The 57,671-nt window shown below is 39.3% G+C and carries 41 protein-coding genes and 1 pseudogene (1 of these 42 running past the window's edge); 31 read left to right on the plus strand and 11 right to left on the minus strand.

Going from position 1 to position 57,671, the window contains the following annotated elements; all coding sequences use genetic code 11:
• Positions 1-443 precede the first annotated feature (443 nt).
• Genes H9X96_RS19650 through H9X96_RS19675 form a run of 6 tightly spaced genes read left to right on the plus strand, consistent with a single transcriptional unit; the run spans position 444 to position 4,491 of the window.
• Complete coding sequence (locus H9X96_RS19650; protein WP_187667915.1) at positions 444-671, plus strand: tautomerase family protein; 228 nt, start codon at positions 444-446, stop codon at positions 669-671.
• A 32-nt stretch (positions 672-703) separates the two neighbouring features.
• On the plus strand, positions 704-1,108 hold the full coding sequence (locus tag H9X96_RS19655) for a DUF2255 family protein (RefSeq protein WP_222943938.1): 405 nt from the start codon (positions 704-706) through the stop codon (positions 1,106-1,108).
• A gap of 37 nt (positions 1,109-1,145) precedes the next feature.
• Positions 1,146-2,330 (plus strand): NAD(P)-dependent alcohol dehydrogenase, encoded by a 1,185-nt coding sequence (locus H9X96_RS19660; RefSeq protein ID WP_187667916.1) that lies wholly within the window; start codon positions 1,146-1,148, stop codon positions 2,328-2,330.
• A gap of 31 nt (positions 2,331-2,361) precedes the next feature.
• Positions 2,362-3,204: an aldo/keto reductase gene (locus tag H9X96_RS19665; protein ID WP_187667917.1), complete on the plus strand. Its 843-nt coding sequence runs from the start codon at positions 2,362-2,364 to the stop codon at positions 3,202-3,204.
• A gap of 12 nt (positions 3,205-3,216) precedes the next feature.
• Positions 3,217-3,717, plus strand: a complete 501-nt coding sequence (locus H9X96_RS19670; RefSeq protein ID WP_187667918.1) for a cupin domain-containing protein — start codon at positions 3,217-3,219, stop codon at positions 3,715-3,717.
• A 27-nt stretch (positions 3,718-3,744) separates the two neighbouring features.
• Positions 3,745-4,491 carry an SDR family oxidoreductase gene (locus H9X96_RS19675; RefSeq protein ID WP_187668015.1) on the plus strand — a complete coding sequence of 249 codons (747 nt, stop codon included), beginning with the start codon at positions 3,745-3,747 and terminating at the stop codon, positions 4,489-4,491.
• A 225-nt stretch (positions 4,492-4,716) separates the two neighbouring features.
• On the opposite strand, the gene H9X96_RS19680 is transcribed toward H9X96_RS19675, so the two are convergent.
• Positions 4,717-5,613, minus strand: a complete 897-nt coding sequence (locus tag H9X96_RS19680; protein ID WP_187667919.1) for an AraC family transcriptional regulator — start codon at positions 5,611-5,613, stop codon at positions 4,717-4,719.
• Between the two features lie 191 nt (positions 5,614-5,804).
• On the opposite strand from H9X96_RS19680, the gene H9X96_RS19685 reads away from it, so the two are divergent.
• From H9X96_RS19685 to H9X96_RS19695, 3 genes and pseudogenes are all read left to right on the plus strand, one after another.
• The gene (locus tag H9X96_RS19685) at positions 5,805-6,368 is read left to right on the plus strand and encodes a flavodoxin family protein (protein WP_187667920.1); all 564 of its coding nucleotides are present in this window, start codon (positions 5,805-5,807) and stop codon (positions 6,366-6,368) included.
• A 203-nt stretch (positions 6,369-6,571) separates the two neighbouring features.
• Positions 6,572-7,351 (plus strand): annotated as a pseudogene (locus tag H9X96_RS22980) (aldo/keto reductase).
• Positions 7,352-7,379: 28 nt separating this feature from the next.
• Positions 7,380-7,640: a muconolactone Delta-isomerase family protein gene (locus tag H9X96_RS19695; RefSeq protein ID WP_187667921.1), complete on the plus strand. Its 261-nt coding sequence runs from the start codon at positions 7,380-7,382 to the stop codon at positions 7,638-7,640.
• A gap of 64 nt (positions 7,641-7,704) precedes the next feature.
• Here the strand turns inward: H9X96_RS19695 and H9X96_RS19700 are convergent, their stop codons facing one another.
• The 4 genes from H9X96_RS19700 to H9X96_RS19715 form a co-directional block, all read right to left on the minus strand.
• The gene (locus tag H9X96_RS19700) at positions 7,705-8,427 is read right to left on the minus strand and encodes a helix-turn-helix domain-containing protein (RefSeq protein ID WP_370576761.1); all 723 of its coding nucleotides are present in this window, start codon (positions 8,425-8,427) and stop codon (positions 7,705-7,707) included.
• A gap of 629 nt (positions 8,428-9,056) precedes the next feature.
• Entirely contained in the window at positions 9,057-9,410 is a 354-nt protein-coding gene (locus H9X96_RS19705) for a helix-turn-helix domain-containing protein (protein ID WP_187667923.1), read from the minus strand.
• 376 nt (positions 9,411-9,786) lie between these two features.
• Positions 9,787-11,340, minus strand: coding sequence for a Fic family protein (locus H9X96_RS19710; protein WP_187667924.1), 1,554 nt, complete (start codon positions 11,338-11,340; stop codon positions 9,787-9,789).
• A gap of 194 nt (positions 11,341-11,534) precedes the next feature.
• Positions 11,535-12,470 (minus strand): hypothetical protein, encoded by a 936-nt coding sequence (locus tag H9X96_RS19715; protein WP_187667925.1) that lies wholly within the window; start codon positions 12,468-12,470, stop codon positions 11,535-11,537.
• A gap of 69 nt (positions 12,471-12,539) precedes the next feature.
• Between H9X96_RS19715 and H9X96_RS19720 the strand changes: the two genes are divergently transcribed.
• Entirely contained in the window at positions 12,540-12,692 is a 153-nt protein-coding gene (locus H9X96_RS19720; RefSeq protein ID WP_187667926.1) for a hypothetical protein, read from the plus strand.
• Between the two features lie 263 nt (positions 12,693-12,955).
• On the opposite strand, the gene H9X96_RS19725 is transcribed toward H9X96_RS19720, so the two are convergent.
• Both H9X96_RS19725 and H9X96_RS19730 read right to left on the minus strand, forming a co-directional pair.
• Positions 12,956-13,687, minus strand: coding sequence for a LytTR family DNA-binding domain-containing protein (locus H9X96_RS19725; RefSeq protein WP_187667927.1), 732 nt, complete (start codon positions 13,685-13,687; stop codon positions 12,956-12,958).
• The gene (locus tag H9X96_RS19730) at positions 13,684-14,757 is read right to left on the minus strand and encodes a sensor histidine kinase (protein WP_187667928.1); all 1,074 of its coding nucleotides are present in this window, start codon (positions 14,755-14,757) and stop codon (positions 13,684-13,686) included. Before H9X96_RS19730 ends, H9X96_RS19725 begins: the two co-directional genes overlap by 4 nt.
• 248 nt (positions 14,758-15,005) lie before the next feature.
• Here H9X96_RS19730 and H9X96_RS19735 point away from each other — a divergent pair, with 248 nt between their 5' ends.
• Positions 15,006-17,450: a TonB-dependent receptor domain-containing protein gene (locus H9X96_RS19735; RefSeq protein WP_187667929.1), complete on the plus strand. Its 2,445-nt coding sequence runs from the start codon at positions 15,006-15,008 to the stop codon at positions 17,448-17,450.
• Positions 17,451-17,608: 158 nt separating this feature from the next.
• Here the strand turns inward: H9X96_RS19735 and H9X96_RS19740 are convergent, their stop codons facing one another.
• Positions 17,609-17,779 carry a hypothetical protein gene (locus tag H9X96_RS19740; protein WP_187667930.1) on the minus strand — a complete coding sequence of 57 codons (171 nt, stop codon included), beginning with the start codon at positions 17,777-17,779 and terminating at the stop codon, positions 17,609-17,611.
• Between the two features lie 72 nt (positions 17,780-17,851).
• Here H9X96_RS19740 and H9X96_RS19745 point away from each other — a divergent pair, with 72 nt between their 5' ends.
• Entirely contained in the window at positions 17,852-18,343 is a 492-nt protein-coding gene (locus H9X96_RS19745; RefSeq protein ID WP_187667931.1) for a hypothetical protein, read from the plus strand.
• A 20-nt stretch (positions 18,344-18,363) separates the two neighbouring features.
• Here H9X96_RS19745 and H9X96_RS19750 read toward each other — a convergent pair whose 3' ends face one another.
• Positions 18,364-18,726, minus strand: coding sequence for a hypothetical protein (locus H9X96_RS19750; RefSeq protein WP_187667932.1), 363 nt, complete (start codon positions 18,724-18,726; stop codon positions 18,364-18,366).
• A 244-nt stretch (positions 18,727-18,970) separates the two neighbouring features.
• A complete protein-coding gene (locus H9X96_RS19755) occupies positions 18,971-19,186 on the minus strand; it encodes a helix-turn-helix domain-containing protein (RefSeq protein WP_187667933.1) in 216 nt (71 codons plus the stop codon).
• A 406-nt stretch (positions 19,187-19,592) separates the two neighbouring features.
• Here H9X96_RS19755 and H9X96_RS19760 point away from each other — a divergent pair, with 406 nt between their 5' ends.
• Complete coding sequence (locus H9X96_RS19760) at positions 19,593-20,405, plus strand: glycoside hydrolase family 16 protein (protein WP_187667934.1); 813 nt, start codon at positions 19,593-19,595, stop codon at positions 20,403-20,405.
• Positions 20,406-20,409: 4 nt separating this feature from the next.
• Here H9X96_RS19760 and H9X96_RS19765 read toward each other — a convergent pair whose 3' ends face one another.
• Positions 20,410-24,369 (minus strand): two-component regulator propeller domain-containing protein, encoded by a 3,960-nt coding sequence (locus H9X96_RS19765; RefSeq protein WP_187667935.1) that lies wholly within the window; start codon positions 24,367-24,369, stop codon positions 20,410-20,412.
• 231 nt (positions 24,370-24,600) lie between these two features.
• On the opposite strand from H9X96_RS19765, the gene H9X96_RS19770 reads away from it, so the two are divergent.
• The 18 genes from H9X96_RS19770 to H9X96_RS19855 all read left to right on the plus strand — a co-directional run.
• Complete coding sequence (locus H9X96_RS19770; protein ID WP_187667936.1) at positions 24,601-27,774, plus strand: TonB-dependent receptor; 3,174 nt, start codon at positions 24,601-24,603, stop codon at positions 27,772-27,774.
• A gap of 10 nt (positions 27,775-27,784) precedes the next feature.
• Positions 27,785-29,521 (plus strand): RagB/SusD family nutrient uptake outer membrane protein, encoded by a 1,737-nt coding sequence (locus tag H9X96_RS19775; RefSeq protein ID WP_222943941.1) that lies wholly within the window; start codon positions 27,785-27,787, stop codon positions 29,519-29,521.
• Positions 29,522-29,543: 22 nt separating this feature from the next.
• Complete coding sequence (locus H9X96_RS19780; protein WP_187667937.1) at positions 29,544-31,202, plus strand: beta-N-acetylhexosaminidase; 1,659 nt, start codon at positions 29,544-29,546, stop codon at positions 31,200-31,202.
• The gene (locus H9X96_RS19785; RefSeq protein ID WP_187667938.1) at positions 31,199-32,770 is read left to right on the plus strand and encodes a sulfatase; all 1,572 of its coding nucleotides are present in this window, start codon (positions 31,199-31,201) and stop codon (positions 32,768-32,770) included. Before H9X96_RS19780 ends, H9X96_RS19785 begins: the two co-directional genes overlap by 4 nt.
• Positions 32,771-33,299: 529 nt before the next feature.
• Positions 33,300-33,899, plus strand: a complete 600-nt coding sequence (locus H9X96_RS19790; RefSeq protein ID WP_187667939.1) for an RNA polymerase sigma factor — start codon at positions 33,300-33,302, stop codon at positions 33,897-33,899.
• Positions 33,900-33,998: 99 nt separating this feature from the next.
• The gene (locus H9X96_RS19795; RefSeq protein WP_187667940.1) at positions 33,999-35,174 is read left to right on the plus strand and encodes a FecR family protein; all 1,176 of its coding nucleotides are present in this window, start codon (positions 33,999-34,001) and stop codon (positions 35,172-35,174) included.
• A 226-nt stretch (positions 35,175-35,400) separates the two neighbouring features.
• The gene (locus tag H9X96_RS19800) at positions 35,401-38,850 is read left to right on the plus strand and encodes a TonB-dependent receptor (RefSeq protein WP_187667941.1); all 3,450 of its coding nucleotides are present in this window, start codon (positions 35,401-35,403) and stop codon (positions 38,848-38,850) included.
• Positions 38,851-38,871: 21 nt separating this feature from the next.
• Complete coding sequence (locus tag H9X96_RS19805; protein WP_187667942.1) at positions 38,872-40,638, plus strand: RagB/SusD family nutrient uptake outer membrane protein; 1,767 nt, start codon at positions 38,872-38,874, stop codon at positions 40,636-40,638.
• Positions 40,639-40,697: 59 nt separating this feature from the next.
• Positions 40,698-42,098: an alpha-L-fucosidase gene (locus H9X96_RS19810; RefSeq protein WP_187667943.1), complete on the plus strand. Its 1,401-nt coding sequence runs from the start codon at positions 40,698-40,700 to the stop codon at positions 42,096-42,098.
• Positions 42,099-42,113: 15 nt separating this feature from the next.
• Entirely contained in the window at positions 42,114-43,649 is a 1,536-nt protein-coding gene (locus H9X96_RS19815; RefSeq protein WP_187667944.1) for a sulfatase, read from the plus strand.
• Between the two features lie 815 nt (positions 43,650-44,464).
• Complete coding sequence (locus H9X96_RS19820; protein WP_187667945.1) at positions 44,465-46,057, plus strand: discoidin domain-containing protein; 1,593 nt, start codon at positions 44,465-44,467, stop codon at positions 46,055-46,057.
• A 245-nt stretch (positions 46,058-46,302) separates the two neighbouring features.
• On the plus strand, positions 46,303-48,324 hold the full coding sequence (locus H9X96_RS19825; protein ID WP_187667946.1) for a glycoside hydrolase family 97 protein: 2,022 nt from the start codon (positions 46,303-46,305) through the stop codon (positions 48,322-48,324).
• A gap of 110 nt (positions 48,325-48,434) precedes the next feature.
• Entirely contained in the window at positions 48,435-51,572 is a 3,138-nt protein-coding gene (locus H9X96_RS19830; RefSeq protein WP_187667947.1) for a TonB-dependent receptor, read from the plus strand.
• Positions 51,573-51,592: 20 nt separating this feature from the next.
• On the plus strand, positions 51,593-53,434 hold the full coding sequence (locus H9X96_RS19835) for a RagB/SusD family nutrient uptake outer membrane protein (RefSeq protein ID WP_187667948.1): 1,842 nt from the start codon (positions 51,593-51,595) through the stop codon (positions 53,432-53,434).
• A gap of 11 nt (positions 53,435-53,445) precedes the next feature.
• The gene (locus H9X96_RS19840; RefSeq protein WP_187667949.1) at positions 53,446-55,110 is read left to right on the plus strand and encodes a DUF1735 domain-containing protein; all 1,665 of its coding nucleotides are present in this window, start codon (positions 53,446-53,448) and stop codon (positions 55,108-55,110) included.
• A gap of 99 nt (positions 55,111-55,209) precedes the next feature.
• Positions 55,210-56,340, plus strand: a complete 1,131-nt coding sequence (locus tag H9X96_RS19845; RefSeq protein ID WP_187667950.1) for a hypothetical protein — start codon at positions 55,210-55,212, stop codon at positions 56,338-56,340.
• A 47-nt stretch (positions 56,341-56,387) separates the two neighbouring features.
• A complete protein-coding gene (locus tag H9X96_RS19850) occupies positions 56,388-57,488 on the plus strand; it encodes a hypothetical protein (RefSeq protein WP_187667951.1) in 1,101 nt (366 codons plus the stop codon).
• Between the two features lie 32 nt (positions 57,489-57,520).
• On the plus strand, positions 57,521-57,671 hold the 5' end (the start) of the coding sequence (locus H9X96_RS19855) for a sugar-binding domain-containing protein (RefSeq protein WP_187667952.1). The gene runs 2,708 nt beyond the window's last position; the window shows 151 of its 2,859 coding nt (coding positions 1-151); its start codon is at positions 57,521-57,523; the stop codon falls past the right edge of the window.

Genomic DNA, 57,671 nt, shown 5'->3' on the forward strand with positions numbered 1-57,671 from the left:
TTTTGCCAGAGTATAATCCAGCTATAGCTTCCTTTTTAAAGGACTCAAAATCAAAGTCGTCTTGTGTTGCCATATTTATGTCGATAGTTTAAAGTTACACTATTGACACAGTTTGTGAAACACCCTCGGGTAAAGTGTTGTTGGTATTTAAATCCCAATCATTCGATATACTATTGATTGATTTAGAATGGTCAAATATTCTTTCCTTCGCTTCCTCAATTAGTTTTGTCTGGGTATAATCCAAAGCGAGTCACTATGTGACACACATCCAATCCATAATCCGTAAAAGTGGTAAATAAAACAGTATTCTGTATAAGACATGTGAAAATTATACTGCCGAAATTTACATAAAGAAACGATGATAGAATTTTTTTACAGGCCTACGGCACAGGAACTATAAAAATTCGGTTTTATTAGAATTGAAAAACTAAAGCATCTAAACTATGCCACATATAATTGTAAAAATCATAATCGGTAAATCCGAACAACAAAAAATCAGGCTCGTTGAGGCAATTACTAAAGACGTTATGGATGTTTTTAACTACGGGGAAGAATCCGTTTCGGTAGCAATTGAGGAAATCAAACCTGAAGATTGGCCTGAGAAGGTGTATCGTTCGGATATCATGGACAACCAGAAGAAATTGTACAAGAAACCAGGTTACAAGCTATAATATAGTATTCAACAATTTAGAAGATTAGTAAAGTGGAAAATAAAACAATAACAGACAGTATTCACCAAATTGCTGCAGCAGACGACTTTCATATTGCGCCTTTTAGGGAGGATGGCAAAACATTCGGTACGCCTACATCGATATGGAGTTTGCGGGTGGGCAATGATCTTTTTGTCCGTGGCTACAATGGTACTGATTCAAGATGGTATCAATCTGCCGTCAAACAGAAAGGTGGAAAAATCGAATCAATTGGAAAAACATTTCAAGTGGATTTTGAACCGATAAGCGGAAAAATAAATGATGCCATAGATGAGGCTTATCGTGAAAAATATAAAGTAAGTCCATATCTGCCACCAATGGTCAGCGAGCGCACCCGTGCAGCCACAGTTAAAGTGATTTTGAAGAATGAAGGTGCAAATATAGGACTAAATTATTGACAGAGATTTTTAAACGATAACCTTAAACAGTTTTGTTATGGAAGAACAAAAAAAGCAACCATCCAGAAGAAAATTCATTCAGCAAACAGCGGTAGCGGGTGCAGGCATAATGCTTGCAGGTCCGCTTCAACTTTTTTCTCAAACCAATAAATCAACAAATATGAGCAATAACATAAAATCAAGAGGATATGCAGGAAAAGACGAACACGGTAAATTAGAATTGTGGAATTTTGAACGCAGACCGGTTGGTGATCATGACATTTTAATTGATGTCAAATATTCCAGTATTTGTCACTCAGATATTCATACCATTAAAGGGCATTGGGGAAAACAAAAATATCCACAGGTTCCGGGTCATGAAATTGCAGGTATAGTAACTGCCGTTGGTAAAAATGTAACCAAATTTAAAGTAGGTGATAAAGCCGGCGTGGGTTGTATGGTAAATAGTTGTATGCAATGCGATAGTTGTAAAAGCGGCGAAGAACACCACTGCGAAACTACCGGAATGGTAGGAACCTACGGCACACCGGAAGAATCATCACCAACTGGTATTACACAAGGTGGCTATTCAAATAATATTGTAGTAACGGAACATTTTGGTATCAAAATTCCAGACACTATTGACCTGCAACATGCAGCACCATTGCTTTGTGCAGGAATTACCACGTATTCGCCAATGATGAAAGTTAAATTCAAAAAAGGTGACAAAATTGGCGTGATTGGCATTGGCGGTTTAGGTCATTTGGCAGTGAAATTGGCGGTGTCAAAAGGAGCGGAAGTATATGCGTTTACCACTTCACCTTCAAAAATGACCGACATCAAAAGCTTTGGTGCAAAAGAGGTCATTGTGGTAAAATCAGCAGAAGATTTAAAACCTTACAAAGGCAAACTCGACTTTATGATTTCTACGGTTCCATATGCTTATGAAATGTCACCTTATATAGATTGTGTAAAAAAATACGGATACTTTACCCAAGTAGGCCAGCCGATCAATGGAGAACTGACCATAAATAATTTCAATATGATTTTCAATCGGGTGAATTTCAACGGTTCGCTGATTGGTGGTATTCCAGAAACCCAGGAAGTGATGGATTATTGCGCTGACAATAAAATATATCCGCAAATACAAATCATCAAAGCTTCAGAAATAAATGATGCCTGGGATAAAGTAGTGAATAAAGAAGCGAGATATAGATATGTAATTGATGCCTCCACGTTTTAATTTTAAAATTTGATGTTAAAATCAGAACAATATGAAAAATATAACTTTAAATAACGGTTTAGAAATGCCCATTCTGGGGTATGGTGTATATCAGATTTCGCCTGAAGAATGCGAGAAAAACGTTTCAGAAGCAATCAGTGTAGGCTATCGTTCTATTGATACTGCACAAGCTTATGGTAATGAAGAAGGAGTTGGCAACTCCATCATAAAAAGTGGCATTTCACGCAGTGAATTTTTTGTGACAACCAAAATTTGGTTTAGTAATGCAGGCTATGAAAAAGCAAAACAGTCCATTGAGCAGTCACTTCAAAAATTACAAAGCGACTATATCGATCTATTGCTCATCCACCAACCTTTTGGCGACTATTACGGAACTTATCTGGCTATGGAAGAAGCTTATAAAGAAGGAAAAGTAAGTGCAATCGGGGTAAGTAATTTTTATCCTGACCGTTTCATCGATTTGGCAACACATGTATCTGTAAAACCAGCTGTTAACCAAGTGGAAACTCACGTTTTCAATCAGCAGATCAAGCCCCAGGAATTGATGAAAAATTACGGGACGAAAGTAATGTCGTGGGGACCTTTTGCAGAAGGTAAAAATGATTTTTTCAGCAGCGACCTATTACAGGACATCGGCAAAAAATATGGTAAAAGCATTGCTCAGGTAGCCTTGCGTTTCCTTATCCAGCGGGACATCATCGTTATTCCGAAAACGGTAACCAAAGAAAGGATGATACAAAATATCGATGTCTTCGATTTTGAACTTTCCCAGCAAGATATGGATAGTATCTTCAAAATGGATAATGCCGAAAGCTTATTCTTTTCCCATTGCGACCCTGATTTTGTAAAAATGATTTTGAGTTATAAAATCTAAAAAAATGACCAGATGATAGCTAAAGTGAAAATAGTAATGAGCGTTTTGGTGGCAAGTGTTTTTGGCTTATCCTCTTGTAACAATAAAAATGAGGAAAAAATAAATAATGATAAAAATGAACTAACCGGAATTTTCCCGAAAGGAAAAAAAGGTCCAAGCGAAACCTTTACCGGGAATGCTTACAATATTGGCTTGGTTGATGCTGACAGCATTTTAACAACAGTAGTTGGTAATGTATATTTCGAACCTGGCGCAAGAAGCAATTGGCACAGTCATCCCGCGGGTCAAATCCTGATAATTACTGACGGAGTGGGTTATCACCAAATCGAAGGACAGCCTGTCGAAATCATCAAAAAAGGAAGTATTGTAAAATGCCCCCCAAATGTCCGCCATTGGCACGGAGCTAGTGCTGATGTAGGTTTACAGCAATTGTACATCGTTCCCAATACCGAAAAAGGCATTGTAAACTGGAACGAAGCGGTAACAGATGAAGTTTATAAACGTGCAAAGTAGCTTTCAGAATAATTAAAACTAATAAAAATCAAAAATAATATCAAAGATAAAATAGTAATCATTACCGGAGCAAGTAGTGGAATGGGTGAAGCGGCAGCGAAACATCTGGCTACGCTTGGAGCAACTGTGGTACTTGGCGCCAGAAGAGCTGATAAAATTGAACAGCTGGCAAAAGATATTCAGGAAACTGGTGGAAAAGCTCTTGCGGTAACAGTGGATGTTACAAATTTGAAGCAGGTGAAAAACCTGGTTGATACCGCTGTTCAGCAATTTGGACGTGTGGACGTGATATTGAATAACGCAGGCATAATGCCCTTATCACCAATGGACAGGATTAATGTTGATGAGTGGAACACAATGATAGATGTCAATATTAAAGGCGTACTCAATGGCATTGCCGCTGTTCTCCCTTATATGAAAGCGCAAAAGTCTGGTCAGATCATCAACACTTCTTCAGTGGCTGGTCATAAAGTTTTTAACGGCTCTGCGGTTTACTCTGCAACAAAATATGCCGTTCGGGCATTGACCGAAGGTTTACGAATGGAAGTAAAGTCTCACAATATCCGTACTACGATTGTCTGTCCCGGCGCTGTCAAAACAGAGTTATTGGAACATATTTCCGAGGCAGACATTCAGCAGGCTAACAAAGACTATGTGGGAGAAGTAGGAATTAGTCCGGATAGTTTTGCCCGTGTCGTTGCTTTTGCAATCAGCCAGCCTGAGGATGTCGATATTAATGAAGTCATCTTCCGCCCGACAGCGCAGGAACTTTAATCGACCTCTTAAACTCTTGCTTTGCGGTGAAATCTTGTCTTCCTTTCTTGTGTATGTCTATAATGATATTTTGTGGAGCGTATTTCATAGCTATTAAATTTTTGTGATAACCCGATTTGGATTCAGGTAAGCCAAATTTGACCCGCAAAGATTGTCAAAAGCTGTCAAAAAAACGCCCAAGTTGGGTTCAACTTGGGTGATATTTATTCCGGAATGTATAAAGAGTCAGTTCAAACTACGATATTCAATAGGTGTTACCCCTACGCGTTTTTTGAATGACCTCGTAAAATGCGCCGGGTATTTAAACCCCAATTCATAAGCGATTTCACTGATGTTAACAGAGGGGTTCAGGATTTTTTCTTTGGCAATATCCATAATTTTTAGCTGGATATAATCGTGTGCCGATTTACCTGTTTCCTTTTTGATGATGTCGCCAAAGTAATTGGGCGAAAAATGTAGTTGGTCTGCAAAATAGCTTACCGCAGGTAAGCCGATGGTCTGCGGCTTATCGGAATGAAAGTAATCGCTCATCAAACGTTCAAATTGTTCCAGCGCACCTTTGTTCAATTCGGTGCGGGTAATGAACTGGCGGTCATAAAAACGTACACAATAATCAAGGAACAGCTCGATATTGGAAGCGATTAGCTTCCTGCTGTGCTTGTCCATTCCTCGTTCTAGTTCATCCTTGATTTTATCGAAGCAATCCAAAACAACTCTGCGTTCCTTTTCTGAAATGTGCAGGGCTTCGGTAGATTGGTAGGAGAAAAAAGAGTAATCATCAATATGTCGTCCCAAAGAAGTGCCGTGTATTAAATCGGCGTGGAATGCCAACACATAACCTTGTGGCATTTGTCCTGGTGCAAGCGTGGCGTTCATCACTTGTCCCGGTGCCAAGAACAACAACGTTCTGTCCTTATAGTCATAGGTGCTTCTGCCATACCTGATGTCACCGCAGTTGGTGTCTTTTAAGAACACCGTATAAAAGCTAAAGTTTATTTTGGAAGCATACTCTTCGGGATAACTGTCTGTATAGTTAATTACACTTACCAAAGGGTGTAAATTCTCTTTCTGATACAAAGCATCGAAATAGCTTACAGTATCAATGTGAAAAATCTTTTCCATAATGCACTTTTTAAATCTGATACAAATTTACCACATATCCTGCCTGCCGCAATAGCCTGTTATGAGATTCAGTAAAAATGGTAAGCATTTCCGTAGTCTGGATAAGCTAACTCATTTTTAAAGAGGGGAACTTTGCATTGTTAAATTTCAACGAATAATAACAAGGTACTAAAAGTTTAAAAATCAAGGATATGATTATTTCAATAGTTTATGATAGTGGTTACGGTCACACAAAAAAAATAGCAGAAGCAGTAGCAAAAGGAGCAAAACAGATTGAGGGTGCAGATGTAAATATCATCCATATCGGAGAAGAGGAATATCCCTGGGAAACCTTGGAAAAGAGTGATGCCATTATTTTTGGCTCACCTACTTATAATGGTTCTATCAGCGCCAAATTAAAGACATTCTTTGAAGCCTCTACGAGAGCTGCTTGGATGGATTTCAAGTGGCGTAATAAAATTACAGCCGGTTTTACCAATTCGGGAGCATATAGTGGCGATAAATTAAATTCACTCATTACAATGGCATTGTTTGCGGCACAGCACGGTATGGTATGGGTTGGGCTTGATCTGCACCCTGCAAATCCTGACAATCCGCTACCTACAAAAGACCTGAATAACTTAGGTAGCTGGTTGGGCGCAATGGCACATTCGCTAAATGACAGCCCTGAAGTTACACCCGGAGAAAGCGACCTGAAAACCGCTGAATATCTTGGAAAAAGAGTAGCGGGAATTACTTCCCGTTTCATTAAATAACCATTCTTCACAGAACAATAAAACAAGATTTAAAATGAAAGATTTACCATCAATAGCATTAGGTACCTGGTCTTGGGGAACAGGGGCCGCAGGCGGCGACCAGGTATTCGGTAATAAACCTTACCGCAGAAAATTTAAATCTCGTATTTGTTGCCGCGGTGAAAGTAGGGCTTAACCTTTGGGACACGGCTGCCGTTTATGGGATGGGTTCGTCCGAAAGTATTGTAGGCGAATTTGTAATACAATATCCCCGTGAGGAAATTGTATTGTCAACCAAATTTACCCCGCAAATTGCTAATCCCTCTTCCAATACTCCGGTTGAAGAGATGTTGAACGAAAGTTTTAAACGTCTTGGCACTGACTACGTGGATATTTACTGGATACATAATCCTACCGATGCGCCAAAATGGGTATCAGGACTTATCCCTTTACTGAAAAGTGGGAAAGTAAAAAGCGTAGGTGTATCCAATCACAACCTGGAACAAATCAAACAGGCAAATGAGATACTTGTAAGAGACGGTTTCGGCATTTGAGCAATACAAAACCATTAAAGCCTTTTGTACCGTTCTTCTGAAGAAGCGGGCATACTGGATTACTGCAGAGAGAACAATATCACGTTTTTTGCCTATATGATCTTGGAGCAGGGAGCGTTAAGCGGCAAATACAATACGCAGAACCCACTGCCCGCAGGAAGCGGACGAGGGGAAACCTACAATAAAATACTTCCGCAGATTGAAGAATTGAACAACGCAATGGGTGAAATTGGTACCAATAAAAATGCTTCGGTAGCGCAGATTGCCATTGCCTGGGCTATTGAAAAAAACACATTGCCTATTATTGGCGTAACAAAAGTTTCACAAGTAGAATATGCCATCCGCGCTGCTGAAATCAAATTGAGCGGCGAAGAAATAGAAAAAATAGAAAGCCTTGCAGCAAAAGCGGGAGTTGATACCCGTGGCTCTTGGGAGCAATCAATGATATAATGAATTATTAACTTTAAAATTTATAAAAATGAAAAAAGTGATTTTAAATATTAAGTGTGACTTTGATAAAGTCCCTAATATTGAGGAATTAATGCCTAAAGAATTTGCAAAAGGCGAAGAGCTAAAGCAACAGGGAATATTGGAGCATTTGTTCGTGAATGAGGGAAGAACAGGAGCCGTTCTTGTTTTTAAAAATGTTGATGTTGAAGAAGCAAAAAAACTAGCAACTACATTTCCCCTTTTTGACTATTTCAATATAGAATACATTAGTGTTGAAAAGCTTTACTAATATCGAAGCCCTAAATAAAAAAGCTGGCATAACCTGTAGCCAGCTTTTTTAATGTGGTTCCTGTTTAGTTCAAACTCCGGTATTCATTCGGTGTTGTACCTGTTTTTTGCTTGAACAGGCGTGTGAAATGTTGCTGGTATTTAAAGCCCAACTGGAACGATATATCGTTGATGGATTTGCTGGCATCAAACATTCTTAACTTAGCTTCTTCAATCAGCCTCGATTGAATATAATCCATTGCTGTATTCCCGGTTTCCTTTTTGATAAGGTCACCGAAATAATTAGGCGAAAGGTACAGTTGCTCCGCACACCACGTTACGCTTGGCAAGCCTAAATCTTGTCCCTTATTGGATTGGAAATAATCATTAATCAGGTTTTCAAACCTTACTAAAATATCTTTATTGACATTGCTCCTTGTAATGAACTGGCGGTCGTAGAACCGCATACAGTAATTCAATAGTACTTCGATATTGGAAACAATCAGCCTCTTACTGTGCTTGTCAATATTCTGGTCAGTTTCGGCAGCAATCTTTTCCAGACAATCAAAAATTGTCTTTCTTTCCTTTTTGGATAAGTGCAACGCTTCGTTTACTTCATACGAGAAGAAAGTGTAGTCTTTAATACTCCTCGCTAATGAAGTACCTGCAATCAAATCAGGATGGAAAAGCAATCCGTAGCCGGATGGCTTAATGGCAACTCCCTTGCTATCTATACCGTAAATTTGACCCGGAGATACAAATACCAAAGTGCCATCCTCATAGTCATAAGGCTGGCAACCATATATCATATCACCGCACTTGATGTTCTTTAAAAAAACGGCGTACAAACTCATATACCTCCTAAATTGTTGTATTGTAGGTATCTCGTTAAAGTTAATTACGCTCACTAACGGGTGGAGGGTATCTATACCTGCAAGTTGGTTGTATAGTCCTATCGTATCAATTCTATCTACCTGTTCCATATTGCTATGTTTTCCAGTACAAATTTAGCGAACCTAAACCTATGTTCGACACATTGTATATAAAATCAGTAAAAGTGGTAAATCAATCAGTATTCTGTATAAGCATAAAAAACAGCTATTTACGAAATTTGTAGTGTACATTATTTGGGGAGATAGTATGAGGAAAGAATATGACAAATTCTGAATTTACGAATCGGAGAAACTCATTCGCATTTTTCATCCTGATTGGCTCAGGTACTTCGAATGTGTCTGCCCTCGCGTTAGCCCATCATGGATGGCATTGGAGCCCAGCGCTCTCAGACTGCTTTTAACCTGTGTATGGAATTTGCCGGAGCAGGGGCACTTAACTAATCGTAAAGAGGGAGTTTACTTACCCTTTATTTGTCATTTATTTATAGTCATAAAGGTTTTATATCAATGGATTAATGCCGAAAAGGCAAGGAGATTGTTTGATATTACCCTGATCTTTTTGCATGACGAAGTCTTTTATGTAGCAAAAGTTCAGTAGATGCTAAATCAGTGTAGGTAATCGGTTTTTTCTGTCCGCCTTTTATCCACTCTACCAGTTCTGACTTTTGAAAATATAAACGTTTTCCGGGTTTGTGGACTAGTATTTCCTTACGGCAGACTTTGCTGTAAAGGGTCGATATGGAGAGTTCAAGAAAAATTGCGGCTTCTTTGATCGTAAGCATTTCTTCCTGGACTTCTTTAGTTAGTGTCTTTTCAAGTAGGATCTTTTCCAGAGCCTCTACTTTTTCTAATATCCTGCACACCATTTCAGGGAGCTGTTCAAAGGTTGGTAGATTCATTAGGCTTTCTTTAGATTGATTTGTAAGGATGGCAAGGTGATTTCACTGGATAAACCATAGCAAACTGATCCCTTTCCGCCAATGTAAAACTGACCCCCAGTGCAGTTGATTTGCAAGTTGTTATATAGGTTTTTGAAAATGGCGCATGGGGGACAATCAAAGTGTTTTATCCATATTGTTTCTATTACAATAATTGTCAATTTAAAATACGGGAAGTCCCATATGGGATAAATAGATTAAATTTTTGCCAGGGCATACAGCTTACTTATTGATAAGAAGCTTATGGATAGACATGGGGTATTAATTGAATTACTAAAAGGTATTGTCTTATGAGTTTCCAGAGATTAGATTTTGGACCTAAAGTCTATGTTTTGGATTATGGAAGCACTGCTACCGGTTTTCCAGCTAATCCTTCTTTTACTAAGTAAGCCATAAATTGTGAAAGGGTGCTAATATCTTGTTCAGCACTTGCTTGTTCTAACGCTTTCATGTATTCTGATCTTTTTTCAACTGGAATTACCGTCCATGGATAGCCACCGGAAGCAAGCATGACATTCATTAAAAACCTTCCCATACGTCCATTACCATCCATGTAAGGATGAATAAATACAAATACAAAATGGCCTAATATCGCTCTAACTGAAGCTTCTGGCTCATTTTCAAGCAATTCAAATAATATAGGCATTGCATCTCTCATTGCATCCACACTCAAAGGAACATGCTTAGATCCACCAATGTAAACCTGATTGTTACGATAACCTGCAAGGTCTGATGCCTTTAAAATACCAGCACTTACACTGGGGTCAAAAAGTTCACGATACCATTTTTGGTGATCTTTATCGGTTTGGACTCCTGGATTTGCATTATTTAGAATTTTGATTATGGTTTCTTTGACAACCTGGAATGACTGATAATATCCTCTGGCAGCCATTGCATCTTTTTGCTGTTTATCCTCCACATTCTCTTTATTATCCCATTTTCCGCTGCTTACCCGTTCAATTAATTGTGGAGTTACTTTATATCTCTCAATGGATAAAGAATGGTAAGCATCGGTTACATATACTTCGTCTACATTTTTTAAGTAGGCTTCATGATCTTTTGGAAGACCGGGAGCTGGGGGAAAATCGTTTATAATATTTTCCCTCATTTGGAGCCACATCAGTTTAATTCTATTGACAAATGGACTATTTTCTCGGGGTGATAGATTAATCTCCAGTTTTGTTTGAAATGGATCATTTTCACGAATATCATATCCCGCCTGTTTCATTGTATCCATAATCTGATCTGCTATTCTGTCTCTTTGAATATTTCTAAAAGCACCAGCTAGCCTCCCTCCAATTGTGGTATGTCCTTGTTCTAACAATATAGGTAGTACCTCTGAAGCATCTCTTATTAGAGACAATACAGTTCTGGCATCAATTCCAGTTTTATTATAGATACTGGCACTGCTATAAATTAGTGAAGCTTGTAAGTTATACATTCTTAAACCTCGTATGGTTACCATTTGATCTGCTGCGGGAAGATCCGCTTTCAGGTTAAATAAAGATGTATTATGTGGTAAAGGTGTTGGTTTGTTATTTCCTTTGGGCGATTTAATAAATAATTGTTGTGGTACTGACCAGTTTCCTGCGTGCATATACAGAGATTGATCAGCTGATAAACACCAGTTAGAGCCATATTTATGTTCAAGGAATTTAACACAGAATTCCCAATAAGAACTATACCATGATGTAGTGTCTCCATCACGCTCATTTGGGTTTGCTGCGATATACCAACCTTTAATTACTTCTTTGAGGAAGCCATTCTTAACAAGAAGTTCCCGATGTATTCTGTTCGGGATTTCATCTGTATATATTGCTACGGTGCTCTTTTCCTGTAGTTTATTTAATGATTTTAATGCTTCAACAAATTTTTCCCTTGGTGTTGCCATTACTTATTTATTTTTTGTTTCTATGCGAAAACTAGTAAATATTGTTGTGCTAAAATTAGTAAATATTGTTGGGATAAAACTAGTAAATACTGTTGTGGTAAAACTAGTAAAAATTGTTGTGTTTAAACTAGTATTTGATGTAAATGGGCGTTATGTTCGGCATCACTTGCTTTTGATAAATGGCCTGTTATAGTTTATTTCCTATTTTTCAGTTCAAACAACTGATCAAATAATTCAGATTTTGTAATACTAAGCTGATCAAAGTAAGAAATACTATGATCTCTATTACGTTCGATGTTAACCAGTCCAAACCAGTCGGCAAAGCATTCAAAGAAGCGTACTTCATAGGCATGATGATATTCCTGTATTACTTTGCCTTCTTTATCTTGTTGCTGCGCATCCCACAATTCCTTTTCAAAGGCCCTGATCAGTTTTAGGCTGTAGAATTCACTTTTTTGTGGTTTGCCTCCATATTTTGCTAGCAAAACTAGTGAATAGGCCCAGCCAAACTGACCGCATTTTCCTTCATCCTGAAGATGATAGAAATTGCCCCAATGAAAGCGACAGGTCAGATAGTTAAAGATTTGAATAAAACGAATATCCTGCGGACCTTCAAGCAGCTTCTCCCCATTTTTTGTCAAGGACAAGGCATTATTCCGTTTTTTTACGAGACCCTGGTCTAGTAAATATTGTTTTAGTGGCCATAGGTAAGGAATCTCTTCCTCCCGGATCCGTTTCACAAATTTCATATATGGCCAATGGATCAGGTTCTGGCTGCAAAGTAGTTCACATATGCGAACAGGGAGATTGCCGTTTACGGTTAGTTTAAGCTGGCCAGCTTGTTTAATTTCATGCAGTAGTAATTCACTAAGCTTAAAAAAAGGTGCTTTGTTCACATGCGCATCTATATCTTTTCGAAACTGGAGTATCGCTTCTGGTGTAAACGGGGCATATAGTAGTTGGTTCATCTGCTCTGGGCTTAAACCATCAAAGTCGTCAAGGGGATTACTGTTGATCTTTCGCTGATATTCCCCAACTAGCTTGTTTAATTCCTCGATGCTGAGTTCACCACTCTTTGCATCAGGATAAGCGGCAAAGAATGAACTCATAAAGTTGGCTGCTGTACCCATTTAATGTTTTTTACTGTAAATGTAAATAATCATAAGGGTGTTTACCTGTAACTCCCTAAAATTTCATTGATGAAGTGTAGGAAACTGACTGCCATTCAGTTTGCTGAACGTTCTGCTATTGAAAGGGTAACACTTCGTAAGATAGACCGGGGTGATCCTGGTGTATCTATGGGTGCATATTTGAATATGCTTAAAGCGCGCTGGAACTCAATATCCGAATAAGAAGGATAATTTTGGTGCCTTTATGGATTCAATGCCTGATGCATGGGGTAGAAAGCTAATGTAACACTTGCTTTTGAAATCAACTTACGATTTCCTACTTACTTATGGTGGCCGATTGATATAGTGCTAATATTTGTTTTGAGGAGAAATATAAATGTTGGAAAACGAAGTGTAAGTTATGATGAGATTTTAAAATATTGACCGGCTTGATATTTATACGTATCATCGTACTATAGATCTATCTTGATGGTTACTAAAATGAATTAGTCTGCCCACTTTTGATAAAACTCATTATATTGTTCCTTATAGTTTTCGCCCACACTAAGAAATTTATTCCCTACCTTAACAGATTTCTTGGTTAAATTGGTAAGCTGTAATAGAGAAACGATATAGGAACGATGGATTCTTAAGAAATTGCTTTGAGGCAGTAGGCGTTCCATCTTTTTTAAACTCATTAGCGATAAAATAGGTTGTGCTCTATCCTGAAGATGGATTTTGATATAGTCTTTAAATCCTTCTACATATACAATTTCATGGAGATTTATCTTATCCATTGTCGCATCTACCTTCACAAAAATATATGCTGCATTTTCATGTGCTTCAATTCCATTTTGTTGATAATGCTCGATGTACTTTCTTGCCTTGCTCGCTGCATTAAAGAATTCTTCAAAAACAAAAGGCTTGAGTAGATAATCAATTGCATCTACCTTATAGCCATCTAATGCAAACTCACTATAAGCGGTTGTAAAAATTAAGCGGTGTTGAGTTTGATTTTGGCGAGAGGATAAGATTTTAGCTAATTCTAAACCCGAAAGATCAGGCATTTGTATATCAAGAAAAACCAACGCTACTGTATGGTCATCAAGATAGCGTAAAGCATCAATTGCATTATCAAAATGAGCATCCAAAATTAAAAAAGGAGTTTGCTTAATAAAGTTGCAGACCATTTCTAAAGCCAATGGTTCATCATCTATAGCAATACATTTTAGTTTCATAGCAATTCTATTTTAAAATCTACCCAATACTCGTCTTTAGGGCTGTTGTGGTTAATTTGCAAGCTATATTTATCAGGATATAAAAGATCTAATCTTCTAAGGGTATTCGTCATCCCTATACCGCTATTGGAGTCTTTTTCTAGGTAAGCGTTTTTTTTAATAATGTTATTTTTGGTAACTAGACTTAAGGTTTTACCTTTTAGACCAATTGCTATATAAATATAAGCAGGCTGTTTTGAACTAATCCCATGTTTAAAAGAGTTTTCTATAAATGGCAGCAATAGCATAGGTGCAATTAATAGATTACTAGCATTCACTTCAATTTCTAGTTCTATTTCAACAGCTAAAGAGACCCTTAATTGAGCTAGCGCAATGTAATCTTTAATAAAATCTATCTCTTTGTTAAGTAACACACTTTTATGCTGCGTGTCATACAGCACATAACGCATAATGTGAGATAACTTGCTCAAGGCCTGTCTCGAGCTTTCAATATCTTTATAGGTTAAGGCATTAATGGTATTTAATGAATTGAAAAAGAAATGTGGATTAATCTGTGCCTTCAGATAAGCAAGCTCCATGCTGGTGTTTCTTTCTTCGGTTTCTAACCTTAATTTTTCTTCACTTAGCCATTTACGTAACAGTAAAATAGTAATGCTAATTCCTAAGACTGAGATCTCCAGAAAAAAAATATAAAAATACATGTATCTACTAGAGGCCTTGGGTTGATAAACCTGTCCTGGTCTTAAAGCATAATGAATTAATTCTCCCAAATTTAAAGCCGCAGCCACCGCCCAGAGTAGTGAAATAACCATTAAACAAACTAGCAATAACAACGAATAGTATAGAATGATTTTTTTCTTGAATAAATATTTAGGTGCTAATACTTTAGCATTAAAATAAGTTAAGCCAACTAAAGAGAAGAAAAAAACCGATTGATTAACCCAATAAGCTACCGGAAGTACCACCCCATAGGAAAGTGGAATAAGTAAAAAAATAAGCAAGGCCAATAAACCCCATCCAATTAAATAGGTAAGTGTAGCATAACTTTTATAGTTTCCGGCATTTTTCATGACCGCAAGTTCAAGACAATAATTTTAAGACCCAAATATTTCGACAGAACACTTTTTCTGCGCTATAAATAGGCAGTTACAGGGGGTAAGCACTGGATTTACCGAAATAAGGTATTGATTGGCTAGTTCGTCCTATTGGTCTGTCAAAAAGAAGGGTTCCGTATATTTCTTTTCTTAAATTAACTACTTAGAGTTTTCTTTGCCCAACTCATCACATCTTTATAAGCTTAAAAACAAACTCCATACAAATGAAAAGACTACTATTTTTTGCTGCACTGCTACTTTTTAACTTTCAAGCTATTGCCCAAATGGTACAAAAAGGAACCATTACAGGAATGATTATTGATTCTGCAACCAATAAAGCAATTGATTATGCCACGATTACGCTATTTGAAGAAGGTAAAACCAAGAGCATAAATGGAGCATTGGCTGATGAAAAGGGGAAATTTTCATTAAAAGATGTGTCATATGGAAATTACCGCATAGTGTTTTATTTTTTAGGCTACAAACAAAAAGAAATTACAACTATCACCATAAAATCGGCGGTGTTAAACTTGGGTACAATTGCGCTTTTACCTAGTAACACTAGCTTATCAACTGTAGAAATTGTTGCCGAAAAACCACTGATTGAAAACAAAATTGATCGCCTGGTTTACAATGCTGAAAAAGATGTAACCGCCATGGGAGGGAATGCAACAGATGTGTTAAGAAAGGTGCCTTTATTATCAGTAGATATAGATGGAAATGTCTCTTTGAGGGGCGACCAAAATGTAAAGATCTTAATTAATGGCAAACCATCTGGTGCCATGTCAACTAATGTAGGAGATGCTTTAAAAATGATCCCTGCAGATCAGATTAGCAATGTTGAGGTGATTACCAGTCCATCTGCCAAATATGATGGTGAAGGTACTTCTGGAATTATTAACATTATCACTAAAAAGAAAACAGTAGCAGGTATCAATGGCTCTTTCTCGGCTGGTGTTGGCACCAGACAGAATAATACCAATGCCAATTTGAACATTAGAAAAGGAAAATTGGGTATTGTAGCAAATGCTGGGGTAAACTGGATGTGGCCACAAATTACTACCAATACCTTTAGTCAGGTAGATAAAAATGGAAATAGCTTGTTGTTTCAAAGCGGAGAAAACAATACCACACGCGGCGGTGGCCGAGGATCTGTAGGTATAGATTACGATTTCGACAAGAAGAACCTCTTTACTACCACGCTTACAGTAAATAAATTTGATATGGACTTTGACGGAACTTCTCAATCTATATTTAAAAATCAATCTATTTTGGCTAGCAATAAGGTGCAAAATACAGGTTCTAATGGGCTAGACTGGTCGACAAGCTACACCCATAAGTTCGATAAAGAAAAGCAGGAACTGATTTTTGCTGGTCAATTTTCTAGAAATGAAAGCAATACAGATTACACTACACTTTACACAAATGGAGATCGGATGAACGAGTATGGTTTAAACAAAGGACTAAATGACGAATTAACATTTCAGGTAGATTATGTGCAGCCTTTAAAAAAAACAGCTACACTAGAGTTTGGGGCTAAAACAATTTTAAGAGATATCAATAGTAATGTTTTATTAGAGGAAATAAACGATGGGGCTTATGTGTTAAATCAAGATCGTTCTTATAACTTTAATTACCATCAGGATGTGATGGCAACCTATACTTCTTTAAACATACAGTTAAGCAAAAATTACCAGTTAATGGCAGGCCTACGGGCAGAACAAACCCTTATTAATGGTGAATCGGCAGGGAGCCTACAGGCTTTTAAAAACGAATATCTAAATATTTTGCCCAGTGCCATTATTTCTCGAAAAATAGGGCGAATGTCTAGTTTAAAGTTAAGCTATAACCAACGTATCCAAAGACCTAGCTTATTCTATTTAAACCCATTCAGAAACACTTCAGACCCAGTTAACCAAAGTCAAGGTAACCCAACATTAAAACCAGAATTAGCGCATAACTTCGAATTGGCTTATGCTACTTTTTATAAAGGAATGGTTTTAAACACGTCAGTTTATTACCGTTTAACCAACGATGTAATAGAAAGTTTATTCACTAATCAGACTAATCCGGATGGATCTGGGCAGCCTATTGTTTTACAAAGCTTTGATAACATAGGGAGAAATAAGTCTTTAGGTCTCAATGTTTTCGCTTCCATTTCACCTATAAACCCACTTACGCTAAGATCAAACCTCAGTTTGTTTACCTATAGCATACAAGCAAATAATGTAAGTGATAATTTGAGTGCACAAACAGATCAAACCTTTTTAATGTATCGTGCTTTTGTAAATGCAAGTTATGTGATTAAAGCTGGTTTTACTGCCGAGACATTTTTTATTTTGAATGCACCCAAACGTACTTTTCAAGGCACCAGTCCTTCGTTTAACATGTGGAGTTTAGGCTTAAAGAAAGAAGTGCTTAATAAGAAAGCAAGTATCGGGTTAAATATACTGGATCCGTTTAATGAAACTAAGACTTTCAAATCTGAAGTCTTTACGCCAAACTATAATCAAAAAAGTAGTTTTGCGGTGCCTTTCCGTTCTTTTGGACTTAGTTTTAGCTGGAACTTTGGTAAAATGAACTTCAAGGATGCACCACGAAAAAGCCGAGGAATTAAAAATGATGATCAAAAGAAAGAAGAAGCGCAACAAGGCACAGTTACCCAATAGCAACACTACTGTTAGTTTTGAATAAATTCTACAAAAGGTATTTGATAAACAGATACAAAGGTAGGACGACCTTTAAGTCTTTTTTGGACTTACACCAAGTGAAAGAATTACTTATTAAAATGAATAATTCTTCAAATCCTATGGAGATCACGGGAATATTATGGGTGGTAAGTGGATTGATCCTGATATAAGTTGCTGCTGGAGTGATCACTGCACATTATGGGATGGAAGGAGATGCCTTCTATGGTTTTGACCTGGCCAGGACGCTTCCGTATGCCATTAGCCAAACCTGGCATGTTCAGCTTGATATTCTTTCTTTTTATTTGCATACTGATCATTGTTTTGGGCTCGATGGCCTGACAATGGATGGGTGTGATGCAGAAACTTGGGCTTGAAACCAATTGCTGGTTCGGTCATCAGGGTTACGAATACGGTCAGAGCTGCGCGGAACTGCCGGAAAATATGAACTTCAGTTCCCGCAGGAAAAAACAGATGCAGCGGAGGTGATGCCAATGTCAGATCAGGCTGTTTCCATGATGGGAATTCAAAACACAGCAAGCATTCTTGTTTTTAAAGGGTTGAGGTATTCCAGATTGAAGACCTTCTTTACCCATTTGCTGGCAGATGCAATAAAAGCTAATTTGCGATGCTATATTTGCATTGTGAACTTACCTATGCGCATCAACTTTGAGGACAAAGATTATACTTACCTCATTATTACCAAGGGAATTACCAAACTAACTGCTGAAATTCAGATTAACCTGAATGATAGGGAATATCAGCTGGTTTGTAATTCAAAAGGGGATTGGGATGCTGTTGATGCAACTGTAAACGATAACCCCGGACTGCTCAAAGCCATAGGTAGAAACATCAAACTCCGCTACCGGTTGTAATTTGCTGGACTTTAATTAGTTTAATGGAGATTGCCCGGGCTGAGTACAGAAAATATTTTTTCAAACCTTTCCGCATTAAATTTAATACTGACCCGCAGTGTATAGCCACCATAGTGAATTTCTTTGATGAAATCCTGGAAAACAGGTTTGATAAATTCAATAAATTTCGTACTATAAGCTTCAAAATCAGGTTCAATGAATTTCTCTTGATAGGCTTCATTGAATTCATAAAAATTGAAATTTATCGCATGTTCAGTGACATCCTTAAATCTGGTTTTGTAGGTAATGTTGGAGTTTAATGCTGAATTCAGGCGAATGTAAGTGATGATTTTATACTGTAAGAGATCGATCGTGTCTGTATATGCTAAAGCTCTTGCTGCCATGATGAAAGAATTAGAATACAAGTGTGCTAAAAATATTAGCAATTAGTGTTGATTATTTTTCTTTTTAACCAAAGGGCCCATACAATCAAATTAGGACTAATCGATTATCTATCCTAACAATTATCCCATTTGATCAGGGTGTTGATTCAGTGTTTAACTTAACAGGTAGGAGGAATATTCTTGAAATGTTAAATAAAGTTTTTATGCTTATCACGAATTTTTATTCGCTCTTCTGCTTCGCTTTTTAGCTCTGCAATCGTTTTTTCCTTGAGGCCAGGATCCATTTTTTTAGTTCAGTTTTATTAAAGTATAGTCTTTTTCCAGGCTTACTTACCGGGATTTGTTGCCGGCTTACTTTCGTGTATAAAGCAGGTACGGTTACTTTTAAGAATTCCGCGGCCTCAGTTATGCTCAGCAGCTGGTTCTCTTGCTGTTCTTTGGGCTGTAATTCATGTATCATTTCCTCCATTTTTTCTATTTTCTCAAATCACTGACGGACGACTTCAGGGAGTTTGTCGAAGCTGAATGGTTCTATGGGTAGTGCATTTTCTTTTATAGGTCTTTTAGCAATGATGAGTTTTTATAGTCGGAAGAAATCCCATATGGGATAAAGGTTTTCAGCATGAATCTGTGAATAGAGAAAAATGCTTACACATAAAGAATGAATAGGGTCATTTTTAATGAGCATTTATAAAGTCCTTTGCGGGATTGCCCAATAGAATGGATATTCTGGGTATTAAACGAAACAGTTGAGATGTGCAAGATACAATTGGATAAAATTGAATCCAAAGTGGATATATACGAACACTGAATTCTACTGATTGTGTTATTATTGTGTTTTTTAAATGTTGATTTTTTTAAAACATATGAAAATTTTGAATCTATTAGTCACTGGTGTTTTATTATGCTGTTCTTGCTCCAAACTCATACATAAGCGGGATAAATTAAACACCGCTGCGGGCTCAGTTGTATGGAGAATGGTGTTTTCTGATGAGTTCAATACAAATGGAACGTTCGATGCCAGGAAATGGCGCTTCTGTGAACGTCGGACCTCTGCTTGGAGTAAGTACTTAACCTCAGGTCCGGCTTATGCGCAGCAGGACGGGGCGAACCTGATTTTGAAAATGGACAATGCAGTGATTGCCGGTGATGATGTCCCTTACCATTCAGGGGGTATCCAAACCGCTGGAAAATTCAGCATCCGTTATGGAAAAATAGAAGTACGGGCGAAGTTCAAAGCCGGAAGGGGTTCCTGGCCGGCAATTTGGATGATGCCTGAATTGCCAAGCTCTTATGGGCCATGGCCAAATAGTGGTGAGATCGATATCATGGAACATGTAAATAACGAAATTAGGATTCACCAGACGATCCACAATGGCTCAGTAACCAATGCTAGCGGAGCAAGTACGGCCACACATGCCGCAAATTATAAGGTAGACGATTACAATACCTATAGCATCATTTGGAGCCCCGATGCCATAGAATTTTATGTAAATGATCTCCTTCAATATACTTATGCAAAAGCAGCAAATGCCAGTTCCCAGCAATGGCCATTTGATCAACCTTTTTATCTGATTCTAAATCAGGCGGGTGGTGCAGGCTGGCCAGGACCTATTACTGAGGCCGATCTCCCTTTTGAATTGAAGGTGGATTGGGTAAGAATGTATAAACCCTTGTAAAGGTTTATACTCCTGACTTAGCTTTACTATTTTTACGATAGAGTGTAGGGCTGGTATGGTAAAATTGTTTAAAAACAGTACTGAAGTAACGTTGATTAGCAAATCCTACGGTATCGGCAATTTCCATGATAGCCAGATCTGAATGGCTCAGCAAATAGGCGGCCTTTTCTAGGCGGAATTTATTGATATAGTCGTTCACGCCAATATCGGCTATGCTTTTGAGTTTACTGTATAGGCTCGCCCGACTCATGGCCATTTTATCGGTCAGGAAATCTACTTGCAGCTGCTCATTGTCTAGATTGTGGGTAATCAGTTCATTCAGCTTGCGCATAAATGACTCATCAGCGCTGCTATAGGTTCCTTCTTCCACAGGAATAAATAGGCTGGATTTTTTATATTTAGCCTTCAGAGCTTCACGGTTTTTTAATAAATTAGCCAGAATGGTTTGTAGGAAATCCAGCTCGAAAGGCTTAGAAATGTAGGCATCTGCACCAAGTTTATAGCCTAGGTTTCTACTTTCTGCATCGCTTTGTGTGGTGAGCAGCACAATGGGAATATGGCTTATGCTGATATCTTCTTTGATAAGCTGGCAAAGCGCAAAGCCATCCATCCCCGGCATCATCACATCACTCAGGATAATATCGGGATGCTGGGTTTTTATCAGTTCCAATGCCTGAAGGCCCTGTTCTGCCTCAAACAGTGCTGAAAAATAGGGTTTTAAACTCTCCAATAAAAATAGGCGCAATTCCGGCTCATCTTCTACGATCAATAAGGAATAACCGGTGGTTGGGAAATTCTTGTGCTGCCTAGAGGCTTCAGGTTCGGAAATGGAAGCCGGTATAAGGCTATTTTTTGTCAAGCTCCGACCGGGGCTTTCCTTTTGTGATTCTAGCTGTACTGGGAGTTCAAAATAGAAGGTAGCTCCTTGCTTACTGTTTTTCTCCGCTCCGATATGCCCGCCATGCAGCTCTACTAATATTTTTGAAAAAGAAAGCCCAATTCCTGTTCCATGGTGCTGATGGGTGCCCTGGTAAAAAGGTTTAAACAGCTGACTGGTATCTACATGTTCTAGGCCAATACCTTCATCAATTACCGCTATGCGGATAAAATCAGCCTTGGCACTGCTGCTGATGGTTAAAATGCTATCCGCATTACTGAATTTAAGGGCATTTACCAGGAGATTAGACAGTATGAGTTCACACTTTTTCTCATCAAAAGCAATTTCTCCAATACTATCTTCCAGCTGATACTCGGTCCTTATGCCCTTGGCTTCAAACTCATTGGAAAAATTATCTGCTATTTTACGAATCCATTGATTGAGGTTTTGACGGCTCAATTTAAGTTGTTCCTGACCCAGCTCAATTTTCCGTACGTCCAGTACCATATCAATGATTTCCTTCATATGACTGGCCTGTTTGTAAACACCACGAAGCTTTTTGTTAAGGTCTTGGTCCAGGTTTTTATTGCTTAGCATCCTTTGAAGAGGGGAGTAAATCAGGGTGAGTGGGGTTCTTAATTCATGACTGATGTGGATTAGGAACCTGATCTTGGCTTCATCGGTCTTTTGTTCAAGTGCTTTCATATCCCATTGCAGCTTGCGTTCCTTTTTGGCAATGGCCATTCGGTAAAATATCCCGATTAAACCTGCAGTTGTAATTAATACGAGTCCAATAAACCATAAACTCCTATACCATGGCGGGGTAACGCTGATGTTTAATACAGCTGAAAATTTACTCCAGCCTCCATTTTTAAGTCCGCATGATACCAGGATTTTGTAATTGCCTGTAGGTAAGGATCCAATAGCCAGGGAATGGTCGTATGTTTCAATGATCTGCTCATCCAGCCCAGTAATTTTAAACCGAAACATCTTTTTACGGAAAACATCCTTTTCCCTAGCCATGATCCTGATCACTAGCGAGCTTTGATTCCATGGAATACTGACCCAGTTGGATTTATCAAGCCGATTAATGACCAAAGGAATACCATTTAGTTCCATGCCCATCAATTCTATCACTGGGGCATCTGCTGTGATGGCTGGGATGTTCTTTTTGATATGAAGCAGTCCTCTTACACCACCCAGATATATGTCTCCGTTGGCGGCAACCAAAGATGGTTTGTAAAGGAATTCGTTAGGAACTACACCATCGGATTCCCCAAATGCTAAAAATTTGTTTTCCTCAATAAGGTACAAGAATACCATATTCTGTGCGCCAATCCACAACCGACCAGTACTGTCTGCAACTAAGGTCGAAACTTCATTGAATAAACTCGTTTTAATCTTTTTGAGCAGGCGTTGTTTAGGATCGTAGCGCATCAGTCCGTCGCGATTCCCGATCCAGAAAACACCTTGCTTGTCGCGACCTGCAGCGGTAATCGGATTTCCATTGGGCTGGATGTGGACAATATTTTTGATCCGGTTCTGTGCATGATTGAGCTCAAATATCCCGTAAGGTCCAAAGAGGTAAGTCCGCGCTGCATCGGAAAATATTTTCAGCAAAGGGCTGTGGGTATTCTGGCCTGAATGATAATTAGCCACAGTAAATTTCTGACTTGGAATATGGTATTGAAAAGCCTGGCTTGCAAACAAGTACAGGTAATCCTGACTGATGCGATTTACATTTACAGCTATACCAGAGGATTTAATGATTTCGCCCTGAGAATTAATTTTGTTGTTATGAAAGGGTTGAATTGCTCCACTGACTTTATTGAAAAGGAATAATCCCTTACTAAATGCAGAAATGAGCAGCTCTTGATCGCTAAATGAGGTAATGGAGGCGATTTTTAAACCATAGGTCGGCAAATAGTGTTTAAATACCATTTTGTCTGGGTCAAACCGATTTATTCCGCCACCATCGGTACCGATCCATAAAACACCTGTTTTTTCTTCATAGAGACTCAGTACTGTTTTTTCGCTCAGCCCATATATGCCATTCAGCGGCCCATCTTTATAGGTGTTGAAAAATGCTTTTCTGATAGAAATGAGGCCACCCCGGATGCTTCCAGCCCACAGATTATCCTCATGGTCATGGTATAAGGTTAAAATAGAGTTTTCAGGAAGTGAGGAAGAATTGCCAGGAATATGCTTCAGCGCAGTAAATGATCTGGAGTTCAGGTCCAGGATATTGATGCCACCACCATCAGTGGCAATCCAGAGCTTGCCCTTGCGTTCCAGAATATCCAGCACCACATCATTGCTGAGCCCGGAGTTTTGACTGTCGTAATGGAAAAGCTGTTTTCCACTCTTGTCGTAAGCCTTGATCCCCTGCCCATAGGAGGCAATCCAAACCTGCTGCTTAGGGTCTACGTATAAAGCCATGATCTCCCGCTCTTTTATAAAAGGAACAGGATTTATCGACTTGTCTGTTGGATTAAATATCCACACGCCATTTCTTCGCGTATAGAGAAGCACTTGCTGATGATGCCATAGTTTCATCCCTGTAAACATTTCTGTGCTTTTTTCTTTGGTTGAATTTGGCATCAGCTGGATCTGTTTTTTCGCGAAGCTGAATTTATAAATGTTTCCCTCTCCGCCAAATATTACTCCTGTGGGCAGCTCCACTGCTGAGCGTACCACCAAAGGTTTCTTCTGATATTTTATGGCCTCAAAATTATCTGTATCGGGGTTGTACAGCGCAAGGCCATTTTCTGTACCGATCCAGATATTACCGGTTTTATCCTCAAGGATAAAATTAATCTGGTTGCCGGGAATAGATTTTGAATCGTTCTTTTTATAGACATAGCTTTTAAGACTATACCTGTCAAAGCGGTTCAGTCCAGATTTTGTACCTATCCATACGAATCCATTGCGATCATTGAGTATACAGCGTACGGTAGACTGGCTCAAGCCTTCATTTAAGGAGATCTGCTTAAAATAATAACCCTGGTCTGCCCGGATGTCCTGACTCCAAATCAAAGAAAAAAAAAGAAGCAATACGAACATTGCTTTTGAGTATTTGTATGCCAAACTGCCTGTCAATTAGTTTGACCTAAATATAAGGAACAAGTAGCGTAATGTGGTAGCAATAGCAGCTGTTAATGCTTTTTGAGCCTGATATTGGACAATTCTGGAGTAAATGCAGACAAGAACGAACATTTGGTATGTGCATGCAGCGCTACTTTTGATTCAGCCATTAAGGTCTTTTAGTGCCTTAATGGTTTTTCAACCAAACCAAAATATAAACCAAATTAAATCATTATGCAAGGTAGTTTTACAATAACTCCATCCCGGCTATTTGTGATCGGTGCATTTTTTCTAGTCTTCTTCTTTCATGCAGGCTCCTTTGCTCAAAGCCGCAATGTTACGGGGAAAGTGACAGATGTATCTAAACAAGGTATTGCTGGAGCCACCATCCAGGTAGCGGGAACAAAACGGTATACCACAACCGATAATAAGGGCGACTTTAGCATTCAGTCTGCGGGAACTAATGAGGTTTTGCTGATCTCCTATACGGGATTTCTAACCCAGAAAATCAATATCGGAAACAAAAATTTCATCAATGTAACGCTACTCGAGGATGCCAAAGTTTTAAACGATGTGGTCGTGATCGGTTATGGCAGCGTAAGAAAGAGTGATGTAACCGGTGCAATTACTTCTATTAAGCCAAATGCAAATGACGCTTCAAAAGCATTGTCTGTAGAAAATCTGTTGCAGGGTAGAGTTGCAGGAGTTTCTGTATCCGGGTCTGTAGCTACACCAGGAGCGGCTTCTTCGGTCACCATCAGGGGAGCCAATTCTTTGCGTGGTGACAATCAGCCATTATATATTATTGATAATATTCCCCAGGCCTCTACCGGTTCCTTTCCGGCAAGTGCATTGGGCGGCGCTGATTTTCAGATTCCTCAGAATCCCTTAACTAATTTAAGCCCTTCTGATATTGAAGATATCCAGATTTTGAAGGATGCTTCCGCCACCGCTATTTACGGTTCAAGAGGTGCAAACGGAGTGATTATCGTAACTACAAAAAAAGGCAAACAAGGAAAAGCAAAAGTCAGTGCCCGTGCTAATTTTACAACCGCCAGGGCGACTAATTTAAGGGATATGCTGAATTTGTCGGAATATGCGGCTTACCGAAATGAACGTTTGGGAGTGGCAGCGGGACAGTTTTTTCCTGTTGGTGATGAAATGCGCTATGTCTTCTCCGGACAGGTCTACAATGCTGCCGATCCAGCTACCTACAGGGTGGTTACGGAACGTAACTGGCAAAAAGATATTTATAGAAATGCTTTTTCTCAGAACTATGATGTGGCGGTTAGCGGTGGTGAAAGCAGGATCAAGTATTACCTGTCTGCCGATTACAAAAATATAAATGGCCTGGTAAAGGAAACGAATTTAAGACAAAGCGGCTTGCGTTTAAATTTAAGCGGCGATTTATCGAACAGCTTAACCTTTAATGCCTCATTAAGTGGTGCGCTGAAAAAAAACAACATGATGTCTGGTGGGAACACCAGGGGAGGGGTAACTGGCTCAATCACCCGTACGGCTATCGATTCGGCACCTTTCGAAATACCTGCTGATGACCCGCTTTTACTCAGCAATGAAGAAGCAAAAACGACTACGCTTTCCTGGCTAACGGACTATAATGACCTCACTGACGAAAAATCGGCACGTGCTGCTGCAGACTTGACCTGGAAGATCTCTAAAAACTTCTCTTACAACGTACGGACTGGGGGAAATATAATGATACAGGACCGTTCCAGATGGTACGGTGTACAGCTGTTTCAAGGCCTGAACAATAATGGGTTACTAGGTCTGAGCAATTTAAACAGCAGCAACTACACGATAGAGAACCTGGTCAACTACAATACCTCGATCGCAAAATTTGTCAGCATCAGTGCAACAGCGGGCGTAACCTATGATGATTACGATTGGTTGAGCAATGCCACAACCGGTTCAAATTTTCAGTTTAAAAATCTCAGAACAAACGGGCTGCATATGGCATCTATTATTAATAAACTGCAGCCTATACAGCGGGACTACCAGCTGCTGTCTTACCTGGCTCGTATAAACCTTTCTTTCCTGGAAGGCAGATACCTGGCTACGATAACGGCAAGGGCCGATGGCAGCAGTAAGTTCAAGCGAGGCAACCGCTGGGCGCTTTTCCCATCATTTGCACTGGCATGGCGTGTCGATCAGGAAGAATGGATCAAGCAGTTTACCTGGATAAATCAACTGAAATTACGACTGGGTTATGGTAAAACCGGCAGCCAGTCTATCTCTCCATACAATAGTTTTTACGATTATGCGCAGATTGTAGATTATGCTAATGCTGCAGGAGTAAAAGCGATGGCCATCGGTGTGAGCAATTTGCAAAACAGCGACCTGAAATGGGAAACCACTTCAGCATATAATGTGGGTCTGGATTTTAACCTATGGAAAGGTAAACTGAGCGGAACGATTGATGCTTATTACAAAAAGACCAGCGATCTGCTGATTGAGAAAAATCTGCCCGCTTCTACTTCCTTTGGCACCATCACCATGAATCAAGGTGAATTGAGCAATAAAGGATTGGAACTTTCTCTGGCTTCAGAACTGATCCGAAATGACCAGTTTAACTGGAGTATATCGGGGAACATCGGAATAAACAGGTCTAAAATTCTCGACCTTGGCCTGCCGGAAACCCAATTCGGTAATGAGCGATATAAAGCCTACTTAGGGAATTCTATCGGAGACCATTTTGGTCCTGCTAATATATTTATTGTTGGGAAAGCTCCTGGATTGTTCTGGGGTTATAAAACTGATGGAATTATCCAGACTGGTGACACAGTACCTGCTTCTACCATTTTTACACAAACTCCCGGAAATATTAAAGTGGTTGATGTAAATGGTGACGGGGTCATCAATGTAAATGATAAAACCATTATAGGGAATCCAAATCCTGATTTTAACTATGGTTTTCAAACTACATTGGAGTATAAACAATTCCGATTTTCTGCAGCGTTTTATGGAGTCAAAGGTGGAGATGTGCTGAATGGCAATATTCGTTACGAGCAAATGCCTGCTCAGCAGACCTCTAATATGATTGGTAATGCTTACAGTGGAGCTTGGCGTGCAGATTCACCTTCTAATCTGTTCCCTGCAGTAAACAGTGTTTTGCAGAATGTGGTTTACGACCGTTACGTAGAGGATGCAAGTTTTCTGCGCTGCAGCGATATTACACTAGGCTACACCTTCCCTAAATCAACTTTTAAAAATAGCATTGGTGATGTTAACCTGTTTGCATCTGTGAAAAATGGCTTTGTAATTACCGGCTATTCTGGATATGATCCTGAAATGAGAACTTTTTCTTTTGATGGGCTCAGACCTGGGATAGATTTAAACTCCTATTCCAATCCCCGTCAGTTCATACTGGGTCTTAATGTTACCTTTTAAACAAATAGTCATGAAACATTCTACATATATTTCCTTTATCAGCATGCTGGCCGTAGCATTGACGATGGTGTCCTGTAAAAAAGTATTGGACGAGGATCCAAAATATTCTATCAATAGTAAAACGGCTTTTGAAAGCGAAACTACCGCCAGTCTGGCGCTGGCCGGGTGTTATGGCTACATGACAAATTATAATGCCTATGGGCAGGCCATCCCTGAAGTGATGGTAGGTGCATCTGGTTTAGGCTGGGCGCAAACCAATGGTTCTGATCAGGATACCTATGCATCGCTTAGTATTCCTGCAACTAACGGATTGGTAGGAATGATTTGGGGCGGCTGGTATAAAGTGATTGGTGAATGTAATTATTTCATTAATAGTGTACAGGAAAGTTCGTTGGCTGAGGGCTATAAAAAGCAAGTGATCGCAGAAGCGAAATTTTTGAGGGGCTTATGCTATTTCAATCTTGCCAATGTGTTTGGAGGTGTTCCTCTAAGGACCGAGCCCACTTCTTCTTTAACCATTACAAAAGGCCGTGCCAGCAGAACCGAAGTGTACAATCAGGTGGAAAAAGACTGGCTGGAAGCTGCTGAATACCTTTCTACTAAAGAACAGCTTGGCTCCAGCGCGGCTGGCAAAGCCAGCAAATATGCAGCCTATGCCTACCTGGCAAAATTATACTGGATACTGGGATGCCATGAAAATACGAGTACTTCTGGTTACTGGGCAAAGGCCAAGCAGATGGGGGATAAGGTCATTGAATTGGGGAATTATAGTTTGGCCCCTAAGTTTGCCACTTTGTTCGTCAATAATGTAAATGGCGCTGGGGAATCTATTTTTCAACTCAACTTTTCTACCACTTCTACCTATGTTGGGAATAGGGGCAATTGGGTGTTTGCACCTTCAAATGCAACAGCAGGAATTAGCTGGGGAAGGGTTAAAGTTTCCAAGGCCTTTTACGATCAGTTCAAGGGGACCTATCCGGATGACCCTCGCTTAAAAGTTAGTTTTGCAGCTAACTATTCGCAAGTTAAAACCAATAACTTCCGGATCTATGCTTACCCTTACCTCTCAGGTACTGCAGGTGTAAATGCGCTTGCTATCGACTCTATTAAATATTCAGCTTTAGCTGATCCGACCAATCCTCAGCTGGAAGAAGTATCTGCTGCATTTAAAGCAGCTTATGTGAACAAAACTGGCGACCACCAGGGCTGGCCATATTTTGTAAAGCAAATGGATGTGCTTTCGACCGCACAAAACAGCAATAAAAACCTGATCGTTTACCGTTATGCAGATTTTTTGCTCTTAATGGCTGATGTTGAAAATGAGCTGGGCAATAATGGTAAAGCATTGGACTATATCAACCAGGTGTTAACTAGGGCACGTACCTCTGCGAATACCCCTTCTGTTTATCCTAAAAACCTAACGGCAGCAGTAACACAGTCGGATCTTCGTCTATTTATCTTTAATGAGCGTTTGTTTGAGCTGGCTGGAGAATATGAAATGTTTGTGGATGTTCGCCGACGGGGTGCTGATTTCTTTAAACTGGTAGTAGACAGGCACAACAACCACCATCTGACTAAGGCATTTGTAGCTGCCGCAATTGCAAATAAAAACACCACGCCATTCAGGGAGCGACTGCTGCCAAATACACCAGATCTTCTGAGAAAGAATTTGCTGCTGCCCATTCCTCAGTCTGAACTAAATGCCAATGAAGGCATCCCAGCTGATCAACAAAATTATGGGTATTAATCATCCAGCCTAATCAAATATTATGAATCATATAAAGAAAATCGTACTGCTGTTTTTTAGCTATTTATCCTTGGGGATGAATAGCAGTTTTGCCGCTAAAGTGACCATCATACCTGAACCGGTAAAAATGGAAATCTATGATGGTACCTTTACCATTGGAGCGAATACCAGAATTTATTTCGACAGTAAAAATCCTTTACTTGCCCGTCATGCCCGCTATTTTACTAATGTTGTCGCATCAGTTTCTGATGTAACCCTGAAAACCAGTAAAAATAGGGCCCAAAGCCAGGTTCGTTTACTGATCGCAGCAGATAAATTGATTGGAGATGAAGGTTACCACCTGGACATCGATGAAAAGGGAATCACGATTTCAGCGAGTACCGATAAAGGAGTTTTCTACGGTTTGCAAAGTCTGCTTCAATTGCTTCCTGTTTATCGGACAAATGCGGAATTGCAGCTGCCTTTGTTAAAAATCACGGATTATCCACGCTTTAAATGGCGGGGCATGATGCTGGATGTGAGCAGGCATTTTTTTTCTACTGAAGCAGTGAAAAGTTATATCGATTTAATGGCGATGTATAAAATGAATGTTTTTCACTGGCATTTAACCGATTCTGAGGGATGGCGCCTGGAGATTAAAAAATATCCTAAGCTGACCTCAGTTGGCGCCTGGCGTAAAGAGATTCCAGGAAGTGTTTTTTACAAGAAAAATCAGGTTTTGCCGATAGATACCTTCAGTTACGGAGGTTTTTATACACAGGAACAAGCTAAGGATATTGTGAAGTATGCCGGGGAACGAAATATTATGGTGGTGCCCGAGATTGAAATGCCAGGACATTCAGATGCAGCGATTACCGCTTATCCTGAGCTTTCCTGTACAGGAATGCCGCAGCAGGTCAGGAGTTCTTTTGGTGGCGATCCAAATGCCCTTGCCAATTATTGTGCCGGCAAGGAGGATAGTTTTGTGTTTCTGGAAAACGTTTTGAAAGAAGTGATGACCATTTTTCCTGGGGATTACATTCACATAGGTGGTGATGAAGTAAACAAAGCCAGCTGGAAAAAATGTGCCTCCTGTCAGCGAAGAATGGTAAAAGAAGGATTAAAGGATGAGCACGAGCTCCAGAGTTATTTTATAAAACGCATGGCTAACTTTTTGCACGATAAAGATAAAAAACTGATTGGTTGGGATGAAATTTTGGAGGGTGGACTGGCTGCTGAAGCTACGGTGATGAGTTGGAGAGGTGAACAGGGGGGAATTCAGGCTGCCAAGATGCATCATCCTGTGGTCATGACTCCTGTAAATCCGCTTTATTTTAATCGCTACCAGGCGGATACTTTAAGCATACAACAACCCCTTGCCGCTAGATATTCTATCAATACGCTGGAAAAAGTATACGATTATGAACCTATTCCTGGCGCATTGAATGCTGTGGAAGCATCTTTTGTATTGGGTGCCCAGGGCTGTATCTGGACCGAGTTCATCAATTCAGTTCCGCACCTGGAGCAAATGGCTTTACCAAGGATGTTGGCTTTGTCGGAAGTACTCTGGTCTCCAAAAACATCAAAAGATTGGTCCAGATTTAACGAAAAGTTATACTTCCATAGCAGACGCTTGGGCTCGGTCGGCAGAAATGTATTTACTTCTGTTCCTTTTCTATACCATAACACAGAAGTCAAATGAAAATAATTGAGCAATTAATTTGTTTTGCCATGTTAGCCAGCAGCACTGTTGTTTTTGCACAAATGAAGCCAACAGGATCCGCTGCTAAGCGGCCGAATATTGTGGTGATCATTTCCGACGACCATGCATATCAGACCATCAGTGCTTACGGGAGTAAACTGATGCAGACGCCAAATATAGACAGAATTGCAAAGGAAGGTGTGCGTTTTGATAAGGCCTATGTCAACAATTCTATTTGCGGCCCAAGCAGAGCGTCGATTCTGACTGGAAAATACAGTCATAAAAATGGATTTAAAGATAATGAGAGTTCTGTTTTTAATGGTGATCAGGATTCTTTTGCCAAGCAGCTGCAACAGGGTGGTTATCAAACGGCATGGATTGGGAAATGGCACCTAGAAAGCAAACCCCAGGGTTTTGATTTCTGGCAGGTCTTACCCGATCAGGGGCATTATTTTAACCCGGATTTTGACATGATGGACGGCAATAAAAAGCGGGTAGAAGGTTATGTGACGAATGTTATTACTGATGAAGCGGAGCGCTGGTTGGATCATAGAGACATGTCTAAACCTTTTTGTCTGGTGATTGGACACAAGGCTACCCATCGGGTTTGGCTGCCAGATACCAGCGATCTTGGTAAATTTGATCAGGTTAACTTTCCGCTGCCAGCAAATTTTTATGATTCCTATAAGAACCGAACTGCTGCCAGCTTGCAGGATATGTCTATTGAAAAAACCATGTTGATGGGCTATGATTTGAAGATGTTCGGTACAGAAGACGAGAAAAATAGAGATGGCGGCTTTAGTCGGATGACTGCTGCACAGCGGGCAAAGGTGGATGCCTATTTCGAGCCTGTCAAAGCCAGTTTTAACAAGTTGAAACTGCAGGGAAACGCGCTTACTGAATGGAAATTTCAACGTTATATGCGTGATTATTTAAGTACTGCAGCTTCGCTGGATAGAAACATTGGACGTACGATGGATTACCTGGATCAGCATGGTTTGACTGAGAATACCATTGTAATTTATCTTTCTGATCAGGGATTTTATATGGGTGAGCATGGTTGGTTTGACAAGCGCTGGATATATGAGGAGTCCTTTCGTACCCCTATGGTAATGCGATATCCCGCAATGGTTAAAGCAGGTACTGTTTCTGATCGTTTTGTGATGAACCTGGATATTGCTCCAACCCTTATTGAAGCAGCTGGATTACCTATTCCAACAGCGGTGCAGGGCTTGTCCATGCTCCCTGGCTTAAAGAATAAAGCAAATCAGGGTAGAGAGGTTTTATATTATCATTATTATGAAAATGGCGAGCATGCCGTATCTCCGCATTTCGGAATTCGTACCAAAAGGTATAAATTGATCAGGTTCTATAAACGTGTTGAAGGCTGGGAATTATATGATTTACAAAGCGATCCTCATGAAATGGATAATAAATATGGAAAAAAAGGATATAAGACCATTACTGCTCGCTTATATAAAGAATTAAACAGGCAAATTGAGCAGCTTGAAGACCAGGATGCATTACAGATCTTAGCAGGAAAAAGATCAACAAGAATTAACATGTAAACAAAAACCACCGTTTTCATAAGGGACCTGCTAATGCTGTACTCTTGCTACCCGGCGCATCTATGATCACCTGTCTCCCGGAGAAAGCGAGGATGATATAATGACTGCTTTTTTTAATCTTAGTGTAAGTACTTTTAGAGTAATGAATGTGGAACTAGGTCAGGGTAAAATCTAACTCTTTGGTAATTTGGTTTGTTTAAAAAGATAAAATCGTTATTATAATTTGGTGAATGCATCTTGGGTTATCTTTTCTTTTAAGGGAGGATGGCGGCTGAGGTAACTAGGGGAATAAGCAAATTGATATTTTATTAATAGTAAAGATACCCCGAGGTGCGTAATTGGTTGTGAATTTCAGTTAATTTAGTACTATTTCATCTTTCCAGTATTTTTTTGAAAAATAGCTTTAAATATAATCTACCTTAAAAAATAATTAGCTTGTTGTTGTTCTTTTAAAATTTATGGTTAACATTGAAAGTATAAGCGTCTGGCTTAGTTTTTCAATCTTAGGGAGATATTGACAAATTCATAAATGCTAATTCATTCAAGTGATATTTTAGTTAATGAAAGTGATTTACTTACAAAAGTCGCAGGTGGTGATCATCAGGCTTTCAGAGTGATTTATCAGAGATATTATAACAAAATTTATACTTTTTCCATCAGAATCTTACATTCACAACTTTTGGCTGAAGAAGCTGTACAGGAGAGTATGCTTAAACTTTGGCTAATGGGGCCTAATCTGATGGCTATAAATAATCTAGATAGTTATTTAAAAAGAATTGCCCGTAACTGTGCCATAGATATCCTGCGACGCAAAGAACTTGAACTTAGAACTGATCGTAAACTTGGGGTGATATGGGAGGAAACTCATAATGAGACTGAAGAACAAGTGTTGTTGAATGATATGCGCAAGGTGCTGAATGATGGCGTAGCCTTACTGCCCCGGCAGCAGAAATTAGTTTATCAGTTGTGTCATCAGGAAGGATTAAAATACGAAGAAGCAGCGCTGCGTTTAAATTTATCGGTCCTTACGGTTCAAAGTTATATGAAGCTTGCATTAAGGTTTTTGAGGAATTATTTAAAAACACACACCGACATCGCTGTCCTGTTGATTATTTTTAAACTGTTGTAAAAAACACCTAAATCAATACCCCCGAGTTTTAATCTCAACCGTCTTCATAAAAAGGATGTCTCCTGATGCAAGGGGATCATTCTGTTATTGAACATAAAAATGACCAAATATAGATTACGATTTTTATATCAGCATTACCAGGCTGGGACTTTGACCAACCTGGAACATTTGGAATGGAAAACCTTGTTGGCAGATCCAAATATGAAGGAGGGTTTAGAGGAGATTATTGACGAAGGATGGTATGACTTCTCTGAACAAGAAATTCATTTAATGGATCAGTCCCATGCAAATCAGATCTTTGATCGTATCGTTGCTATACCTCAGCAAAAAGTTAAGCAGATCGCTTTATGGAAATCTATCGCAGCGGCTGCTTCAATATTACTTGTTGCTGCCTTAGCTTTGTTTCTTTATAAAGCTTTTCCCTCGGGTATAGAGGGAGGAGCGGTGAAACACGCTACTCATATCAGTCCAGGTGGTAATAAGGCGTTTCTGACTTTGGGTAATGGGAAAAGGATCATTTTAACTGATTTAGAGAACGGGACATTTTCAGCCCGCAACGGCATGAAGATTACAAAGACTCATGACGGGCAACTTGTTTATACCATTACCGGCAATCAACACTCAGGGCGGAATGAGTATAACCTTATTGAAACTCCTAGGGGTGGACAGTATCAGGTACTGCTGCCTGATGGTACACATGTCTGGCTAAATGCGGCCTCCTCATTAAAATATCCTTCGGTTTTTAAAGGAAAGGAACGTAAGGTAGAGCTCCAGGGAGAAGCCTATTTTGAAGTCTCCAAAAATAAAAAAATGCCTTTTAAGGTCATTTCCAGCCATCAGACAGTAGAAGTTTTAGGAACACACTTTAATGTAAATAGCTATTCCGAAGAGTCAGAGAACAGAACAACACTTTTAGAAGGAAGTGTTCGTGTGGAGCCAAATCGCAGTACTGGCCTAATCATTAGACCCGGAGAACAATCAAGGGTTAAGGTCAATGGGAAGGATAAGATAAATGTCATTGAAGCTGATCTGGAAGAAGTAATGGCCTGGAAGAATAATTACTTCAGGTTTAATAATGAGAAGATTGAGTCCATCATGCGTAAAATTTCAAGGTGGTACGATGTCAGTGTTGAATATCATGGGGCGATATCTGAGGAAGAATTCAATGGGACCATTTCTAGAACCAAGAACATCTCACAGGTGCTGGAAATGCTGGAAGATACTAAAAGCGTTCATTTTAAAATTGAAGGAAGGAGGATTATCGTGATGAAATAACCACTACAAATACTGATAATCCAAAAAGCCAGGAAAGGACTGTCATCCGAATCCTGGCCATGAATGGGTTGTCTTGAATAATTTAAAACTAAACAACTAACCTAGCGGTGCAGGGCATCTGGACAATGAACAAGCACTCGCTATAAACCCAGCTAAACAAATGTACAAAAATTGGAACCCAAACCTATGTCTCCGAAAAAGAGGCATAACTAAATTACTATTGGTTATGAAACTAACCATTCTGCTAATCACCACAGCAATATTGCAGCTCAGTGCCAATTCATTCGCACAAAGAATAACCCTGTCTGAAAAGAATGCAAAACTGACAAAAGTATTTGACAAGATCCGCATACAAACCGGATATGATTTTCTGGTCACAAAAACGGTGCTTAAAAATTCAAATCCAGTTAATATTGAGGTTAAAAATGAGCAGATTCTGGAAGTGTTGAAAAAGGTTTTTGCAGGTCAAAACTTAAACTATTCTTTTAAAAATAATGCCATAATTGTTACGGAAAAACTTATTCTTACGAGTTTCCCCGCCACAATTATCAACCTCTCCATCAATGTGACAGGTAAAGTTGTAGACGAAAAAGGGCTTGGTTTACCTGGCGCTACCATTAAGGTTAAAGGAGCTAACAGAGCGGAGATTACAGATAATGCCGGTCGTTTTGCTTTTAAGGGAATCGATGAAAATGCAATTCTGGTGGTTTCCTATTTAGGTTATGTTCCGCTTGAAATAAAAGCAGAGGGTAAATCAGAAATGCTCATCACCTTGGCACCTCAGGATGCTTCCTTAAGTGAAATTGTGGTGGTAGGCTATGGTACACAAAAGAAAGAGAACCTAACTGGAGCTGTTGCTCAGGTAGATAAAAAAATGCTGGAGAACCGTCCGATTGCCCGCCTTTCTCAAGCTTTACAAGGGGTAGTGGGGAACCTGAACATTAGCAGTAATAATACTGGCGGGGCTCCGAATGCAAAGCAGGACATCAATATCAGAGGTTTCACAGGTTTTGGAGCTAAAGGCTCTCCATTATTAGTGATAGACGGTGTCCCTGGAGGAGATATTAATACGATTAATCCTAATGATATAGAAAACATCAGTGTGCTGAAAGATCAGGCTTCGGCTGCGATTTATGGAGTTGATGGTGCCTTTGGCGTGATCTTAATCAATACAAAACAAGGTAAAAAAGGAGCTGCTCCTCAGATCAGCTATGATAATAATATTTCTTATGCGCAGTTAATGAATACCCCGAAGGCCGTTGGGTCCCTGGAATATGTAACTATGTGGAATGAGGCTGCCCAGAATGCTGGGAGTACGCCTATCTACCCCGAAGAGCAAATCCAAAGGGTAAAAGATTATCTTGCTGGAACATTAAAGTCCGAAACTCAGGCAAATGCCGCAAACACAGACTGGAATAACGGGCAGCTGGGGAATGCGAACAACAACTGGTTTGATATTCTCTTTAAAAAATGGGGCATCAGTCAGCAGCATAACATTGGCGTAAGCGGAGGCTCTTCCAGTATCAATTATTATGTGGGTCTAGGATACAACGATGTAGTTGGGATGTACAGCTATGGAAATGATAATTTTAAACGTTACAATTTCAGGGGAAATCTCGGCGCGGATGTGACCAGCTGGATGAAAGTAAACGTAAGGACTTCATTTTCAAGATCGAATTCAGATATGCCTTTCGAATATCCAGCCAGAACAGGTGGTGGCTTAAGTGGCTATATGCATCAGGCAGCAAGAGTTGCACCTGTGGTTCCATTATACAATCCGGATGGCAATTTATCCAATTTCAGTGATCCTGCTTGGATGGGCTCGGGCAGCAGAAAATTTGAGAATCTGGATCAGACCTTCTTAACTGGTGAGTTCGTTCTGGCTCCCATTAAAGGCTTAAATATCACCGGAAACTATTCTTTATTTGCGAATTATAATGAATCTTCGGCTCAGGGAAAAACATTTTATATTCCTAAGCCGGATGGCTCACTGGCAACTTTTGGCGTAAACCCAAATACCTTCAGTCGTACACTAGGTAGATCCAACAATCAACTGATTAACCTGTTCAGTTCTTATGAGCATAGTTTTGCTGATCATAATTTTAAAATCCTTGGAGGTTATATCAGAAGGTTCAATGAATCGCTGAATGTTACCTCAAGTAACAGTAATTTGTATACCGATAACTTGCCCTCTCTTTCTCTAACTTACAATGATAAACCCATAGTAAGCGATGTGATTGAGCAATTGGGTACACAAGGGTACTTTACCCGGTTCAATTATAATTATAAAGAAAAATATCTTGTGGAATTTAACGGGCGTTACGATGCTACCTCAAGATTTATCACCAAGAGATGGCAATTTTATCCAGGAGTATCTGCCGGTTATGTGGTTTCTAATGAAGAATTCTGGAAGCCAGTTAAAAATACACTGAATTTCTTTAAAATAAGGGCATCTTACGGGCAGTCTGGTGATCAGGCGAGTCTTTCCCTGTATCCTTTTTACCAGTCGATGGTAACTGTGGCTCCCGGAGCTGGCAACTCAGTGGCAAATAATCCAAATAACTGGTTTTTTAGTAACGGCAGACAGGCTTATGTTTCTGCTCCAGGAGTGATTAACCCTAATATTACCTGGCAGAAACCGGTGATGATTGACTATGGTTTTGATGCAGAACTCTTAAATAACCGTTTATCTGTTTCATTTGACTGGTACAAGCGGACCATGAGGGATATGATTGTCGCTTCAGCTCCTTTACCTGCTACATTTGGTACTGCTGCCCCAACGATAAATGCAGGTGAGATGGAAACCAACGGCTTTGAACTGACTTTGGGATGGAAAGATCAGATTGGAGATTTCAGGTATGCTGTTAAAGCACTCCTGAGTGATTATACCGGCAAAGTGACTAAATATCCTAACCCAACCCAGATACTTACCGACTTTTATGTAGGGCAGCATATTGGAGATATATGGGGTTATACGTCCACTGGCTTGTATGCTGACAATCAGTCCGCAGCAGGAGCACTTCCCGCTTCATTCTGGAACAGTACCTGGAAAGGTGGGGATGTAATTTATAAAGATCTTGATCAGAGTGGGCGGATCGATAATGGTAAGAATACTGTTTCGGAGTCAGGAGATCTTTCCATAATCGGTAACAATACTCCAAGATACTCTTATGGGTTAAACCTAGATCTTTCTTGGAAGAATTTTGACTTCAATGCCTTTATTCAGGGGGTGGCGAAGCGGGATGTATGGGTGAATTCAAATTATTTCTGGGGCATCACCGGCGACCGTTTTCAGAGTTCATTCTTTGACATTCATCGTGATCGCTGGACTGCAGAAAATCCTAACGGATATTATCCTAAATATTACATGAGCTCAGAAATGGCAAAGAATGAAGTCGTGCAGACCCGCTACCTTCAAAACGGTGCTTACTTAAGATTCAAAAACGTTCAGTTGGGTTATTCTTTACCCAAGCATCTAATAGAACGGGTTAAAATAAACAGATTGAGGCTGTACGTATCTGTAGAAAATTTAGCGACTATCACAAAGATGGTGAAGTCTATTGATCCGGAGCTGGCTGTTCCTGTCGATGGAGCAATTGCGAATGTAAACAGCTCGGATGGTAAGATTTATCCCCTCCGACGCACTTTTTCGTTTGGCCTGAACTTAACCTTATAATTTACCCATTAACTGTACAAAATGAAAAATATAAATCACGCAGCAGGTATTTTCATCTGCTTAGTCCTATTGTTTACAGGTTGCAAAAAACAGATCCTGGACTTAACTCCTCAGGATAAAATAACCGATGCACAATTTTGGAAGACCAGCAGCGACCTGCAGCTTTATGTGAATGGATTTTACAGCCGTATGCTTCCAACCTATAATGGGTTCAATACGCTAGGTATTTATGGGCTGGATGCAGATCAGGGCAGTGACAATATGATCCTGACTAGTGAATATAATAGAGCGATCAATGGCGAAAGAACCGTGCCCGCTACTGATGGGGCTTGGTCATGGTCTGAACTAAGAAACATCAATTATTTCCTTGCCAATTACAATAGGGTGCAGGCAGCTCCTGCTGCAGTTAATCCATTTGTTGGGGAAGCACTATTTTTTAGGGCCTGGTTTTATTTTGATAAAATGAAGGCCTATGGAGATGTGCCATGGATAAATATTCCGCTTTCGGTAACAGACCAGGACCTAATCTATGGTGCCCGCCTGAAAAGAAACATCATTGCAGATTCCATTTTAAATGATCTTGACCGGGCAATTGCTTTACTTCCCACAAAGGCACTTGCGCAAGGACAACGTATTAATAAAGAAATTGCCATGGCATTTCAGTCCAGAATTGCCCTGTATGAAGGTGCCTGGGAAAAATACCATGCCGGAACGGCCTTTGGTGTAAACGGATCTGATGGTAAAAAGTATCTGGAAAAGGCAGCAGCTGTTTCGGAAGCTTTGATCAATTCAAATGTTTATCAGTTAGACAATACCGGTGTTGATTTTGGCTACTGGAAATTATTCAACCAGTCTGATTACAGCGCCAGTAAAGAAATTATGTTCTGGAGGAAATATTCGATTACGGATAATCCTGCTTTTGGCAATAACTGGGTAATTACGATTAAACGTGGAGGAGGAAGAGGGATCACGAAAAATTTAGTCGATACTTATCTGTGTACGGATGGACAGCCGATTTCCGGGAACAATTTATATTCAGGAGACAATTCTCTGCTTCAGGTAGTTGCCAACAGAGATCCTCGTCTGAACCAAACAATTTGTACGCCAGACGGCAAACACACTTTACTACAAAGTCTGCCTGTTGAGATTTTTACCCTTCCAGGATTTACAGGTGCCATTTCTGATAAAACAGCTACCGGTTATCAATCTTATAAAGGGTTAAATCCTGATCCAGTGATGCAACAGAACATATCTAACATAGGATACACCGGTCTGATTTACTTCCGTTATGCAGAAGTGTTGCTAAACTTTGCAGAAGCAAAGGCCGAACTAGGAACACTGACGCAAGCTGATATCGATAAAAGTATCAAAAAACTTCGCGACAGGGTGGGTATGCCAAACTTAACTATCAGCGCGATAAAAAATGATCCAAACTGGGAGTTCCCGGAATTATCTGGGCTGATTAATGAAGTGAGGCGGGAGCGTAGAGTAGAACTGGCAGTTGAAGGCTTCCGTAAGGATGATATTTTTAGATGGGCTTCCGCAAATAAACTTTTGGTTGGCTGGAAACCTAAAGGAGCTAAGCGCGATCAATGGAATGGGCTATTTCCTGCAAATGTACTCAATGCTTATCCTGTGGATGCGAATGGGTATATCGAGCTCTATCAAAATATAGGAGCCATGAGTTCTGGTTATAAATTTAATCTCAACAGAGACTATTTGTCGCCTGTTCCACAAAATGAACTGACCTTAAATCCTAAATTATTGCCGCAAAATCCAGGCTGGTAATCTCTCTTTTATCTGCAACATCCGGTCATCATCCGGATGTTGCTTTAACTTGAAATTTCATGAAGAATAAAATACATTTTGTAGTTATAAGACTGCTTATGATTGCGCTGATGATGAGGATCTCTTTTGCACAGGCACAAATCCTTCCTAAGCCAAATGCCCAGCAACTGGCCTGGCAGAAGGCGGAACTGGGGGTGTTATTTCATTACGATCTGCATGTCTTTGATCCGTCAAAATATGCACAGTCAGCTAACAGAATCACACCCGTAGCGGATTACAATATTTTCAATCCGGGAAGTCTCGATGTAGAACAATGGGTACGGTCAGCAAAAGATGCGGGTGCAAAGTTTGCCATTATTACGGCTACTCACGAAACCGGTTTTGCTTTATTTCAGTCCAATGTAAATCCATATAGTTTGAAAGCTTTAAAATGGAAAGATGGCAAAGCAGATATTGTAAAGGATTTTGTAGAAGCTTGCCGGAAGTATGGATTAAAACCAGGCATATACCTGGGGATTCGCTGGAATTCTTTCCTAGGGGTTCATGATTTTATAGTAGATGGAACTGGAGAGATGCAAAAAAAACGTCAGCAATACTATAATGCAATGGTAGAAGGTATGGTGAAAGAGATTTGCACCAATTATGGTGATTTGTTTGAGATCTGGTTCGATGGTGGTGCCAGCGGTCCGGAAAAAGGAGCACCGGATGTTTTGCCTATAGTAAAAAAATACCAGCCCAATTGTCTGTTTTATCATAACGATCAGCTTGCCGAAGCAAGGTGGGGAGGCTCAGAATCTGGGAAGGTAAGTTACCCATGCTGGTCTACTTTTACTTATCCATCTACCGGTTCTGGAGAAAGTACCTATAAAGGAATTTCAGCAAATAACTTTGAATTGTTAAAACATGGGGATGTCAACGGTAAGTATTGGATGCCGGCCATGGCAGACGCACCGCTTAGGGGATATAATGGCAGGCATGAATGGTTTTGGGAACCCAATGATGAACAACATATTTTTCCTTTGGATGATTTACTTGATATATATTATAAATCGGTAGGGCGAAATTCTACGCTAATCCTTGGATTGACTCCGGATAACCGTGGATTACTACCTGAAGCAGATGTTAAACGCTTAAAGGAATTTGGAGCGGAGATTAAGAGTCGGTTTGAAAATCCCATTGCGGTAACCTCAGGAAGTAAAAAGGTTTTGCAATTGAATTTATCTAAAGCCACAACTATAAAACAGTTTGTGATTCAAGAAGAGATTGCCGACGGACAACGAATTAGAAGTTTCAGTATCGAGTACTTCTCGAATGGAAAATGGGAGAAAGCGTTCAATGGCTTTTCTGTAGGGAATAAGTTTATCCATTTATTGGAAAAACCAATAACAGCGACTAAGGTTCGTTTGGTAATTAATGTAGCTGTTGGCGCTTTCCAGATTACGGAGTTTGGAATTTATTAATTAAATAAAATAGATATGAAGTGTTTTTTTAGAAAACTAGGTTTAATATTTTTAATAGTCCTCTCTAGTCATAGGAGTATTTGTGCACAGGAAAAGCCTAATATTATTTTTTTTCTGGTAGATGATATGGGATGGCAGGATACCTCAGTTCCTTTCTGGAATAAAACAACCTTGGCAAATCAGAAATTTCATACTCCGAATATGGAAAAGTTGGCTGCAAGTGGTGTTAAGTTTACCCAGGCTTATGCGAATTCCATATGCACTCCATCCAGGGTAAGCTTACTATCAGGAACCAATGTGGTCAGACATAGGGTCACTAACTGGACGATGTTTAAAGATCAGTCGACCGATGCAGCAAATGATAGTATATTGGTGGCGCCTCAGTGGAATGTAAATGGACTGAGTCCGGATAAGGAAACAGCACATGCGTTGTTTGTCACTCCATTACCTCAGTTGTTGAAAGACCATGGTTATTATACCATTCAATGTGGTAAGGCCCATTTTGGAGCTGATCAAACGCCTGGTGCTAATCCCCTAAACCTTGGTTTTGAAAAAAACATAGCGGGAAGTGCTGCGGGTAATCCGGCCTCCTTTCTTTCAGAGGAAAATTATGGGAATATAGGAGGTAAAGCTAACTTAAGAGCTGTTCCTGGATTAAAAAAATATTGGGGAACTGGTACATTTTTAACAGAAGCCTTAACACGCGAGGCTTTACTGGCTTTAGATACCGCCAGGATTAGGCAGCAACCTTTTTTTTTGTATATGTCTCATTTTGCGGTTCACCTTCCTTTTGATGCGGATAAGCGATTTTTGCAGCGGTATGCAAAAATGGGTTTAACTCGGCAGGAGGCAGCCTATGCTACCTTAGTGGAAGGTATGGATAAAAGTTTGGGAGACCTGATGGGCTACCTGGATGAAAATCATCTTGCAGATAATACAATTATTGTGTTCATGTCTGACAATGGTGGTTTTTCCCGTGCTCCGAGAATGGGAAAAATAGATACGCAGAATTTACCCTTGCGGGCAGGAAAAGGATCTTTATATGAGGGAGGAATTCGTGAGCCGATGATGATCAGGTGGCCTGGTGTAACCAAGCCAAATACGAGTAATGATCAGTACGTGGTCATTGAGGATTTTTATCCGACTTTGCTAGAGATGGCTGGGATTAAGAAGTATAAAACTGTGCAGACGGTAGATGGTCAGAGTATGGTTCCGTTTATCAAGGGGAAGCGTGATCAGGGAAAAGTACTGGTTTGGAATTTCCCTAATAAATGGACGGCCAGTGAAGATGATAAAAATGTGAGCTGGCTGACTGCGATCAGACAAGGAGACTGGAAGCTGATTTATTTTCAGAAATTTGGTAAACTAGAATTGTATAACATTAAAGAAGACATCAGTGAGCAGTATGATTTGTCTACGAAATACCCAAAAAAAGTTAAAACTTTAGCCGCATTATTGACAAAAAGACTGAAAGAGAGAGGCGGCCAATTACCAAGTTTTAAGAAAACAGGCCTAAGAGTTCCTTTTCCAAATGAATTATTAGGAAATTGATCTAATAAGTGAGTTTTTGATCTTGCTAATCAAATAGGAATGGAGCTTTGCCTAAATTTCATAATTTTAAGATTGAATAAACAATTATACATCTCATAAAACTATCGTCGCATACACAGGCTCTTAGCCTACCGAACTATTCAGTTTTAAGATGTAAAAACGCATGGGAGCAAAACGCGTCAACCGTTATTTATTACCAACAGTTTATCGGCCTTATTCCATGCGTTTTTTATTTATACAAACGTACGACAGTTTATTTTACACCTTCATGGCGGCATCAAAGACTGTGTATTCTGGGAATGTAAAATTCAGATTGCGGACATACCCTTTCCCTACTGCTTTTTGTTGCTCGTTTTACCCATTAGCACCAGATCCCCTTTCTGCTATTATTCATGTATTGGGTAATGCCTAGAAAATCAAAATACCTGGGCATATCATTAGCGATCTAATCATCTGTAAGGTTAGATTGGAAGGTAAAGTTTATAAAAATTCTTAACCAGAGTAATGTACAATATTACCAATTATTTGTACATAATTACTGTTTCCGAAATTTAGGGAAAGGTATTTTTGAATTGTCGCAGAATACTCAATTACCAATCATGAAAGATTATCTAAATAAACTTTTCGATCGCTCAAGATAAAACAAATAGTAAATATTTAACAACAACGTCGTTTTAAAAAACGACAACTACGTTTAATGTATCGATGTGTAGCTCTGCGGCATCCGAGGTTAAATAGCAACGCATTTAGTAGGGGAATTCGGATAGAAGAAGTCATTTATTAAACGATTATTATAAACCTTTAAAAACTAGACCATGAAAAAACCAATTAGATTAGCTTTAGTCGTATTATTCTTGTTTGCGGTATCCTGCAAAAAAAATACGAGTGTTTCGGTGGAGTATAATGATACTGAGCAATCTCAGAGTTCGGTAGATACGTTATATACCTCAATCCATCCTTATAATTTGAATGTTGTATATTTTATTCCATCAGATGTTAATCCAAATGAGGACTACCAAAGAAGACTCAGTAAAATATTGATAGACGGTCAGGCCTTTTTTAAAAAATGGATGGTTCATTGGGGCTATGGTGAAAGGACATTTGGATTATTAAAAGATGATGAAAAGCAACTGGTAAAGATTATTACCATTCGGGGCCAAGCTGCTCAGGGAAATGGCTGGAACTATAATGATGCCCTAATTAAGGCGGAAGTTGATCAATATTTTCAAAATAATCCGGAAGAAATGACCAGTAAGCACATTCTAATCGTTACAGCCACTAATGAGACGGATCCAGACAGAGTGCAGAATTTTGTAAAGATGCCATTTCATGGAAGTGGAGCGACCAGCTCATGGCCTGGATACTGTTTTGCATTAGATTACCCTGGGATGGACGCAAATAACTTAGGGCAAGCAGGTGCTGTCGGCTTCGAGGCAATGAAGTGGATTGGAGGATTGCTCCATGAGCTAGGACATGCAATGAATGCTGGTCACAGCGGGGAAAAGGCTTCTGAAAAGAATGATCCTTCTATGGGTACTTCCCTGATGGGAGGAGGAAACTATACGTATGGAGCACAGCCAACGTTCCTTACACATTCGAGTTGCGCATCCTTTATCCAGGGACAGCTCTTCAGTACTATAACAGGAACTTTTTACGCAGATCCTAATTTGATCACTAAGAGGATATATGCAAAATATGAAAATGGCAATATCATCGTTTCTGGTAGGTTTAAATCGGGTAATCCCGTAAACGAAATTTCATTCAATCACATTCCCAGTAACAATTCTGGTGGATATACAGCGCCAAGTTGGGTGACAACACCAATTGGCGTAGATAGCTTCAGTGTGAGTATGCCGATAAATGAAATCCGTGAAAAAAATATTGAAAATTACGTTCTATCCGTAATTGTCAACCATCAAAATGGTGCACGTTCGGGATTGACTTTTCCATATAAGTATATCAATAATATCCCATCATTAGATTTTGGTGTAAAGACTGTGTTCAACAGAGCAAACTGGACGGTGGTTTTAAGTTCGGAGGAGTCGGCAAATAGTGGTTATAAGCTTTTCGATAACAATGCAGAGACTTTTTGGCATTCTAGATGGGCATCTCCTGCGGCGAATTTCCCGCACTATATAGAGGTGGATATGAAAGCAGCAAAAACAATACATGGATTTTACTTTGTTCAACGTGACTATGGTCGCAGGTTGAAAGACATCGAAATTTTGACAAGCATAAATAATCTTGATTGGGTGAACTTGGGACAGTTTCAATTGCAAAATTATAATGGTGGACAATCAATAACGCTTCCAACGAATAGGCTGGCGCAATATTTCAAAATCATTATCACATCTAATCATGATTCGGGAGGATCAAATGCGTGCCTTTCGGAAATTGGTGCGTTTTAAATATATCTAAATCTCTGTATGGAAATTATCACAAGCGTATTTTCTACAGTATTGTTGTTGCCTAATTTTATTTTCTGCTTTCGTTCTGTATTACTTGCCTAAATAAAATGGTTGAAAGGTAAAATCGTGCATTGGTATGTTTAGATGTACGATTTTACCGTTTTTTTGTACTATTTTATTATCTCTCAAAAAGCTTGAAAAGTACATTTGGCAGTAATTAAGAAACCAAATATTTACTGTATTCAATGATTAAGATAACCAAAGAAACCCATTGGCGAGCTATGTTGTTTAGTGTTTTAGCCATGTCAGTATCCCTGTCCAATGCTCAAGAGAAATTCGAACTTAAAAGTCCTTCAGGCTTAAATCACGTAAGTGTCGCCTTAGGTACCAAGTTATCTTGGACGTTGTACAATGGAGAAGAACGTATGCTTGAACCTTCGAGTATATCGCTAGACCTTGGAAATGGACGAGTTTGGGGACACGATCCCAAACTAAGAAAGGTAAGCCGTACATCGCATAAAGATTTGATCCATCCTCCCGTTTACCGCAAGAAGGTGATTAAAGATGAATACAATGAACTGACACTTGACTTTAAAGATTATTATAGTGTAGTTTTTCGTGCTTATGATGATGGCGTTGCTTATCGTTTTGTATCAAACGAAAAAAAACCTTTTGTGATTATTTCAGAAGAAGCGAGTTTTAACATAGGCAATGATTCGAAAGCGTACATTGCAACTCCAAAGGGACGACTTAATAACGGCGTGGAAGACCCGTTTTATAGTTCGTTCCAAAACACATATAATCATATTCGGATTTCAGAATGGAATGACGGTAAACCCGGCATGCTACCCTTGCTTTTGGATCGAGAAAATGGAAAAAAAATATGCATCACAGAAGCTGATCTAATTGATTATCCAGGAATGTATCTGACCAAAAATACAGTCGCCGGTGGATTGTCAGGTCTCTTCGCACCCTATCCCAAACATGTGGTGACAGAAGTTAAAGGACTTAAAGGAGTCGTCAAAAGTAGGGAAAATTATATTGCAAAGATCGCTGGACAACGCGCATTTCCTTGGCGAGTAGCAATAGTCAGTTCTAAAGACCAGCAGCTGTTGGACAATGACATGGTTTATAAACTGGCAACCCCCGCTAAGTTCAGCGATTTTAGCTGGATAAAGCCTGGAAAGGTGGCTTGGGACTGGTGGAATAATTGGAATGTATACAATGTTGACTTCAACAGTGGGGTAAACAATGAAACTTACAAATACTATATAGATTTTGCAGCCAAAAATAAAATTGAATATGTCATTTTGGATGAAGGTTGGTCTGTTGAGGGAAAAGCTGATCTTTTCCAAGTCGTGCCCCAGATTAATTTGCCTGATCTTATCAGTTATGCCCAAAAAGGCAATGTAGGAATTATTTTATGGGCAGGCTACAAAGCTTTTGACAAGGATATGGATGCAATTTGCAAGCATTATGCTAGTATGGGAGTCAAGGGATTTAAGATTGACTTTATGGATCGAGATGATCAACAGATGATAGATTTCAATTATAGGGCGGCTGAAGCGGGAGCCAAGCACCGCCTGCTTATCGATCTTCATGGTACTTCAAAACCCACTGGACTTCAGCGCACATTTCCTAACACAATCAATTTTGAAGGTGTACATGGGCTGGAGGAAATGAAATGGGCTAAACCCGAACTGGATCAAGTAAAATATGATGTAACGATGCCATTCATTAGGATGGTGGCGGGACCTGTGGATTACACCCAAGGTGCTATGCGGAATGCCAACAAAGATAATTTCCGTACGGTGTATACCGAACCAATGAGCCAGGGAACACGCTGTCGTCAATTAGCGGAATATGTGGTGTTTGAATCTCCATTAAATATGCTCTGTGATGCTCCATCGAATTATATCAAAGAACCTGAGTGTACCAAATTCATTGCGGCTATACCAACCGTATGGGATGAGGTTATTCCTTTGGATTCCAAGATTGGGGAATATGTAGCCATCGCAAGGCGTAAAGGAGATACCTGGTACGTCGGTGCATTGACCGACTGGACAGCTCGAGATATTGTGCTGGATCTTTCCTTTTTAGAAGCCGGAAGCTACGAAGCTGAAATCTTCAAAGACGGAATTAATGTGGATAAAGTAGCAGAGGATTATAAACGTGAAGTAAAAAAAGTACTTGTAACTGAAAGTAAAGTTTACAATGCTCATCTCGCATCAGGAGGAGGGTTTATAATGAAACTTAAAAAAAAGTAAAGGGCATTATGAAAAAGCCTTGTAAACTTTAGGCCTGCCTACTTCAATTTGCCCTTACCCTATTTAAACCAACCAATTATTTACATAATATAACCATTCAAACTAACATTATGATGAAAAGAATTAATGGGAAGAAGCTCTTTTTCAAGAGGGTCCCAAAAGGTTCTTTGTTTGCCCTGGCTTTTTCTGCTTCATTGACCTATGGAGGTGTTCATGCTTCTGTAATTAATGGTGCGCCCCTAACGCAGGAAAATTCGGTAAGAATCTATGGTAAACAAATGTTCCAAAAGACGAGAAAGTTAACAGGTAAAGTAGTAGGACAAGACAATAAGCCTTTAGTAGGTGTAAGTGTATGGATTAAGGATACTACCATAGGAACCACAACGCAGGCCGACGGATCGTTCTCTCTAGATATTCCAACAAATGTTTCAATTATTTTATCCATACGTTATGTAGGATTTAAAACCCAAGAAATAGTAGTTGAAGGTACAGCTAACAATCTTGTAATCGAATTAAAAGTAGACGATAGTGACCTTCAAGAAATACAAGTTGTGGGCTTTGGTACTCAAAGGAAAGAAAGTGTCATCGGAGCCATTAGTACGATTAAACCCAGTAATTTAAGAATCCCCAATTCTTCTATTTCAACCAATCTGGCTGGGCAACTTGGTGGTATCGTTTCTATCCAGCGAAGTGGGCAGCCTGGAAGTTCAGCAGAGTTTTGGATTCGTGGCATATCTACATTTGGAGCGAATAAGACGCCGCTGATCCTAGTTGACGGTGTTGAACGTACACTTGATTTGTTAGATCCAGAGGAAATTGAAAGTTTTTCTCTACTTAAAGATGCCACAGCAACAGCATTGTATGGAGTAAGAGGTGCCAATGGTGTGGTTTTAATAAAAACCAAACGTGGCTCTGAAGGAAAACCAAAAATTTCGATACGTTCCGAAGCAGGAATTGTTGCCCCTACTAAACTTCCTAAAATGGCAAATTCTGTTGAATATGCCACGTTGTATAACGAAATGAAGGGGTATGACTTTTATAGCCCCGAAGTTATTCAAAAATATGAGGAAGGATCTGATCCAGATTTGTATCCTAACGTTGATTGGATTGATGCGGTGTTTAAGCCCTCCACCTCTAATCAGCGGGTAACAGCGAATGTAACTGGGGGAGGAGAAATAGCAAGATATTTTATTTCATCAGCATATTATCACGAAGATGGAATTTTTAAGTCTGGAGGAGATTCTTATAACGGTAACCCTACATTCAAGCGTTATAATTTTCGATCAAATGTCGATATTGATCTACACAAGAATACAGTATTGGGATTGACTCTTGGTGGTTATCTTACACAGAAAAGGGAGGCTGCTAATCAATCTCTTATTTGGGAAAAGTCTTTTTTTATGGTTCCTAATGCGTTTCCGATTCGTTACTCGAATGGATATTGGGGAGGTGGGGTAGAGCGTAATCCTTATTACCGAGTGACAAGGGAAGGGTATTCTAATAATTGGCAAAGTACATTAAATGCTCTAATATCTTTAGACCAGAATTTGTCTTCAATAACAGAAGGATTGAAAGCAAATGTGAAATTTGCCTTCGATACAGACGCTTGGCATAACAATAAATATACTCAGCAAGATGATATTTGGCTTGCTTCCGGACGTGATAATGAAGGTAATCTCATTTTTAATACTCCAGATATAAGAAAAGGAGGGCCTTGGTTTGAGAACAGCTCAGGAGGAACTAATGCCACTTATTTAGAATCCTCTATTAACTATAACCGATTATTCGGAAAACATCGTGTTGGCGGATTATTACTTTTCAATCAACGTGCAAAAGCCAATACGGCGAGTTCAGCAATTAATTCTTTGCCATATAAAAATCAAGGATTGGCGGCACGTTTTACGTATGATTACGATACAAGATATTTTATTGAAGGGAATTTTGGATATAATGGATCTGAAAATTTTGCCCCCGGTCATCGTTTGGGATTTTTCCCTTCTTTGGCTATAGGATGGTATATATCCAACGAGAAGTTTTTCGAACCACTAAAAGATGTAGTATCTAAACTCAAGGTTCGGTCATCTATCGGGCGCGTAGGAAATGACCAAATAGGCGGTGGAATTAGATTTATCTATTTAGGAACTGTAGCTAGTACAGATAATTATGTTTATGGTAATTATAATAAAACTAGCGGTGAACGTGCCAATGAGATACCAAATCCAAACGTAGGTTGGGAGGTGTCAACTAAAAAGAATTTAGGTTTTGATCTGGGGATTCTAAATAAGATTGATATTCAGGCTGATTGGTATCATGACGTACGCGATCATATTTTTGTCCGAAATAATAATATTCCGGCATACGTAGGTTTACAAACGGTTCCTATGGTTAATATCGGAAAAATGAAAAGTTGGGGATTTGACTCTTCGTTTGAATACAATGATAGAGTTGGTGAAGTATTCCTAACAGGACGTGGAACATTTACTTATGCGTCTAATCAGATCCTTAGAAATGGAGATGCAATTAACAAATACCCTTATATGAATACCGTTGGCAGGAAGATTTACCAGAATTATGGTTATCAATCACTAGGGTTGTTTAGTTCGGCGGAGGAAATCGATCGTAGTCCGATTCAATTTAGCGAAGCACTCCACAGTGGTTTGCGCCCGGGAGATATAAAATACCAGGATATTAATGGTGATGGTGTGATCAATGATTTTGATAAAATTCCGATCGGGATAACTGATATTCCAGAAATAACCTATGGTTTTGGCGGATCTATTGGTTGGAAAGGTATTGATTTCTCTATATTTTTTCAAGGAACGGGGAGAGTAACCATACAGGAGCAAGGAGAAAGTTTACATCCATTTAGTAATCCATATGCATATTTAGATAATTTTAACCAAGACGTGGTTAATAATCACTGGTCTTTGGAAAATCCTGACCCTAATTCTCGTTATCCAAGACTAAGTGAAGTTGATTATGCAAGCAATAATAATACTAAGACATCCTCTTTTTGGACACGTGATGCATCGTTTATTCGTTTACGAAATCTTGAAGTTGGCTATACGCTACCGAAGACTTGGAGTAATAGACTCCATCTACAGAATTTAAGGATATATGCATCAGGTGTTAATTTATTAACCTGGGCACCGGATATTAAATTATTTGATCCCGAATTGGGATCCACAGATGGACGTAAATATCCCCCTTCTCGTATTTTTAATTTTGGTATTAATATAAATTTATAAACCGTAAAGAAATATTCGTAATGAAATATAAATATATTAAAAGATTATTTTTCCTAATGACCATGTCAGTATTTTTGGGCTCGTGTGAGAAATTTCTAGATACAACGCCTGAAGATCTACGTTCTCCTGAACAGATATTTTCCACCTATTCATCCACACAAAACGCGATGTATGGTATATATTCTTATGTTAGGAAATCTAATCCATCTTCCATGCCTGAGATGATTTCTACAAGTGATTTGGATGTAGCATATACCAATGTTACAACATTTGACTTAGGAACCTGGACTGCATCTGCTGCCCCTTATGATAAATGGAATACTTTCTATCAGGCAATTAGAGAAGCGAACTACTTTCTTCAAAATCTTGATAAATGTCCCGAGAGCGAGCTTAATTCAGAAACGCGCGAACAGTGGCGCGCAGAAACCCGTACGTTACGGGCATATTTTTATGCACAGTTGATGCGTATGTATGGCCCCGTCATACTGTTAGGAGATGAACTTCCTGATTTTACTTCCATTGATATGCAACGTCCACGGAATAGCTGGGATGAATGTGTGGAATGGGTTACATCCGAATTTATGGCTATGTCAAATAATAATCATTTACCCATAGTAGAAGAGGGAAATGACTATGCTCGCATGAGTCAGGCTATTGCTTTAGCATATCGTGCAAGAATTCTGCTACAGTCGGCTAGTGATCAGTTTAATGGAAATCCAATGTATGCTGGGATAAGAAATCCTGATGGAAAAGTATTGTTTCCTACAACAAAAGATCCAAACAAATGGAAATTAGCCAGAGATGCAGCGGAAGACGTTATTAAATTAGGATACTACAATTTGGTCAAAGTAAATGCATCTAATGGAGCGATCGATCCATATGCTTCCTATAAATCAATTTTTACCACAGCCAAAAATAAAGAGATGATATTTTCCTACCTTTCAGATGACGGTTATATAGATAAGCGTTTAGCCCCAAGTAGTATTGGCGGTTGGGGAGGGGGATATAATCCGACACAGGAAATGGTCGATCTGTATGCAATGAACACCGGAAGATATCCAATTAAGGGATATCTAGATGCCGACCGTAATATGCCAGATATCGATTCGAAGTCAGGTTATAGTGAGATAGGATTCACAAGTTTTACTCATCCCATAGAAAAAGTGCAACGTAGTACCTTTAACATGTATGTTAATCGTGAGCCTCGGTTTTATGTGTCAGTTTTGTATGGTGGGATATCCTGGTTTATACCTAATAAATCGTCAGAAAGAATATATGTGGAAATGTTCAAAAATGGGAACAATGGCTCTGATGCCTCCCATAATTATTTTTCGACAGGATATAATATGGTGAAACTGGCCATGCCCGAATACGAAGCAAGTCCAACCAAAAATGTTCAACGAGAGGTACCCTATATGCGGTATGCTGAAATTCTTCTGAATTATGTCGAAGCAAGCATTGAAATGGGCGACCTATCTAATGCTAATTTATTTAAGTATTGGAATATGGTCAGAGAGCGGGCTGGGCTTCCAAATATAGAACAAGCTTATCCCGAAGCCCTGGGTAACAGAGAAAAGCTTATCGATCTATTGCGAAGAGAACGCCGTATTGAATTTGCTTTTGAGGGAATGAGTTTTTACGATAACCGAAGGTGGCTGATTGCCGAGCAGACCGAAAAAGGTGCAATCCACGGCATGAATATTAAAGCTAGCGGAACTCGTGGATCAAATAGCTATCCAGTAGATTTTTTTAAACGTTCAGTACTTGAGAAGAGAATTTTTACACCTAGCTATTATTTATATCCAATTCCGCAGAACGATCTTAATAAGAATTTTTCCTTAGTACAGAATTATAAATGGTAAATGCGAAAAAAATGAAAAAGTATTTAATATTATTCCTTGCTGTATTGTCCGTTTCAGCCTGCAAGGACACTAGGTTTGACGATATGATCCCTGACTCGATCTATTTACCGAAGAGCGATCTTCAAGCTGGTACAATTACGGTGATGAATGAGGACAATTATACACATGAAATCTGGATTCATAAAGCGGGTTACTTTCAGGGTGAATTTGATGGTAGCCTGTCATTAGATGCTACATATCTGGATACATATAATGAGTCGCATAATACCGATTACGAAATGCTCAATGAAAAGTATTTCACGTTGGAAAAGGATTTTGAGATAGCGGCAGCGGTGAATGAGACTTCAGTACCGTTAATGCTAAAAGTTGCCGACATCGTCAAGGATCATGGGTATGGGACATATTATATCCCATTACGTATAAATAGTAGGACTGAAGGTGGGAAAGTCAATGTAGAAAAATCTAATTTGATTTTGGCTATTACCTTAAAACAGCCTATTCTTACGATAGATAGTGAGAAAAAGGGAGTCTTTTCACTTGATTTTTCGACTAATGCTCCGGAAAAATACGAATTGAATCTGACAGCTAAGCTCGATGTTAAATCACCAACGGACCTTAGTGTATCGTATGCGACAGATCTTAGCCTGCTTTCCGTAGAAGAGAAGGCCCTTGACACGAAGTACTATAGCTTTAAAGATGATCTTACTATTCCTTCAGGAGAACAATATGCAGAAAGTTTTCTGATACTTGACGTGGCTAAAATGCCTAGAGGGAAGTGGGTGATTCCTGTTAGACTAATGTCCAGTAATACTAAGGTGAAAGTGGATGAATCTGCATACGTAAAACTGACCATTTCAAAGGGAAATCTTGACGATATCAAATGGACAGGAGATTACTTTCAACAAAATGAAATTATTGTTCCTTCACAGCTGCTAAATGATAAAGTGATCGCTACAGCTGAAGGTGTAGAAATAGAGATTTCCTCTGATCAGTCATGGGCTAATGTAACAACAAAAGCTGATGGAAAGATCTATTTGAACGTAAATCAAGTGAATTCGGTAAATCATCGTGAGCGTTTTGCAAAAATCACAGTTGTGGATAAATCGACAAAATTGACGAAAACGATCAATGTTAGACAATGTGCTCCAGGATATGGAACACTGCTGAATAGAAAATTGTGGAGTATAGCAGCTTATAGTGCAAATGCAGCAGATAAAAGCAGTCAATTAAATAGATTATATAATGGCATTTGGCCTAGTAATGCTAGTGAAGACACATATCTAGAACTAAATAATAGAGTCGATGGGTCAACACCTTTTGTTTTGACATTTGATATGGGTGAAGGACATAAACAGTATAATTCCTTAGGATTAATGCCTAGGTTGCAATGGACGCAGCCCGCTCCAAAACGTGTTAAAATAGAGGTCAGCGATAATAATGTCAGCTGGACTACACTAGGTCCCAACTCCGCGACGACAGGAATGTGGGATGCTTTTACCGAAGCTGAACTAAAAGGTAGCACAGATAGTTGGAACAATCACTGGGAAGGTATGGTACACTGGTTTGACTTTGGAATGCAGAGCAAAAGGTATATACGGATATCTCTGTATGAAAGTTGGTATCAAACCACAGGCAAAGTGTTGTGTCTGAATCAGATGTTTGTTAGCCAGCGTTAATTACGCTAATGGTATGTCTTCCTGATGTTTGTATAATTGGACGGGGGCATACCTAATTATAGTCAAAAAATATAAGTTGAATAATCAATAATTATAGTTATGAAGAAATTTGTCTTATTTATTGGAGGAATACTTGTTGTATTCTCGATATATGGATGTGGAAAATCATCATCTGTAGGTCCCGATCCCAAGCCGGATCGAGATCCTCCTGTATTAACTCCATCAGATGAACTTGAATTTAAGGTATTAGTCTATGTCGATAAAGCCAGTGTTGAAGCGCATTTGGGTGGGAGTGAACGTATTGTCAGTTCAAAAATGAACGAATTATTTAAGAAAGTTACGAGCTATTGGAATGAAAGTTCTAAAGGGAAGCTGAAGAAAAAATATCGCTATACCTTTACTGATATGAAAATTTATGAAGGTTCTTCACAGAGTGCTACCTTACGTAAAGTAATATATAATGATCCTGTGGATTTTAGCAAATACGATGTTACGGTTTTTTTTGATGGCATACAGGATAATGGGGAGACTGGAAACGGTGGAGCAGCGCATAGTGGTGGTACTGACAACCGATCTGTAGTAACTGTTTTTGCAAACGCCACTGAGAAAAAAGATATTTTCAATGATAATACCTTTCGCACGCTTACGCATGAGCTAGGGCATTATCGTGGCGTAACTGATCTTTATCAGTATATTATTGCTGCGAATGATAATCAGGTAAGCCATCAGAAGTTCGATCCTCCGGTTTGTATTATGAATGATGCTGCTTCTGGTTTATGGAGCGACTATGCTGCAGCATGTATTAACCGTGCTGGTTCAGCAAAGCAGATAGGTAAAGAATTCTTGGATTTTTTCGGAAGCATGTATCCCAAAAATATCGAGATTAACGTGACTGTATCTGGTACAGCCAAAAGAGGGCTTGATGTTAAAATTTATGGTTCCAGGGCAGGTGCTAGTGGACGTAACCGCGATATTTATCCTACAGCATTCCTATCAGGGCAGACAGATATTGATGGAAAATTTATCATGCGGGATACCAAGAACCTTTTCATTCCTGACAAAGGTAAATTTCCAAACATTCCGGAAGATCTACCCTATGGCCGTTGGTTTGGTCTTTTGGTGGAGGTTTCTTCCGGTACAACAAAAAAATATGCATGGTTACCAGAGTATGAAGTTCAGATGCCTTTCTTTGAAGGAAAGGATACATACACGGCCAATATAGCTTTTTAAACAAATAAGGCTAGCAACTATATGGTGAGCCAATTTAAATCTAAACAATGTCCAAAAATATTTCATTATTTCTTTTTATAGTTTACTGTCTTTGTGCCAAAATTTCCGTTGCCAGTCATTTAGACAATGTGCTCAAAAAAGATACAATTACCTATAGAGCCCAAGTGTGGGTTGAAAAGGAAGATTTAGTAAGATATGGTGGTGAAGAGATCTTTAAAAAGAATCTTGAAGAAATGTTTGCCCATACAACTTCTTTTTGGAATGACACTCCCAACAAATTCAATTATTATTTTCGTTTTGTTCCATCGGGACTGAAAATTTATGATAACCAGGGGGATCAAGATAATTATGATAAAAATATAAAAGAAGCTTCGGGCATATTGGATACAATAAAATTTGATTTTGTTGTGTTTTTTGCCTTGAACGCAAAAAATAATGGTATGTGGTGTAGCAGTGGTAAAAGTCGACAAGCCGTTGTAGCCTGTTTTAAAACTTTCGAAGAACAGCGGAAGAATGGAGATATTTTTTCTAAAAGACCTCCTGAACATGGGGTTTACGGAGATCTGGGACATGAATTTGGTCATTTTCGCGGTGCTACAGACATTTATCAATATATGATTAAAGCCAAGGATAATCCTATAAATCACATAGATCTGACTCCTCCCCAAAGTATTATGCGCTACGCACAGGACCGTGTCTGGGATGAATATTGTTCTGCTCTATTCAATTATACCGCCCAGCAAAAACAGATGGAAAAAGACTTAAATAGGAAGGTGTTTCCCGATAAGCTTCGGATTAAGGTATTGGTAAAAGGAAAGACCAAAAAGAATGTAACTGTCAAGTTTTATGGCACAAGGGCTGGCGGCGAGAAGAATAACAGGGATGTATACCCTAAGGCATTTCGTACCTTTTCTACAGATAAAGTTGGACATGTCGATATTCCCAATGTCTATAAATTATACCATGTAGATCATGATGATATCGGCATACCACCTAAAGATGAATTCCCTTATAGGTACTGGTTCAGTTTTTTAGTTGAAGCGGAATATAAAGGAGAAAAGAAATATATATGGATACCGGACTGGCAAACCCAGATAACTAAACTAAAAGGTGGAAATATACATGAAGCGGTTATCGAATTTAAATAGGAACAAAGATTTATGTCATAAAAATTATCTAAATGAAATATACTACGTTAATTTTCTTTTTGCTCGTTTTCAACAGCTTTTTTGCCTTTGGTCAAAAAAAGGAAGACCGACCCCGGATAGATCTTAGCGGTGCTTGGCAATTCCAGTTTGATGATCCCCTTAAGGGGACAAGTGGCAATTATG

The sequence above is a fragment of the Pedobacter sp. N36a genome (assembly GCF_014472395.1).
GTDB lineage: Bacteria > Bacteroidota > Bacteroidia > Sphingobacteriales > Sphingobacteriaceae > Pedobacter.

What these genes read in the sequence shown, in the direction of transcription:
- H9X96_RS19650 (WP_187667915.1), top strand. Translation starts at nt 444, where the DNA reads ATGCCACATATAATTGTAAAAATCATAATCGGTAAATCCGAACAACAA.
- H9X96_RS19660 (WP_187667916.1), top strand. Translation starts at nt 1,146, where the DNA reads ATGGAAGAACAAAAAAAGCAACCATCCAGAAGAAAATTCATTCAGCAA.
- H9X96_RS19665 (WP_187667917.1), top strand. Translation starts at nt 2,362, where the DNA reads ATGAAAAATATAACTTTAAATAACGGTTTAGAAATGCCCATTCTGGGG.
- H9X96_RS19670 (WP_187667918.1), top strand. Translation starts at nt 3,217, where the DNA reads ATGATAGCTAAAGTGAAAATAGTAATGAGCGTTTTGGTGGCAAGTGTT.
- H9X96_RS19680 (WP_187667919.1), bottom strand. Translation starts at nt 5,613, where the DNA reads ATGGAAAAGATTTTTCACATTGATACTGTAAGCTATTTCGATGCTTTG.
- H9X96_RS19685 (WP_187667920.1), top strand. Translation starts at nt 5,805, where the DNA reads ATGATTATTTCAATAGTTTATGATAGTGGTTACGGTCACACAAAAAAA.
- H9X96_RS19695 (WP_187667921.1), top strand. Translation starts at nt 7,380, where the DNA reads ATGAAAAAAGTGATTTTAAATATTAAGTGTGACTTTGATAAAGTCCCT.
- H9X96_RS19700 (WP_370576761.1), bottom strand. Translation starts at nt 8,427, where the DNA reads ATGATATATGGTTGCCAGCCTTATGACTATGAGGATGGCACTTTGGTA.
- H9X96_RS19705 (WP_187667923.1), bottom strand. Translation starts at nt 9,410, where the DNA reads ATGAATCTACCAACCTTTGAACAGCTCCCTGAAATGGTGTGCAGGATA.
- H9X96_RS19710 (WP_187667924.1), bottom strand. Translation starts at nt 11,340, where the DNA reads ATGGCAACACCAAGGGAAAAATTTGTTGAAGCATTAAAATCATTAAAT.
- H9X96_RS19715 (WP_187667925.1), bottom strand. Translation starts at nt 12,470, where the DNA reads ATGGGTACAGCAGCCAACTTTATGAGTTCATTCTTTGCCGCTTATCCT.
- H9X96_RS19720 (WP_187667926.1), top strand. Translation starts at nt 12,540, where the DNA reads ATGAAGTGTAGGAAACTGACTGCCATTCAGTTTGCTGAACGTTCTGCT.
- H9X96_RS19725 (WP_187667927.1), bottom strand. Translation starts at nt 13,687, where the DNA reads ATGAAACTAAAATGTATTGCTATAGATGATGAACCATTGGCTTTAGAA.
- H9X96_RS19730 (WP_187667928.1), bottom strand. Translation starts at nt 14,757, where the DNA reads ATGAAAAATGCCGGAAACTATAAAAGTTATGCTACACTTACCTATTTA.
- H9X96_RS19735 (WP_187667929.1), top strand. Translation starts at nt 15,006, where the DNA reads ATGAAAAGACTACTATTTTTTGCTGCACTGCTACTTTTTAACTTTCAA.
- H9X96_RS19740 (WP_187667930.1), bottom strand. Translation starts at nt 17,779, where the DNA reads ATGCAAATAAAAAGAAAGAATATCAAGCTGAACATGCCAGGTTTGGCT.
- H9X96_RS19750 (WP_187667932.1), bottom strand. Translation starts at nt 18,726, where the DNA reads ATGGCAGCAAGAGCTTTAGCATATACAGACACGATCGATCTCTTACAG.
- H9X96_RS19755 (WP_187667933.1), bottom strand. Translation starts at nt 19,186, where the DNA reads ATGATACATGAATTACAGCCCAAAGAACAGCAAGAGAACCAGCTGCTG.
- H9X96_RS19760 (WP_187667934.1), top strand. Translation starts at nt 19,593, where the DNA reads ATGAAAATTTTGAATCTATTAGTCACTGGTGTTTTATTATGCTGTTCT.
- H9X96_RS19770 (WP_187667936.1), top strand. Translation starts at nt 24,601, where the DNA reads ATGCAAGGTAGTTTTACAATAACTCCATCCCGGCTATTTGTGATCGGT.
- H9X96_RS19775 (WP_222943941.1), top strand. Translation starts at nt 27,785, where the DNA reads ATGAAACATTCTACATATATTTCCTTTATCAGCATGCTGGCCGTAGCA.
- H9X96_RS19780 (WP_187667937.1), top strand. Translation starts at nt 29,544, where the DNA reads ATGAATCATATAAAGAAAATCGTACTGCTGTTTTTTAGCTATTTATCC.
- H9X96_RS19785 (WP_187667938.1), top strand. Translation starts at nt 31,199, where the DNA reads ATGAAAATAATTGAGCAATTAATTTGTTTTGCCATGTTAGCCAGCAGC.
- H9X96_RS19790 (WP_187667939.1), top strand. Translation starts at nt 33,300, where the DNA reads ATGCTAATTCATTCAAGTGATATTTTAGTTAATGAAAGTGATTTACTT.
- H9X96_RS19795 (WP_187667940.1), top strand. Translation starts at nt 33,999, where the DNA reads ATGACCAAATATAGATTACGATTTTTATATCAGCATTACCAGGCTGGG.
- H9X96_RS19800 (WP_187667941.1), top strand. Translation starts at nt 35,401, where the DNA reads ATGAAACTAACCATTCTGCTAATCACCACAGCAATATTGCAGCTCAGT.
- H9X96_RS19805 (WP_187667942.1), top strand. Translation starts at nt 38,872, where the DNA reads ATGAAAAATATAAATCACGCAGCAGGTATTTTCATCTGCTTAGTCCTA.
- H9X96_RS19810 (WP_187667943.1), top strand. Translation starts at nt 40,698, where the DNA reads ATGAAGAATAAAATACATTTTGTAGTTATAAGACTGCTTATGATTGCG.
- H9X96_RS19815 (WP_187667944.1), top strand. Translation starts at nt 42,114, where the DNA reads ATGAAGTGTTTTTTTAGAAAACTAGGTTTAATATTTTTAATAGTCCTC.
- H9X96_RS19820 (WP_187667945.1), top strand. Translation starts at nt 44,465, where the DNA reads ATGAAAAAACCAATTAGATTAGCTTTAGTCGTATTATTCTTGTTTGCG.
- H9X96_RS19825 (WP_187667946.1), top strand. Translation starts at nt 46,303, where the DNA reads ATGATTAAGATAACCAAAGAAACCCATTGGCGAGCTATGTTGTTTAGT.
- H9X96_RS19830 (WP_187667947.1), top strand. Translation starts at nt 48,435, where the DNA reads ATGATGAAAAGAATTAATGGGAAGAAGCTCTTTTTCAAGAGGGTCCCA.
- H9X96_RS19835 (WP_187667948.1), top strand. Translation starts at nt 51,593, where the DNA reads ATGAAATATAAATATATTAAAAGATTATTTTTCCTAATGACCATGTCA.
- H9X96_RS19840 (WP_187667949.1), top strand. Translation starts at nt 53,446, where the DNA reads ATGAAAAAGTATTTAATATTATTCCTTGCTGTATTGTCCGTTTCAGCC.
- H9X96_RS19845 (WP_187667950.1), top strand. Translation starts at nt 55,210, where the DNA reads ATGAAGAAATTTGTCTTATTTATTGGAGGAATACTTGTTGTATTCTCG.
- H9X96_RS19850 (WP_187667951.1), top strand. Translation starts at nt 56,388, where the DNA reads ATGTCCAAAAATATTTCATTATTTCTTTTTATAGTTTACTGTCTTTGT.